The organism is Serratia sp. H1w, from assembly GCF_000633355.1.
Taxonomy (GTDB): Bacteria; Pseudomonadota; Gammaproteobacteria; order Enterobacterales; family Enterobacteriaceae; genus Chania.
Genome location: NZ_AYMQ01000055.1, coordinates 114,660 through 160,664 on the forward strand (window position 1 = coordinate 114,660; position 46,005 = coordinate 160,664).

Below are 46,005 nucleotides of genomic sequence, written 5' to 3' on the forward strand. Positions count from 1 at the left end.
AGTTTGCGTGGCGTCGGGTGCTTCTTGATCTTCTGGTACATCACCGGCTGGGTTGCACTTGGCTCATCGGCCTCGTTATGCCCATGGCGACGGTAGCAGACCAGATCGATCATCACGTCACGTTTAAAGGTGTTACGGAAATCCAACGCCAGGCGGGTAACAAAGGCTACCGCTTCCGGATCATCAGCGTTCACGTGGAAGATTGGGGACTGCACCATCTTGGCAATATCGGTACAGTATTGGGTGGAACGTGCATCCAACGGGTTGGAGGTAGTAAAACCAACCTGGTTGTTGATGACGATACGCACCGTGCCGCCGACTTCATAACCGCGAGCCTGCGACATGTTCAGGGTTTCCTGAACCACGCCCTGCCCGGTGATTGCCGCGTCACCGTGAATGGTGATTGGCAGTACCATGTTGCTGCGCGCTTCGTCCAGACGATCGCGACGGGCACGAACCGACCCCATGACCACCGGGCTGACGATCTCCAGATGCGACGGGTTAAACGCCAGCGCCAGGTGAACCATGCCGCCTTCGGTTTCTACGTCGGAGGAGAAGCCCTGGTGATATTTCACGTCACCGGTGCCCAGATGTTCTTTATGCTTGCCGGCAAACTCATCGAACAGGTCGGCTGGTTTTTTACCCAGCACGTTGATCAACACGTTCAGACGACCACGGTGGGCCATGCCCAGCACCACTTCACGCGTGCCGTTTTTGCCTGCGTGACGCACCATCTCTTTCAACATCGGTACCAACGCATCACCGCCTTCCAGCGAGAAGCGTTTGGCCCCAGGGAATTTGGCACCCAGGTAACGTTCCAGCCCTTCGGCCGCCGTCAGTTCGCTCAGGAAACGGCGTTTCTCGTCGCTGGTGAAGCTGGCACGCCCCGCTACCGATTCAATGCGCTGTTGGATCCAGCGTTTCTCTTCGGTGTTGGTGATGTGCATGTACTCGGCACCGATCGAACCGCAATAGGTCTGTTTCAGCGCGGCATACAGGTCGCTCAGCTTCATGGTTTCCTTGCCAATGGCAAAAGAACCCACGTTGAAGGTTTCCTGGAAGTCGGCTTCGGTCAGGTTGTGATACGCCGGATCGAGATCGGGCACACGCTCCTGTTTCCACAGATCCAACGGGTCGAGGTTGGCGTGCTGATGCCCACGAAAGCGGAAGGCGTTGATCAGCTGCAATACCTTGACCTGCTTGGCATCGGTTTCTGGATCGTTGATGGTGGTGTTATAACGAGCAGAATCTTTCGCCAGGCGGCGGAAGTAATCTCGCGTTTGGGAGTGGAGCTGATCGGGTTTGACACCCGCAGTTGGTAGTTGCTGGAAAATTGAACGCCAACTATCTTCAACGGAACTCGGATCGGTTAAAAAGTCTTCATAGAGCTGCTCTATGTAGGACTGGTTCGCGCCCGCCAGATAGGAGGAATCCAGCCAGGCCTTCATTGCGCCGTTCTGCATTTTGATCCCTTAAGCTTTAAAGCTTCAGTTTTCGCCGTGGTTAACATAATTACCGTAATGGTACGTTTAACGGTTCACTCGACGTGCTTATCACGCTAATGCACGTTCTGTTTTGGACCTTGCGGCCTCTTACAAGGAACCTCTAAAAACCGGCGGGACAAACCTGATTGCCTGTAACCACAATCACGGGTCAGTTTTTAGAGATGCCCTCTGGTGATGTGCGCCGGAACCAGCACCGGCGCAGCATCTCGTTCTGTTTATGCGCCGCGTTGCAGCAGCATAGACTTGATATGACCAATTGCACGGGTCGGATTCAAGCCCTTAGGACATACACTGACACAATTCATAATGCTATGGCAGCGGAAAACACTGAAAGCGTCGTTCAGATCATCCAATCGTGCTTCAGTTTCCGTATCACGGCTGTCGATCAGGAAGCGGTACGCCGCCAACAATCCGGCCGGGCCAACAAACTTGTCAGGGTTCCACCAGAACGATGGACAAGAGGTGGAGCAACAGGCACAGAGAATACATTCGTACAATCCATCCAGTTTTTCCCGCTGATCCGGCGTTTGCAAGTGCTCACGCGCCGGAGGATTCTTGCCATCATTGATTAAGAACGGCTTAATCTTTTCGTACTGGGTGTAAAACTGCCCCATATCCACGACCAGATCACGCACCACCGGTAACCCCGGTAATGGGCGGATCACGATCTTGTTGTTGCCTTTACGCAACGACGAGACTGGAGTGATACAAGCCAAACCGTTCTTACCGTTCATATTGATGCCGTCTGAACCGCACACGCCTTCACGGCAAGAACGGCGGAACGACAAGGTCGGGTCTTTTTCTTTCAGCTGGATCAACGCATCCAGCAGCATCATGTCACGGCCTTCTTCCGCTTCCAGGCTGTAGTCCTGCATATGCGGGGCGCTATCGACATCCGGATTGTAGCGATAGATAGAGAATTCAAGTTTCATCAATCGAGCTCCGCAATTAGTAAGAACGCACTTTCGGCGGGAATGCCGCGCGCAGCTTCGGTTGCATGTTCACTTCACGACGCGTCATGCTTTCCGATTGCGGCAGATACAGCGAATGGCACAGCCAGTTGGCATCATCACGTTCCGGGTAGTCGAAGCGGCTATGCGCGCCACGGCTCTCGGTACGGTAGTTGGCCGACACGGCGGTGGAATACGCGGTCTCCATCAGGTTATCCAACTCCAGGCATTCGATACGCTGGGTGTTGAATTCGCTGGAGGTATCGTCCAGGCGTGCGTTCTTCAGACGTTCACGGATCACTTTCAACTCTTCCAACCCTTTCGCCATCGCATCACCTTCACGGAATACCGAGAAGTTGTGCTGCATACAGGATTGCAGTGCCTTGCGGATCTCCACCGGATCTTCACCAGAACGGGTGTTGTTCCAACGGTTCAGACGATCCAGCGAGGCTTCGACGTCCGATTCGCTGGCGTCACGGCTTTCGCCCTGCTCTGCCAACGACTCTTGCAGGTGCATACCGGCAGAACGACCAAACACCACCAGGTCCAGCAGTGAGTTGCCACCCAGACGGTTGGCGCCGTGTACCGATACGCAGGCAATTTCGCCAACCGCGAACAGCCCAGGGATCACCACGTCTTCGCCTTTCTCGTTCACGGTCAGCGCCTGGCCGGTCACTTTGGTCGGAATACCGCCCATCATATAGTGGCAGGTAGGAATGACCGGGATCGGCTCTTTGACCGGGTCGACGTGAGCGAAGGTACGGGACAGTTCCAGAATGCCCGGCAGACGGGATTCCAGCACTTCTTTGCCCAGGTGATCCAGCTTCAGCTTGGCGTGTGGGCCCCAAGGACCGTCACAGCCGCGGCCTTCGCGGATCTCAATCATGATGGAACGAGCTACCACGTCGCGGCCCGCCAGATCTTTGGCGTTTGGCGCATAACGTTCCATGAAGCGTTCGCCATGCTTGTTCAGCAGGTAACCACCTTCACCACGGCAGCCTTCGGTCACCAGCACGCCCGCACCGGCAATACCGGTTGGGTGGAACTGCCACATTTCCATATCCTGCACCGGCACGCCGGCGCGCAGCGCCATACCGACACCGTCACCGGTATTGATGTGGGCGTTGGTGGTGGATTGGTAAATACGGCCTGCCCCGCCGGTCGCCAGGATGGTTGCCTTGGCTTTGAAGTACACGACTTCACCGGTTTCGATACAGATAGCGGTAGTGCCCACCACCGCGCCATCCTGGTTTTTCACCAGATCCAGCGCATACCACTCGGAGAAGATGGTGGTGTGGTTTTTCAGGTTCTGCTGATAAAGGGTGTGCAACAGCGCGTGACCGGTACGGTCAGCCGCCGCAGCGGTACGGGCCGCCTGCTCGCCACCAAAGTTCAGTGACTGGCCGCCAAACGGACGTTGATAGATACGGCCATCTTCCAGACGGGAGAACGGCAGGCCCATATGTTCCAGTTCCAGAATCGCTTCCGGGCCGGTTTTACACATATATTCAATGGCGTCCTGGTCACCGATATAGTCGGAACCTTTCACCGTGTCATACATATGCCATTCCCAGTTATCTTCGTGGTTGTTGCCCAGGGCTACGGTAATGCCGCCCTGTGCAGACACGGTATGGGAACGGGTCGGGAATACTTTGGAAAGCAGGGCACAGGTTGAGCCTGCCTGGGAAATTTGCAGTGCCGCGCGCATACCTGCGCCACCTGCACCGATAACCACTGCATCAAACTCTCTGACTGGCAGTTTCATTTAAGCACCCCACACTACGATTGTTCCGTACAGTAAATAGACCAGCAACGTGACGACAATCGCCAGTTGCAGCACCAGGCGTAATGCCAGTGGCTTGATGTAGTCCGTCAGCACCTGCCACATACCCACCCAAGCGTGAACCAGGATCGACAGCAATGTCAGCAAGGTGAATACTTTCGTAATGGAGGTGGCGAAGAAGCCGCGCCAGATTTCATAGGTGATGTCCGGAGCCGTAACGACGAAGCCCAGGATATAGATAACATACAGGGTGATGACGATGGCGGAAGCACGCAGTAACAACCAGTCGTGTACTCCGTTACGCCCTAATGCAGAAACGTTGCTTACCATACGAGGACTCCAGCCAGAATTGACAGCACGACGGTCAGACCGAACGCCACCTGGGCAGAACGGGTACCTGCGGCTAAACTCTCTTCGATATAGCCAAAATCCATTAACAAGTGGCGAATGCCACCGCAAATGTGATAGGCCAGCGCAGTGAGGATCCCCCAGAAAATGAATTTCACGAAGAAGCTATTCATGATGGAGGCAGCGTACAGGAAGCCCTCTTGAGAAGAGAGAGAGATGCCCAGCAGCCAGAGGAGAATGCCCACGGCAACGAAAGTAATTACGCCAGAGACTCGGTGTAAGATGGACGCTATCGCAGTTACAGGAAACCGGATCGTTTGCAGATCCAGATTGATATGTCTTTGTTTTTTCACGGTTTTTCCCACACAGCTCTTATTATTTTCCTTCCTCCGGGCCTGGGTGGGGATCAGACAGCGTCAAGAGTTTTCACTCTTACACCTCACGCGCTCAAACATGGACATCCTAGTGCTTAAACGGCGCGTAGTTATAACGCTGGGTGCTCCTACTTCAGGGTAATCCGGAGACCTGGCGGCAGTATAGGAGGTTCACATTCTTATTACAATTCCCATACAATCCCTTTGGTCACATTTCCCCTAAACAGTGATTTAGATCACGATTATTACATTTAACACTAAATTAATTATCTGATTTGACAAGAGATCAACATTTCCATTACAAATAGGGTAGCGATCAGCCCTATGATGCACTAGCGGTCACCGGATACACTTCCCCCTACGCGTAAGTTATGCAACAGTGTATGTGGTTAAAATTCCAAACATATCGTAGGTTAATGATTAAAAGAAAATAACGAATCCCGATGAATCGTTAACGGCTGCTAACCCGTCTTGTTCGCCTGGTACGCACTCTGTCCCCTACCAGCGTAAATGCGCTGTCGCTCACAGAGTTAGCGTTCGCTCGACTTTAATGCGGGCAACCTGCGGAGATTTAAGGTATTTCAGTTGTTAGAGGTTTTTAAAATAAGGCGTTAAGGAGATTGTAAATGACTGATAAGAAAGCGACGCTAAGCATCAACAACGGCGAAGCTCCGATCGAACTGGGCGTACTTACCCCTTCACTGGGCCCTGATGTTATTGACGTACGCGCCCTGGGCTCCAAAGGTTATTTCACATTTGATCCCGGCTTTACCTCTACCGCTTCCTGTGAATCCAAAATCACGTTTATCGACGGCGACAAAGGTATCCTGCTGCACCGCGGCTTCCCGATTGAGCAGTTGGCGAAAGACTCTTCCTACCTGGAAGTGTGTTACATCCTGCTGTACGGCGAAACCCCGAGCGCGGAAGAGTTCGAAACCTTCAAAACCACGGTAACCCGTCACACCATGATCCACGACCAGATCACCCATCTGTTCCGTGGTTTCCGCCGTGACTCACACCCAATGGCGGTACTGTGCGGCGTGACCGGTGCCTTGGCGGCGTTCTATCACGATGCGCTGGACGTTAACAACGAACGCCACCGTGAGATCACCGCATTCCGCCTGCTGTCCAAAATGCCTACCGTGGCAGCAATGTGTTACAAGTATTCTCTCGGCCAGCCGTTTGTCTACCCACGTAACGATCTGTCCTACGCCGGTAACTTCCTGCGCATGATGTTTGCCACCCCTTGCGAAGAGTACGTGGTGAACCCGGTGTTGGAACGTGCCATGGACCGTATCCTGATCCTGCATGCCGATCATGAGCAGAACGCCTCAACGTCTACCGTGCGTACCGCCGGTTCATCTGGCGCCAACCCGTTTGCCTGTATCGCGGCCGGTATCGCTTCCCTGTGGGGACCAGCGCACGGCGGTGCCAACGAAGCGGCACTGAAGATGCTGGAAGAGATCAAAACCGTTGAGCACATTCCTGAGTTCATCAAGCGCGCCAAGGACAAGAACGACTCATTCCGCCTGATGGGCTTTGGCCACCGCGTGTACAAAAACTACGACCCGCGCGCCACCGTGATGCGTGAAACCTGTCACGAAGTGCTGAAAGAGCTGAACAAGAAAGACGACAACCTGCTGCAGGTTGCGATGGAGCTGGAACACATCGCGCTGAACGACCCGTACTTCATCGAGAAGAAACTGTACCCTAACGTCGATTTCTATTCAGGTATCATCCTGAAAGCGATGGGTATTCCTTCTTCCATGTTTACGGTGATCTTCGCCATTGCCCGCACCATCGGCTGGATCGCTCACTGGAACGAAATGCACGACGAAGGCATCAAGATTGCCCGCCCACGTCAGCTGTATACCGGTTATCCAGAGCGTGAGTTCAAGTCTCAGGTTAAAAAGTAAGCCTTGGCAGGGGCGTTATATTCGCCCCAATACTGCTAATGACCAACGCTGCCTCAACGGCAGCGTTTTTTATGGGTTATCGCTGGCAAATCGGACACCAATAAAATGGTCGTGAAGATAGCGCCATCTTCTCTATCATCGCCCCACAGCGTGGGCAAGGCTCACCGCTGCGATGGAACACCTTGAAGCTGAACAGCGTGCCGTGATGGCGATTTTCATCGACCTGACCACGGGTGTGATAAGAAATTCGCGGAATTTCCAGCAACGCCTGCGCTAACTTATCCAGCTCTTCAGGGGTCAGATCCTGCGGTTTATGCTTGGGTGCCAGCTCCGCCTGCCATAAAATCTCGGCTCGTAGATAGTTACCCAACCCCGCCAAAAATGACTGATCCAGCAACATCCCACCCAGTTGACGCTTAGCAAACGTCGGTGACAGCAACCGCTGCTTTACCTGATCCACTGTCAACGCCATATCCAGCACGTCAGGACCAATACGTTGCAAAAACGGATGCTGTTCAATCTCGCCGCGCGGTGCAATGGTGATATCCGAAGCGCTGTACAGCAAGATCGCCCACTCTGCCGTCTCCAACCGGACACGCAAATCACGCTTGGTATCCGGCGTTTCACCCGCTGGCACCACCTTCCATACACCATACAACTGGTTATGGCTGTACATGGTCAAGCCATTGGAGAAATCGGTTAACAAGGCTTTACCACGCGGTTCGATGGCGGTGATACGTTCGCCAATCAGTTCGTTCTGATAGTGTTTCAGTTGGGGGAAAGCAAACCAGACTTCGGTCAGCGGTTGATCGATCATCACCACCGCCAGCTTATCTGCCGCCCGGCGGATCTCCGGCCCTTCCGGCATAAACCACTCCTTAATTGAAAATCCTGTAGGGGCGCCGCATGCTGCGCCCGTTTATCCGCATGCTGCGCCCGTCTTGATAATCATTGGGTTGGTCAGGGTCGAACATGTTCGACCCCTACAAATTCAGCAACATTGTCACCTTCAGTGCGTGGCGCCACCCACCACTTTCAAGTCATGCTCTACCTGCAAGGCAATCGAAATCGCCATTTCCAAGGCAAACAGTACCGTCTGGGCTGCCATACTCGGCGCACCAGGATGCTGTGCCGCCTGCTCAGGCAGATAAGGGATATGAATAAAACCGCCCTTCACCGCCTGCTGCCCGCTTAAGCGGTGCAACAGACCGTACATCACATGATTACAGACATAGGTTCCGGCAGTTTGTGATACCGAAGCCGGAATACCGGCCTCACGCATCGCATTTACCACCGCCTTGATCGGCAAGGTGCTGAAATAGGCCGCCGGGCCGTCTGCCACAATGGCCTGGTCGATCGGCTGCTGCCCCTGATTATCGGGAATACGCGCATCATCGACGTTAATCGCAACTCGTTCCAGCGTAATGTCGGTGCGTCCACCGGCCTGGCCGATCGCCAGCACCATCACCGGTTGGACTTCGTCAATGGCCGCATTCAACACAGTCAACGCCTCACCGAAGACACAAGGAAGCTGGCGCGCAATAATGTGCGCCCCACCAAGTTCCAGATCGTTAAGCTGTTTCACCACTTCCCAGGAAGGGTTGACACGCTCGCCGCCAAACGGCTCAAAGCCGGTAATCAATACTTTCTGCATGCGTTCTCCTAGAGGAACATCAGGAAATAGAGCAGGAATACGTTAACCAGCAGCAACGTGACCCCGGTCGGTATCTGCGCCTTGATGACCGCATTCTTGTCCGGCAACTCCAGTAACGCCGCCGGTACAATATTAAAGTTAGCAGCCATCGGCGTCATCAGCGTGCCGCAATAGCCGGAGAACATGCCAATCGCCGCCATTACCGCCGGATTACCGCCGTGTTGCAGCACCAGAATGGGAATACCAATCCCCGCAGTCACAATCGGGAAGGCAGCAAATGCGTTGCCCATCACCATAGTCAGCACCGCCATACCGATGGCATACACCGCCACGGCAACAAAGCGGTTATCTACTGCCAGGTATTCCTGCGTCAGATGAGAGACTGCAGTACCGACACCCGCCGTGGTAAACAGCAGGCCGAGGGTTGCCAGGATCTGCGGCAGGATGAAGGCCCAGCCGATGGAGTCGAGCAGGCGACGAGCTTCCTGCACGGGCTGTGAAGCGGTCTCATGAGTCATCTTCACCGCGATAGCCAAACCGAGCAGACAGCCGACGGTCATGGAGAACAGTGTGATCAAGGTGGAGTGGTTACCGCTGCCAAACACCGCCTGTTGCAAGGCAGGGATATTATTGAACATCAGCACGCCGATCACCGTGACTACCGGGATCGCCAACGCAGGAACAAACAGACGGTTGCCCAGGCGTTTAGCACTGGTTTCACGCTCTTGCTGACTGCGCTGATGATAGCTGCCGAGGCGAACGCCGCCGAAACCGGCAATCAGGGCCATCACGACGACCAGCACCCCGACGACGATATGCAATTGACGTTTGGCTTCCGCCCCGCTGCCAAACAGGCCGTAGGTCCAGTCGCCCACCAGGAAGATCAACCCGTACAAGGCCCAGAACAGGCCGGTAGTCACACGGCGCGGGTTGGCCTTATCACGAAATGACATCGCAGCGACGAACAGTAATACCGCTCCCGCCAGCCAGTAGAGATACTGTTGTTGGAAAATCATTGGCCTTCTCCCTTCGCCTGCATCGCCGCCTGGTTAAGCTTGCTCAATTCGGCAGTCAGTTGTTTATCCATGCGGTACAAACGGAAAGAGTGGATCAGGAAAGCAAAGATCGCCGTCGGGATCCCCAACAGCGCAATATGCAGCGGCTCGGTCTGGATGCCGCCGGATTCCAGCATAAAGTTATGCATAAAGATGATCGCGCCAAAGGCGACAAAGATATCTTCGCCAAAGAACAACCCGACGTTATCGGTTGCAGCGGACATGGCACGCAGACGGTGACGTACATGGTCCGGCAAATCGCCATAGCGGTTTTCCGTGGCACCTTCCGCCATCGGTGCCAGCAACGGACGCACCATCTGCGGTTGGCCACCCAGGCTGGTCAGCCCCATTGCCGCAGTCACTTCACGGACAAACAGGTAGACAATCAGCAAACGTCCGGCGGTAGCACTTTTTATTTTGGCGATCCACGCCTGCGCCCGCTCTTTCAGGCCATGGCGCTCCAACAGCCCGATAATCGGCAGCGGAAGCAGCAGGATCAGTGGCAGGTTGCGGGTATTGAGAAAACCCTCACCGAGTTTTTCCAAAATCACGTCTAACGGCATCAACGCCGCCAGCCCGGTGATAATACCGGCGGCAATCACCACCAGCACCGGGTTAAAACGCAAGACAAATCCAACCACGATGGCGGCGATGCCGATCAGTGGCCAGAGGTTTACTGCTTGTTCCATATCCAATTCCCTCTTGTCGCCCTCGGTGTGACGGGCAATGTTGTGTTTGCTGTAATAATTATTTTTTTATACGGCACTGACGCCAATCTGCTGCTGAGCAAAGCTCTCTCTCAGCTTCCTGGCATAAGCCAGCGCATGTTCGCCGTCGCCATGCAGGCAGACGGTTTCAGCCTTGACGGAGGCCCAGCCCCCCTCAACGGTACGGACTCGCTGGTGGCAAACCATTTCCAGCGTCTGTGCTAATGCCAGTTCATCGCTGGCGATCATGGCTCCTGGTTGGCCACGAGGCACTAATGTTCCATCGGCCTGATAGCCGCGATCGGCAAACACTTCCTGGCGCGTCGTCAGCCCCAGCTTTTCACCGGCGCGGATCAGCTCACTGCCAGCCAGCCCCACCAGACGCAACGCAGGATCTACCGCATGTACCGCGCGGGCGATGGCTTCGGCCAATGCAGGCTCCACCGCCGCCTGGTTGTAGAGCATGCCGTGTGGTTTCACATGCACCATCACGCCGCCTTCAGCACGGGTAATGGCGGCCAGCGCCCCCAGTTGGTACACCACTTGGGCATAGACCGTTTCAACCGGTAGCTGCATCCGGGTGCGGCCAAAATTTTCCCGATCCGGGAAGCTGGGATGGGCACCGATCGCCACGCCATATTGCAGCGCCCAACGTACCGATTGGCGCATGGTCTGCGCATCCCCGGCATGAAAACCACAGGCAATATTGGCCGAACTCACCAACTGCAACAGCGCTTCATCATTGGCGCAGCCTTCACCGAGATCGGCATTCAAATCGACGATCATTGAACCCCCCAGGCAATCTGTTGAATAAAGTGATCCTGCTCGGCCTTGGCACGTTGCGCCTCTGCCAGGGTGCAGGGAATAAAGTGAATTGCATCCCCCAGGCGGATCTGCGCCAAGTGGAAAAGATCGGCCTCGATCACGCAGGCAATACGCGGGTAACCCCCGGTAGCCTGTGCATCGGCCATCAAGACGATTGGTTGACCATTATGAGGAACCTGGATGACGCCAGGTATCAGGCCATGCGAAAGCATTTCCCGTTCGGTGGTACGCGTCAGGGCGCTCCCGCCGTGCAGGCGATATCCCATGCGGTTACTCTGCGGGCTGAGCTGCCAGGCGGTACGCCAGAAGTCGTCCTGCGCCTGTTGGTTAAACTCGTCATACTCCGGCCCGGTCAAGACTCTGATCCGGTTGCTGAACAGCGGCTGCTTAACGCCAATGACCGTACTCGGCAACGTTTGCGGCTTACCCGCTGGCAGCACGTCGCCCTCTTTCAGCTGTCGGCCGTCCAATCCGCCGAAGCCGGCTTTCAGATCGGTACTGCGTGAGCCCAGCATTTCCGGCACGTTGATACCGCCAGAAACCGCCAGGTAGCTGCGCATCCCACGTTTAGGCATCTTCAGCGTCAACTGCTGGCCTTTTTTGACTGGATAGCGCCAGCCCGTCCACAAAGATTTGCCGTCCAACTGAGCATCGCAGCCTGCACCGGTCAGCGCGATCCAGCCATTCTGGGTAAACTCGGTGCTGAATTGCCCCAGTGTGATCTCCAGCCCGGCCGCCTCGGGCGCGTTGCCCACCAGCAGGTTGGCTATTTTCAGCGCGGGGATATCCAGTGCTCCGCCCTGGCTGATACCCAAACGTCGGAAACCGTTACGCCCCAGGTCCTGGACGGTGGTGTAAATACCGGCTCGCAAGATCTTCAGCATACGCCCTCCTTCTGTGGCACAAAGCGCACGTTATCGCCCGGGCGCAGCAGCGTCGGTGGCATCTCGTTAGGGTTAAACAGCGCTAACGGCGTGCGGCCAATCAGTTGCCAGCCACCCGGCGTAACCAGCGGATAAATCCCCGTCTGACCACCACCAATCCCCACCGAACCCGCAGCAACCGACAGACGCGGTTCCGCACGGCGAGGAGTCGCCAGGCGTTCAGGCATCCCTCCCAAATAGGTAAAACCAGGTTGGAAGCCCAGGAAATACACCACATAAGCCGTGGATGAATGGCATTCGACCACTTGCTGCGGTGTCATGCCGGTATGGCGTGCCACTTCTTCCAGGTCGGGGCCATATTCCCCGCCATAGATCACCGGAATATCCACATCACGGGATTCCGGCACCAGACTTTCGTTGCCTTCCCATCCTTGACGCAGCAGTTCCAGCATCGCTTCGGCATCGGCCTGCGGCGTATACAGCAACAGCGTCAGGTTATTCATCCCAGGCACCACTTCACGCACATCAGTGTGGTGATTTAACTTTTCTGCCAATGCCCAGATGCGCTGCTGGCTTTGCAGCGTCACCGGGGGTGCCAATTCAAGCACTACAGCGCGTTCCCCTAGCAGGTAATATTGTGCTCGTTGCACCCCGTTCTCCTTATCCTCGTCTTGTTGCAAGCCGCAGCACGACTGACCGCACACGAACGAATGCACTGGTCGCCTGAAGGCAACTTGCAGTTCACAAGGTATTTTATTATTTGAAAAGCGTATCAGTTATGCGGGACGCAGCGCCGGCTGTCAAGAGAGCAACCTTAGGGAAAATAAGGGATTAGCACGGCTAAAGGGTTCGTTTTACCGAACCCTTCGGCAAATCAGGCAGGATTAGGGATATCGATAAAGGTGACATCAAAGCCGTGATGTTGCGCTAACCACTCGCCCAACGCCTTGATCCCACCGCGTTCCGTGGCGTGATGACCGGCGGCAAAAAAATGCACGCCCATCTCCCGCGCGGTATGAATAGTTTGCTCAGAAACTTCCCCGCTGATAAAGGCATCGACGCCAAATCGCGCAGCGCTGTCGATAAATCCCTGGCCGCCACCGGTACACCAGGCCACCCGACGGATAGCCTGCGGCGCATTATCGCCACAGTGCAGCACCGCACGGCCGAGGCGACTTTCTATACGCTGTTGCAGCTCACCGGCACTGAGCGGTTGCTCAAATTCACCATGTGGCACCAGAGGCTCGATTTCACCGATCACGCGGATCCCCAATGCCTGCGCCAGCTGCGCGTTGTTACCCAGCTGTGGATGGGCATCCAGCGGCAGGTGATAGCCATACAGGTTGATATCGTTGCTCAGCAGGGTTTTCAGCCGGTTACGCTTCATGCCGCGCACCGCTGGCGCTTCGTTTTTCCAGAAGTAACCATGGTGCACCACAATGGCATCCGCCTGATGTTCTACCGCCGCATCCAGCAGTGCCTGGCAGGCCGTCACTCCCGTCACGATACGCTGCACATGCGCCCGCCCCTCCACCTGTAGGCCGTTCGGCGCATAGTCCTGGAAGGACGCACAGTTGAGTTCGGTGTTGATCAGATGTTCCAGATCGAGGTTAAGCATAGTCATCTCACTGTTATTCAAAATTGTTGCCGATCGCCCTGTTCCATCAGGATAAATTTAACGCCCAGATCGTTACCCTGGTCCAGCTGTTGTTTGATGGTAGCACGCACATCCTCCCCCTGTTTCAGGCTGGGTTTGATGTGGCTGATGACCACCGGCAGATCTTTTAACGAACCCTCTCCGCCGCTGTACTGCTGGAGGTTTTTCAGCTCCTTCAGTAGCCAGGCCGGGGTCAGATGGCCATACAGGTGCTTGTCGTCCACCTCGTTCGGGAAGGAGGTTTCGATAATCATGCCTTTCAGCTTCTTCTGCTCAATCAGCGGCCCCAGCTCGCGCCAGGCGGTATCCAGATTGCGCGACTGTTCCAGCGCGTCTGGCCCGGTATCGCCGAAGTAGGCGAAGGAGCCGTCACGGTCGGCCACCAGCAGCATCGAAGAAGGATAGCGATCGTGGCTTAATGAGTACATCACGCCGCTCAAACCGGTCAGGCCCAGGGTAACGCGCTGCTGCGGGCGCACCGTTTGCAAACGGTAAGTACCCAGCCGTGAGCCATTCCCAGCGTCGGTAAAGTTTGGCCAAGCCTTCCAGTTAAAGTAATGGTTGCGCAACGTCAATACGGTATCGGCCTGCGCATAAATGGTTTTCTTACTGTCTTCCGGGGAACCCAGGATCAGCCCGGCAACGTGATCCAGATGACCGTGGCTGATGAAGTAACCGCCAATCAGCTGACGAAAAATATAGCCCTGAGGCGTGTAGGGAGCGGCCAGCTCGGGCGTAACCTGCGGAAAACTGCCCTTTTCCAGCCCTTTGGCAATGCCCGGCAGCAGCGTACCGGCATCCAGTGCCAGGTACTGCGTCTGGCTATCGCTGCGGATCAGATAAGAAGTCAGATTGCCATCGCTGACGCCGCCGTCGACGCCCAGCGCCACTACGTCAAAACCGGCCACGGCCAATGCGGAGTAGCCGCCCAGGCACAGGGCCAGTAGTTTCTTCATCATCAGGAAGCTCCTTGCTGTTGCTTTAAATGCCCCCTCGCTTGGCCGCCTCAAAAGCCGCCAACGTGTCCAGCCGAGCCTGCTGGTGTTGGACTATCGGCTGCGGATAGTTCAGTACCTGCTGCTGCTTTTCCGCCCAGCGATGGGGTTGATGGAGCTCATTGTCCGGTACTTCCGCCAGTTCAGGCAACCATTTACGGATAAAAGTGCCTTTTGGATCAAAACGTTCGCCCTGCGTGGTCGGGTTAAAGATGCGGAAATACGGTGCGGCATCGGTACCGGTGGAGGCCGCCCACTGCCAGCCACCGTTGTTGGCGGCCAGATCGCCATCCAGCAGTTGCGACATGAAATAGCTTTCACCGGCACGCCAGTCGATCAGCAGATCTTTCACCAGGAAGCTGGCGGCGATCATCCGCAGGCGATTATGCATCCAGCCGGTGTGATTGAGCTGACGCATGGCAGCATCGACTATCGGATAACCGGTATTACCCTGCTGCCAGGCCAGTAACGCCGCGTCGTTGCTTTGCCAGCATACCTTATCCGTCCAGGCGATAAAGGGACGGTGCTTGCATAATGCGGGATACGCAACCATCAGATGACGATAAAACTCACGCCAGATCAGCTCATTAAGCCAACAGAAAGCGCCGCTTTCCGGGTTTTCCAGCACCTCGGGGCACTCCACCCGCAGACGGTTGATACACTGGCGCGGAGAAATGACGCCGATGGCCAGATAGGGAGACAAATTACTGGTGCCGTCAATCGCCGGAATATCGCGCTGTTTGGCGTAGTCTTGCACCTGCTCGCGGCAAAACGCCCGCAGCCTTTGCAACGCCGCCTCTTCGCCTGCGGGATAGTTTTCCCCCACCTCTACCAAGGGATAATCGAATGCAGCCAGTGCGCTAAATTCAAGGGCTTCTCCACGTGGACGTGGAGCAGGCAAAGAATTCACATCGGATTCGGTCAAGCGTTGAAGAAAGGCTTTACGGAAAGGCGTATAGACCTTGTACATCTCACCGTTGCCGGTTTGCACGCTGCCTGGGGGTAACAGCAGGCTATCGTCAAAACTGTGGCATATCACTCGCCCGGCCAGAGCCTGCTCAAGGCGGGCATCGCGTTGGCGTTCGTTGATTTCATACTGCCGGTTGTAGAACAGGGCCGAAACCTGTCGCTGCTGGCAAAAATCCACCAGCCAGTTCACCGCGCCGGAAAAATCGTCGCCCTGATGACAGATCAACTCAATGCCCCTAGCCGCCAACGCCGCTTGTACTTGCAGCAGATTGGCGTGGATAAATGCCGCCTGGCGGGGAGCCATCTGATGCTGTCGCCACTGGTCAGGAGTGGCGATAAACACCGCCAACACCTTGGCTTGCGGATCGCTACAGGCGGCAGACAGGGCTTTATTGTCGGTAATGCGTAAATCATTACGCAACCAGACTAAATGAGTGGTCATGACACTCCTTGCAGGTTAATGGCCGTATCGCAGGCGCAATGCCTCCGGATAGGGCTCAAAATAGCGCTGTTGCGCCAGATAGCTATCAGGGTATTCGGCCATATAATGTTTTAATAACGTAATCGGTGCCAGCAGCGGCTGCATCCCCTGACGGTAATGGTCGATCAGCCGGGCCAGTTCCTGGCGCTGGGCACTGCTGAGCTGACGACGGAAATAGCCCTGAACGTGCATTAATACGTTGGTGTGATTACGCCGGGTCGCCTTGTGTTGCAACAGCCTCATCAGGCGTTGACGATATTCCACCGCAAAGGCGTCGAGCGATTGCCAACTCTCAATATCCGCGACGAAACGCCCCAGTTCGCGGTACTCCGGCTGTGAATGTGCCAACAGTGAAAGTTTATAACGGCTATGAAAAGCGATCAGCCCACCACGGGTTAGCCCCTGTCGCCACAACATATTCAATTCATACAGGGCAAACACTCGCTCGACAAAGTTTTCCCGCAATACGGGATCGACCAGTCGGCCCTCTTCTTCCACCGGCAGCCACGGCATCTGACGTAGCAGCTCGGCGGTAAACAACCCGACACCACTTTTACTCGCCCCCAGGCCGCTTTCCTCCCAGAGTTTGACCCGTTCCATACCGCAAGTGGGGGATTTTGCACAGACGATATAACCGCATAGGTGTTGCAGTTGGCTCACCCGCAGCTCGGAGAACTGCTGCATCTGCTCGGTGAGATCGACATTGAGATCGTTGCTGTGGCACAACCTTGTCTGCTGCTGGCCTTTAACCAGACGCAGCGCAGGCCGTGGCGTTGGCAGGCCAATCGCCATCTCGGGGCAAACGGGCTCAAATTGCACATAGGGAGCCAATTGCTCCACGGCGAATTCGCAGCGCTTATGGCCACCATCAAAGCGCACCGCGCTGCCCAGCAGGCAGGCGCTGATCCCGACGGGGATCTTGTCATTCATGTCATATCTCCTACTCACCGTATTTGGTTAAAAGTGTAGAGGAATTCGAGCGTTGCTGCCGCCTAAAACGCAAAAACCCCCGCCACCAGGGCGAGGGTTCAGAGTATTACGACAGACCTGGATCAGTAAAAATCGCAGGACGCCGTTTCTGCCTGTTGCAGCCAGACCGGCTTATTGCTGGTTTTGGACCACACGCGGTGTAAATAGCTGTAAAAACGTGCGCGATCGTCACGGAACAGCATCACCGGCAGGGCAAGAACACCAACCAGGATCACTGCGCTACGGCGCAGGAGGACCCGATGCAACGGATAGGCGTGATAGTTAGACATGCGAACCTCCTTAAAACATCCGCGTCAGGTTGTCAGGACCCGACGCAATGCCAAACAAAAATGATGACGAAATGGAAACTGAGCAAAATATTACCGCATAGGTTGTAATTTTACAACTCATCCGACCACTAAAATGGACAAAAATAACGCAAAAAAGGCACCATAACGTAATTTTGTTACATTTAGGTTAATAACATACTTAACATTGGTTGCGTTGTGGTTATATCCCCTCACCCTACCCCTCTCCCACAGGGAGAGGGAACCGATCGAGTGTGTCTGAAATGATAGTGACCTACCTTGGATTTGGGGCGTTCGAGTTTGCTGAGATAACCTCTTTACTTCCCAATGAGCAGGGGCTAACAGCTCCCTCTCCCTATGGGAGAGGGTTGGGGTGAGGGACTAGCCTGCCGTTTTCTGCCGAAATTTCAGTCATTTTTATACTTTTTTTACACCCGGCCCTGCTATTTTTTCATCTTCTTTTTACTGCCCTCCCTACACTCAGGCTATCAAAAACAACACCTCTGGAGGTGTCCCGTGAGTTTCAGCGTTATTGGTGGTGCGCTGTTGGTCCTGCTGCTATTGGGCTATCTGGTCTATGCCCTGTTTAATGCGGAGGACTTCTGATGGCAGCTTCAGCCTTCTTGTTGATCGCCAGCTTTATGCTGGTGCTTCTGGTGCTGTCCCGTCCGCTGGGCAGCTTTATGGCTCGCCTGATCGAAGGAGAGCCGCTACCGGTACTGCGCCATGTAGAGGCTACCGTCTGGCGTTGCTGCGGCAATGACACCGCCGAAATGACCTGGTGGCAGTATGCGCTGGCGATCCTGTGGTTCAATATCCTGGGCCTCGTGCTGCTGTTTGTATTGCTGATGGCCCAAGGGTCGCTGCCGCTCAACCCGCAAGGGTTCCCCGGTTTATCCTGGGATTTGGCGTTTAATACCGCCGTCAGCTTCGTCACCAATACCAACTGGCAAGCTTACAGCGGGGAAAACACCCTCAGCTATCTCAGCCAGATGGCCGGGCTGACGGTGCAGAACTTCCTTTCCGCCGCTACCGGCATCGCCGTTGCCTTTGCCCTGATTCGGGCCTTTGCACGCCGTTCCAGCGCCACCATCGGTAACGCCTGGATCGATATTCTGCGCATTACTCTGTATGTGCTGTTGCCGCTGTCGCTGTTGATTGCGCTGTTCTTCGTCAGCCAGGGGACATTGCAGAACTTCCTGCCTTACCTGCATGTGACCACCTTGGAGGGCGCGCAGCAGACGTTGCCGATGGGGCCAGTGGCCTCGCAGGAAGCAATCAAGATGCTCGGCACCAACGGTGGGGGCTTCTTCGGTGCCAACTCGGCACATCCGTTTGAAAACCCAACCGTGCTGACCAACTTTGTGCAGATGCTGGCGATTTTCCTGATCCCTTGTGCCCTGTGCTTCTCCTTTGGTCAGGTAGCCGGAGAAAACCGCCAGGGCCACGCCCTGATTTGGGCCATGGCGCTGATTTTCATCATTGCGGTGATCGTAGTGATGAACGCCGAACTGGCTGGCAACCCGCACCTGAGCGCGCTGGGCAGTAGCAGCAACATCAATATGGAAGGGAAAGAATCACGCTTCGGCATTCTTGCCAGCAGCATGTTCTCGGTGGTCACCACTGCGGCTTCCTGCGGTGCCGTCAACGCCATGCATGACTCCTTTACCGCGCTGGGTGGCATGGTGCCGATGTGGCTGATGCAGATTGGTGAAGTGGTGTTCGGCGGCGTCGGCTCTGGCCTGTACGGCATGCTGCTGTTCGTGCTGCTGACGGTGTTTATCGCCGGGCTGATGATTGGCCGTACGCCGGAGTACCTCGGTAAGAAGATCGATGTTTATGACATGAAGATGACCGCGCTGGCGATCCTGGTGACACCGACATTGGTGCTGCTGGGAACCGCGCTGGCGATTACTACCGATGCGGGCCGTGCAGGCATCCTCAACCCTGGGGCGCATGGTTTCAGTGAAGTGCTGTATGCCGTTTCTTCGGCAGCCAACAACAACGGTAGCGCCTTTGCTGGCCTGAGCGTCAACACACCGTTCTACAACCTGCTGCTGGCCTTTGCCATGTTTGTTGGCCGCTTCGGGGTGATCCTGCCGGTGCTGGCCATTGCGGGTTCGCTGTGTGTCAAAAAACGCCAGCCGGCGGGCAACGGCACGCTGCCAACCTACGGGCCACTGTTTATCGGCCTGCTGGTCGGCACCATCCTGCTAGTAGGTGCCTTGACCTTCGTGCCTGCGTTGGCGTTAGGCCCGGTAGCCGAACATTTACAACTGTGGTTGGCAAATTAACAGTCATAACAGAGAGAACAACAAGATGACTCGCAAACAACGCGCACTGTTTGAACCGGCACTGATGCGTACCGCGCTGCTCGATGCGGTGAAAAAGCTGGACCCACGCGTACAGTGGCGTAACCCGGTGATGTTCGTGGTGTACCTTGGCAGTATCCTGACCTCGGTCATTTGGTTGGCGGTCCTGTCAGGTAACGCCGAAGGCAGCGCAGCCTTTACCGGCAGCATCGCCATGTGGCTGTGGTTTACCGTGCTGTTCGCCAACTTCGCCGAAGCACTGGCGGAAGGACGCAGCAAGGCTCAGGCGGAAAGCCTGAGGGGCACCAAGAAAACCAGTTGGGCGAAAAAACTCGCTACGCCGAAGCATGACGGGGCCACCGAGAAAGTCTCGGCCGAGAGCCTGCGCAAAGGCGATATCTTGCTGGTGGAAGCTGGCGATACCATTCCTTGCGATGGCGAAGTGCTGGAAGGCGGCGCCTCGGTTGACGAAAGCGCCATCACCGGTGAATCCGCGCCGGTGATCCGTGAATCAGGTGGTGACTTCTCTTCCGTCACCGGCGGGACGCGTATCCTGTCCGACTGGTTGGTGGTGCAGTGCAGCGTCAACCCTGGGGAAACTTTCCTCGATCGCATGATTGCTATGGTAGAAGGTGCCAAACGCCGTAAAACCCCGAACGAAGTAGCGCTGACCATTTTGCTGGTGGCATTGACTATCGTGTTCGTGCTGGCGACCGCAACCCTGTTCCCTTACTCGCAATACAGCGTGGAAGCCGCAGGTAGCGGCAGCATAGTGTCGATCACCGTGTTGGTTGCTTTGCTGGTCTGCCTGATCCCGACCACCATTGGTGGGCTGCTGTCCGCCATCGGCGTCGCCGGGATGAGCCGCATGCTGGGAGCCAACGTGATCGCCACCAGCGGGCGCGCCGTTGAGGCCGCCGGTGACGTTGACGTGTTGCTGCTGGACAAAACTGGCACTATCACCCTCGGTAACCGTCAGGCGTCCGAGTTCCTGCCAGCCCCTGGGGTCAAAGAGCAAGAACTGGCCGATGCTGCCCAACTCTCTTCATTGGCCGATGAAACGCCGGAAGGACGCAGTATCGTAGTACTGGCCAAACAACGCTTCAATCTGCGCGAACGTGACTTGCAGGCGTTGAACGCCACCTTCGTCCCCTTCTCTGCACAAACCCGCATGAGCGGCGTCAACGTGCAGGACCGGATGATCCGTAAAGGCGCGGTGGACGCTATTCGCCGTCATGTGGAATCCAATCAAGGTCACTTTCCACGTGCGGTAGATGACCTGGTGGAAAGCGTTGCTCGTACCGGCGGGACACCGTTAGTGGTCGCCGAAGGACCACGAGTGCTGGGGGTGGTGGCACTGAAAGATATCGTTAAAGGCGGGATTAAAGAACGCTTTGCCGAACTGCGCAAAATGGGCATCAAAACGGTGATGATCACCGGGGATAACCGCCTGACCGCCGCCGCCATCGCCGCCGAAGCCGGTGTGGACGATTTTCTGTCGGAAGCCACACCAGAGGCCAAACTGGCGCTGATCCGCCAGTACCAGGCAGAAGGACGCCTGGTCGCGATGACCGGCGACGGCACCAACGACGCCCCCGCGCTGGCGCAGGCAGACGTAGCAGTTGCCATGAACTCGGGGACGCAGGCAGCCAAGGAAGCGGGCAACATGGTCGATCTGGACTCCAACCCGACCAAACTGATCGAAGTAGTGCATATCGGCAAACAAATGCTGATGACGCGCGGCTCACTGACCACCTTCAGCATCGCCAACGATGTGGCGAAATACTTTGCCATTATTCCAGCGGCCTTTGCGGCAACCTATCCGCAGTTGAATGCGCTGAACGTGATGCACTTGCACTCCCCCGCCTCGGCGATTATGTCGGCGGTGATCTTCAATGCCCTGGTGATCGTATTCCTGATCCCACTGGCACTGAAAGGGGTGAGCTATAAGGCGATGAGCGCCGCCGCACTGCTGCGCCGCAACCTGTGGTTGTATGGTGTGGGTGGCCTGCTGGTACCGTTCGTCGGGATCAAACTGATCGACCTGTTGTTAACCGCGCTGAATATGGCTGGCTGAGAATACGAGGAATTTATGATGTCTTATTTACGCCCTTCTTTGGTTATGCTGATCCTGCTGACGGTGATCACCGGTATCGCTTACCCTTTGCTCACCACCGGGCTCTCGCAGCTGCTGTTCAGCGGTGCGGCCAATGGATCGTTACTCTATCAAGGGGATAAAGCGGTCGGCTCGGCGTTGATTGGCCAGAACTTTAGCCAACCGGGTTATTTCTGGGGCCGCCCTTCTGCCACCAGCGATTCGGCCTATAATGCGCTGGCATCCGGCGGCAGTAATCTGGCAGCCACCAACCCGGCGCTGGATAAGGCTATCGCTGAACGGGTCAAGCAGCTGCACCAGGCTAATCCGGCCATGAGCGGCTCAATCCCGGTCGATCTGCTGACCGCTTCCGGCAGTGGATTGGATCCGCAGATTTCGGTTGCTGCCGCCCAGTACCAGTTGGCGCGTGTCGCCAATGCTCGTCAGTTGCCGCAGGAACAGATTGCCAAACTGATTGATGAAAATACCGATCGTGCCACGCCCAATTTTATGGGGGAATCGGTGGTCAATGTGCTGAAGCTGAATATGGCACTGGACGGATTAAAATAATGCTAGACGGGCGCAACATGCGGCACCCCTACAATTGCATAACTAGGAACTTTGATGGTGGATGACGAACTGCAACGCCCCGACCCGGACAGCCTGCTGGCGCTTGCCAATGAAAAGCCACGCGGCAAGCTGAAGGTGTTTTTCGGCGCCTGTGCCGGGGTGGGTAAAACCTACGCCATGTTGCAGGAAGCGCAGCGACAACGCGCACAGGGACTAGACGTGCTGATTGGCGTGGTGGAAACCCATGGCCGCGCCGAAACGGCGGCGTTGTTGCAAGGCTTGTCGATCCTGCCACAAAAGCGTATCCACCATCGCGGTCGCCAGGTGCAGGAATTCGATCTGGATGCCGCTTTGGCACGCCATCCGGCCCTGATCCTGATGGATGAACTGGCGCACAGTAACGCCCAAGGCTCGCGTCATCCCAAACGCTGGCAGGACGTGGACGAACTGCTGGATGCCGGTATCGATGTACTGACTACGGTCAACGTGCAACATTTGGAGAGTCTGAACGACGTCGTCGGTGGCGTCACCGGAGTGCGGGTAAGAGAAACGGTGCCCGACCACGTGTTTGATGAAGCCGCCGAAGTGGTGTTGGTTGACCTGCCCCCTGACGATCTGCGCCAGCGACTGAACGAGGGCAAGGTCTATATTCCTGGTCAGGCCGAACGCGCCATCGAGCATTTCTTCCGTAAAGGTAATCTGATCGCCCTGCGCGAATTGGCATTGCGCCGTACCGCCGACCGCGTAGACGATCAGATGCGGGCCTTCCGCGACAGCCAGGGGCGCGAAAAGGTCTGGCATACCCGTGACAGTATCCTGCTGTGTGTCGGCCATAACAGCGGGAGCGAAAAGCTGGTGCGCATTGCAGCCCGGCTCGCGGCACGTCTTGGTTGCCACTGGCATGCCGTGTATGTCGAAACGCCTAAGCTACACCGCCTGCCGGAAAACCAACGGCGGGCTATTCTGCGGGCGCTGCGGCTGGCACAAGAATTAGGGGCGGAAACCGCTACCCTTTCCGATCCCTCGGAAGAACGCGCGGTGTTGCGCTATGCCCGGGAACACAACCTGGGCAAAATCATTATTGGCCGCCGCAGTGAGCAACGCTGGAGGCTGCGCGGCAGCTTTGCCGAACGCCTTGGCCAGCTTGGCCCGGATCTCGATCTGGTGATTGTGGCACTGGAAAACGACACCCCGCAGCCGCAGACAAAAGAGCATGATAACCGCACCTTTAACGAGAAATGGCGTTTCCAACTGCGGGGCTGTGCCGTTGCCGTTGCCTTGTGCGCCCTTATCACGCTGATGTCGCAATGGCTCCTACCGGGCTTTGATTCGGCCAACCTGGTGATGGTTTATCTGCTGGGCGTGGCTATTGTTGCACTGTTTTTCGGGCGCTGGCCTTCGGTGCTGGCCGCGGTGATCAACGTCGCCAGTTTCGATCTGTTCTTCGTGCAACCCGAATGGTCGTTCGCCGTCAGTGACATGCAATACCTGCTGACCTTTGCCGTGATGCTGATCGTCGGTATCACCATTGGTAATCTGACCGCCGGCGTACGTTATCAGGCTCGGGTGGCCCGTTATCGCGAGCAACGGGCGCGGCATCTGTACGAGATGTCTCGCGGGCTGAGTCAGGCACTAACCAAAGAAGACATCGCTAAAACCAGCCGTCATTTTATCTCCAGCAGCTTCCAGGCCAAAACTGTGCTGTTGCTGCCGCAGGAGGATGGCTCCTTAAAACAGATGGTAGGCGAAGAAGGCGGCATGCTGTCGGTGGATGAGGCCATCGCTCGCTGGAGCTATGGTAAAGGCATGCCCGCCGGGGCCGGTACTGACACCCTGCCCGGTGTTCCGTACCAGTTGTTGCCACTCAGCACTTCCAAACAGACCTTTGGTTTGCTAGCGATAGAGCCGAACAACCTGCGCCAGCTGATGGTGCCGGAGCAACAGCGGCTGTTACAGACCTTTGCGGTGCTGATCGCCAGCGCCCTGGAACGCCTGCATCTGGCACGCAGCGCCGAAGAAGCCAAGCTGGATGCCGAGCGCGAACAGCTGCGCAACTCGCTGTTGGCCGCCCTCTCTCACGATCTGCGCACTCCGCTCACCGTGCTGTTTGGGCAGGCGGAAATTCTGACGCTGGATCTGGCGACCGAAGGCTCCAGCCACGCCCCACAAGCCAGCCAAATCCGCCAACAGGTGTTGAGCACCACCCGGTTGGTAAACAATCTGCTGGATATGGCGCGCATTCAGTCCGGCGGGTTTAATCTGCGCAAAGAGTGGCAGTCGTTAGAGGAGATCGTCGGTGCCTCGCTGCATATGCTGGAACCGCTACTGGTATTACACGAGATCAAGGTCGAGCTGCCAGCAGAAATGGTGCTGATCAACTGTGACGGCAGCCTGCTGGAACGGGTGTTTACCAACCTGGTGGAAAATGCCAATAAATATGCCGGTGCCGATGCTATCATCGGGATCCGCGCCCACGCCCTGCCGGAGTGGTTGGAAGTTGAGGTTTGGGATAACGGGCCTGGTATCCCGGTGGAGCAGACGCAGCTGATTTTTGACAAATTCTCCCGTGGCAATAAAGAATCGGCGATCCCCGGCGTAGGTTTGGGTTTAGCGATTTGCCGTGCCATTATTGAAGTGCACGGTGGCCGTATCTGGGCCGAGAACCGTGCCGAAGGCGGGGCCAGCTTCCGCTTTATGCTGCCGTTGGAAAAGCCACCCGAACTGGATGGAGCCGATTTTGATTTGTAACCGAAGAGCAGAGATCCCGTGACCACATCGCCGACTAACATTCTGATTGTAGAAGACGAGAAAGAGATCCGTCGCTTTGTGCGCACTGCACTGGAAAGCGAGGGGCTACGGGTGTTTGAAAGTGAAACGTTGCAGCGTGGGCTGATCGAGGCTGGCACGCGCAAGCCGGATCTGATCATTCTCGATTTGGGATTGCCCGATGGTGACGGGCTGGACTACATTCGCGATCTGCGCCAATGGAGCGCCGTGCCGGTAATTGTCCTTTCCGCCCGCCATGCCGAAGAGGACAAGATTGCCGCGCTGGATGCGGGTGCCGATGACTATCTCAGCAAACCGTTCGGCATCGGTGAACTGCTGGCTCGGGTGCGGGTTGCGCTGCGCCGCCACGCCAATAGCCAGCAGGAAAGTCCGTTGGTCAGCTTCTCTGATATCACCGTCGATCTGATCAACCGCAGCGTCATGCGTAACGGTGAAGATCTGCATCTGACGCCCATTGAATTTCGTTTGTTGTCCGAGCTGCTAGCCAACTCTGGCAAGGTGATCACCCAGCGGCAGTTACTCAGCCATGTCTGGGGGCCAAACTACGTCGAACACAGTCATTATCTGCGCATCTATATGGGGCATCTGCGGCAAAAGCTGGAAGCCGATCCGGCGCGGCCCAGGCATCTGCTCACTGAGACCGGCGTCGGTTATCGGTTTATGCCATAACCCCGCTGAAAACGTGTTACGCAGTTGGCCCCTTCTTCAAGCCGATCATAAACTCCTTAAACGAGTCACGTAGCGGCGCGAACAGCGGGTCTTTGCGGTGCTCCATCATCACTTCGGAGAACAGCTTCAGCCCGACGGCAAAGGCCGCGCTGTTCTGTTCGCCAAAGTTCAGATCCTCACGTCCCCGAATGCGCTCAACAATCGCCAGAATATCGTCGTGATTTTCTACCTCAAACACTAATTCTGGCTTGTCGACGGGCTCGCCTTTACGGTCTGTCAGGGCTTCGACGGTAATGCGGAAACGATGGCCTGGCATCAGTTATCCTCCTGCGGCTGTTGGGGTTGCACCATTTCGGCTTCGATAGCCTCCACGGCGGTCAGCAGTGCCTGGTTAATGCGGCCAACCTGCTCCTGGGTCAAATCCGCGCGCATCATGTTGCCACGCAGCAAGTAGCGCAGGCGGTGCATAACTTCGGAGATCCCTTCGGCCAGATTCCCTTCATGGCGATGATCGCGCCCGGCACCAGCCAAGCGGGCGAAAATCACTTCGATGGCCGCCTGATGCTTTTGCAGTTCCTGCTTGCCAAGATCGGTAATTTGATAGCTCTTACGACCATTGCCAGCTACCGCCGGTTCCAGGAAATCCTGCTCTTCCAGCAGCGTGAGGGTTGGATAAATCACGCCTGGGCTTGGCACATACAGGCCTGAAGAAGCCTCTTCAATCGCTTTGATCAGTTCGTAACCGTGGCTAGGTTTACGCTCTACCAGCGCCAATAGCACCAGACGCAGATCGCCATGTTCAAACAGGCGCTGACGCCCACGCCCGCCCCGGCCATGTTCTTCACCACCGCGACCGTGTTCTCCACGGCCAGCAAAATGGTGACGGCCGCCACGGCGGTGGTGGCAATGCCCCTCTTCCCGCTGTTGGTGATGGTCATGGGAGTGATGACGTGCAAATCGGTTAAACATCATGGGTGTTACCTCTTGAGTGGATAATTTGAATATCGATGAATTTAGATATATCTAAACCCTGCGATGTCATTAATCTAGATCGATATATCTAAATGCGCAAGAGGTAAACCCAATTTAGATATATCTAAATTGCAGGCATAAAAAAAGCGCTGTAATAACAGCGCCTTATTCGTTACTGAAGCGAGACTTATTTTGCAGAAGCTAACACTTCGCTCACGATCTCCACCGCTTCACGTTCGATCTTCGCCCGATGCTCGGCACCCAGGAAGCTTTCACAGTAGATTTTGTAAGCCTCTTCCGTGCCCGAAGGACGAGCGGCAAACCAGCCATTGTCGGTCATCACTTTCAGGCCGCCGATGGAAGCGCCGTTACCCGGTGCCGCCGTCAGACGTGCGGTGATAGGATCGCCCGCCAAGGTACTGGCCTTCACCATGTCAGGTGACAGTTTGGACAATGCCGCTTTCTGTGCGGAAGTGGCCGGAGCCTGAATACGGTTGTAGCTTGGCGCACCGAAACGCATGGCCAGCTCGTCGTAGTGATGCTGTGGATTTTCACCGGTAACTGCGGTGATCTCTGCCGCCAGCAGGCACATGATGATGCCGTCTTTGTCGGTAGACCAAGGCGTGCCGTCGAAGCGCAGGAAGGAAGCCCCGGCGCTCTCTTCGCCGCCGAAGCCGAAGCTGCCATCGAACAGACCATCAACAAACCATTTGAAACCGACCGGTACTTCCACCAGCTTGCGACCCAGATCGGCCACGACGCGGTCAATCATCGCGCTGGAAACCAGCGTTTTACCTACGGCAACGTTGGCGCCCCATTGCGGGCGATGCTGGAACAGGTAATTGATGGCAACGGCCAGATAGTGGTTCGGATTCATCAGGCCCGCAGGCGTGACGATACCGTGGCGGTCATAGTCAGGATCGTTGGCAAACGCCAGATCGAACTTGTCACGCAGCGCCAGCAGGCCAGCCATCGCCGACTCGGACGAGCAGTCCATGCGGATGATGCCGTCATGATCGAGGTGCATAAAGCGGAAGGTTTGATCGATGGAGTCATTGACCAGCGTCAGGTCCAGCTTGTAGTGCTCGGCAATACGCTGCCAATAGGCAATGCCAGAGCCGCCGAGCGGATCGACGCCCAGCTTCAGGCCCGCGCGCTGAATGGCTGGCATATCGACGATGTCCACCAGCCCTTCCACATAGGGCTGCACCAGATCCTGCGCATGCAGATGGCCGCCGTTCCAGGCCTGTTCCAGCGATTGGCGTTGCACGCCCTGCAGCTTGAGGCTCAGCAGTTCGTTGGCACGCTTTTCAATTACCGACGTCAGGTTGGTATCGGCTGGGCCACCGTTTGGCGGATTATATTTGATGCCGCCGTCTTCAGGAGGGTTATGCGAAGGAGTAATAACGATGCCGTCTGCCTGTGCGCCCCCTTTACGGTTGAAGCACAAGATAGCGTGTGACACGGCAGGGGTTGGCGTAAAGCCGTTGTTTTCCTGCACCACCACGTCTACGCCGTTGGCCGTCAGCACTTCCAGTACGGAAATGAAAGCAGGTTCGGACAGCGCATGGGTGTCTTTGCCAACGTAGCAAGGGCCCGTGGTGCCCTGTTGACGACGCACTTCGGCAATGGCCTGAGCGATCGCCAGGATATGTGCCTCGTTAAAACTTTGACGCAGCGCACTGCCACGATGCCCTGAAGTACCGAATTTTACCGCATGAGCGGCATTACCGGCTTCGGGTTGCAGTACATAATACTGCGACGTCAGCTGGGCTACGTTGATCAAATCACTTTGCTGAGCGGGTTGCCCGGCACGTGGGTCATTCGCCATCGACTCTCTCCCTAAAATGCCAGTACTGTGGCCGGGCAATGAGTCGCTTACGGCCACCGTGACGGGCTGTTCGCTAAATTAGACGGTGCCGCAAACTTTCTCGATCAGTTCCGCTGGGAACTGCATGGCCTGCATGATGTGTTCGATCATGCTGCGTTTGCGGCCGGTATTGGTATTGGTGATCACCCAGTAAGGGGTACCTGGCACGTGCTTGGGCTTGGTATGCGTACCGTTGGCCAGCAGCGTTTGCTGATCGCCGGCGAAATAGGTACGGGTACGGCCATGCAACGAATCCGTTGCTGCGGCAAAACCGGCAGCATCCAGGGTGTACAAGGTGGAAAGTACCAGCATAAAACGATTTACAGCCTTGTTCTGTTCGGCATATTCATCCGACAGCAGCAGCTCGCGCACCGCACGTACGCGATCGCGTGGCCGCTGGGCGGCAACGGCAGCCGCAGACGGCTCTGCCTGCCCACCGGCAACCACAGGCGCCGTGCGTACGGGCTGGCCTGCGGTAAACTTCAACATACGCCGTAAAATATCAGACGCGCTTTCACCGATATGTTGCGTATGGCTGGCAATATAGCGGTAAAGTTCTTCGTCGACTTCAATAGTTTTCATCTTTATCCAGTACGTTGTTTCTACTTATGAACCTGAAGCCACTTGGTGCATTCAAGCCATGGGATTATAAGGTTAAAAGCGCGGGAGCGGACACCACATTGTTCCCTCAAACGGCAAAAGCAGACAATTGCCTACTGCCGCGGTTGCCAATCTCTCACCATACCATGAAATATCCGCCACATTCTGCAAGCAAACCAATATCTCTGCAATCATGATACCCTAACTCATTACCTCCAAGTCTTGAACTTTGCCATGAAATTACATTACCAATTACTGGCCTCAGAGGCCGCCACACCCGCGACTTTGCCCATCGTCCTGATCCACGGTCTGTTCGGCAATCTGGATAACCTGGGCGTGCTGGCCCGCGATCTTAACCAGCAGCATACGGTCATCAAGGTCGACCTGCGTAATCACGGGCTGTCACCCCGCTCGGCAGAGATGACCTACCCGGCGATGGCGCAAGATTTATTGACGCTGTTGGACGACCTGCACATCGAGCAAGCCATCGTGATCGGCCACTCAATGGGCGGCAAGGCGGGGATGGCATTGACCGCGCTGGCCCCTGAGCGGATTGAGCGACTGGTCGCGATCGATATTGCCCCGGTGGATTATGACACCCGCCGCCATGACCAGATCTTTACCGCCCTGCAAGCCGTTACCGATGCGGGTATCACCCAGCGCCAGCAGGCTGCGCAGTTAATGCGGGAAACGCTGGATGAAGAAGGCGTGATCCAGTTTCTGTTGAAATCTTTTCATGCTGGCAGTTGGCGCTTCAACCTGCCGGTGTTGATCGATCAATACGCCAATATTATCGGCTGGCAGGAAGTTCCACCTTGGCCACACCCGACGCTGTTTATCCGCGGTGGCCTCTCGCCTTACGTACAAGACAGCTATCGCGATGATATCGCCCGCCAGTTCCCACAGGCTCGCGCCTATGTGGTTGCCGGCTCTGGCCACTGGGTCCACGCGGAGAAACCGGACGCCGTGTTACGGGCAATTCACCGTTTTATTGACCAGCCCTGAGCCTGATTGGCGAAAAAACGCGCTAGAGAGAACGGCTTAGCGCGTTTGTGGCTAAGTTAGGCATTGTCGTTGCTCCACCTGCTGGGGTAATATGGCGCGCTATAATTTTGCCACCCTGTCCAGGTGTGAAGTTGCGCTTGGCTGGGGGTGAATTTGGGTTAGGGTTTTGTGGCCCGAATTGTGTAAATCGAACCGTCTGGAAGCGTAAATCGCTTTTTGATGCAAACTCCCTTGCAGTAGCGCAACAATGGCAAAAGAACAAACGGATCGCACGACGCTGGATCTGTTCGCAGATGAACGCCGTCCAGGGCGCCCGAAAACCAACCCGCTTTCCCGTGATGAACAGCTTAGAATCAATAAGCGTAATCAGCTACGACGGGACAAAGTGCGTGGATTACGGCGTGTGGAGCTGAAAATCAACGCAGACGCGGTAGATGCTCTGAACAAACTGGCCGACCAGCGCAATATCAGCCGCAGCGAATTGATCGAACAAATGCTGTTGGCCCAACTGGCGGAAGAACAGCCAGAACACTGATCTCTGCTGCCACATGCGCGGCACGGCGTTAAGGATGACGCCAGATCGGTACCACTTTTATCAATCCCCATAGGTATCGCATAAACGCGATAAAACCTCAGGGCAAATTTCTGGCATGATACGCATTTACGGCTGAGCAAATCTGCCCCTGGCAGCACCTCAGGCCGCGTTTACGCAACACATTAATTTGAATTAAAAGGTTATCTTTACTATGGCTCATGTAGGCATTTTCTTTGGCAGCGACACTGGCAATACCGAAAACATTGCCAAGATGATCCAAAAGGCACTCAACCAAAAATTCGGCAACGACGTGGCAGAAATCCACGACATCGCCAAAAGCAGCAAAGAAGATCTGGCAGCCTTTGATATCCTGCTGCTCGGCATCCCGACCTGGTACTACGGCGAAGCACAGTGTGACTGGGATGATTTCTTCCCGACGCTGGAAGACATCGACTTTAACGGCAAGCTGGTAGCGCTGTTCGGCTGTGGCGACCAGGAAGACTACGCGGAATATTTCTGCGATGCGATGGGCACCATCCGCGATATCATTGAACCACGCGGTGCGGCCATCGTTGGCCATTGGCCAACCAAAGGCTACCATTTTGAAGCCTCCAAAGGTCTGGCAGATGACGATCACTTTGTCGGTCTGGCCATTGACGAAGATCGTCAACCTGAGCTGACCAACGAACGTGTAGACGCCTGGGTCAAGCAGATCAGTGAAGAGCTGAGCCTGGCCGAGATCGTCGGCTAACGCCCTGCTCCGGCGACATTACGGGGGTGCCGCAGACTGCGCCCCTGTTTTGAACACCATTTTGACCGCAGGACTGTTATCGGCTTCACGGATTAGAGCAATAGAAGCTACAAGTTTGTAACTTCCTACCTCGCCAAGGTAGACTGAGACATCGGTTTATCCCACCCATCAAGACGTTGCATGTGCCTTATGCAATAGTGCAAAGATATCTTTGTTAACAACCGGCAGTTTCTATTTACGGCAACCGGTTCTATAATGAGACGCAATTAACTCTTTGTGCCGACCGATGCCATAGGCGAAAACGCCTCAACTTGATTAGCATAGTAACAGGACTGAATCCGCATGACTGATAACAACACCGCACTGAAGAAGGCTGGCTTGAAAGTCACTCTTCCGCGACTCAAAATCCTGGAAGTCTTGCAGGATCCGGAATGCCATCACGTCAGTGCGGAAGATCTGTACAAAAAACTGATAGATATGGGCGAAGAAATTGGTCTGGCCACGGTGTACCGCGTGCTGAACCAGTTTGACGACGCAGGCATTGTGACCCGACACAATTTTGAAGGTGGCAAGTCGGTATTCGAACTGACTCAGCAACTTCACCACGATCACCTGATTTGCCTGGACTGCGGCAAAGTGATCGAGTTCAGCGACGAATCCATCGAAGTGCGTCAGCGCGATATCGCCAAGCAACACGGTATCAAGCTCACCAACCACAGCCTGTACCTTTACGGCCACTGTGAAACCGGTGATTGCCGCGAGAACGAAACGCTGCACAACAAAAACTGATCCTGGTTCACCAGAACGCAAAAACCGCCTAACTGGCGGTTTTTTTATGGCCGTGAAACGCCCTCACCCTAACCCTCTCCCACAGGGAGAGGGGACCGATTGTGCCACAATTTGAATCCCGCATCTGGCCTAAACACGGGCGCAGCATGCAGCGCCCCTACGCAGTGCCACATAACCTGCCGACGATGCTGAACCAGCTCCCTCGCCCTTTGGGAGAGGGTTGGGGTTGGGGTGAGGGGAAGATGAACAAACTACAGACAAAAAAATCCCCGGCAGCCCGGGGAAAAGTATCCACTCAATTAACACAATTGCAGTTTTCTCTCGCAGCGCACTACCTCAGCCCACCTACCGACACGTAGGTGGGCCAATCTTGCTTATGCCCTCACCGGCTCGGCGCGGCTGAAGCGTTTGCCATCCGGGCTAATCGCACGGATTTGCACATCGCCAGCCACCGCAGGGCGCGCTTTATCGTCATAACGCTGCCACTGTTTGCCACCATCGGTAGAGTATTCAATGCCCAGGCCCGGCAGCGAAATATTCGCCTCCAGCTTGCCACCCACGATGCGCGCCCCTGGCACCGGCAGGCGATAGCTCACGCCCGCTTTATCCATCTTGGCCAGCTCGCGTTGCCCAATCAGGTTGGCAAAGCGCAGCCAGTCCTGATCCAGGGTTTTGGTATCAACCTGATGGGTTTCGCCACCTTTGTACTCACGACCAGCTTTATAGTCCTGCTCCCAGCTCGCACGGTGCCATGCACGCTCTGCTACCGATATAGCGCGTGGATAAATCATGTATTCCATCTGCTGATCGGTACGCACGACTTCACTCCACAGTTGGGCGGAAAGACCATAAGCGCCCGGCCATGGTTTATCGCTCTTGGCGGTGAAGTGGTTACCGTCGCGATCCACCGAGGTTTCGGCGTTCTGCGGCAGGTTGTTCGGTGCGAAGCTGAAGATCTTCTGCTCATCGCTGAAGCGGGTGCCCCAGTAATAGCCGTGCTCATCCGGGCTGACTTCATAAGGGAAGTCCATATAGACGTAATCCGGGTTGGAGATCACTACGTCATAGCCTTTGTTAGCCCAGTCGTTAGCCGAGTCAAAGCCGCCCCAGTACAGGGTATCCCAGAAGTTCACGGCCACATGCTTGGTCGCGAAGGCCTGTGAGTCTTTGGCATCTTTCAGGCCATTCTGCCACGCCTGCATTCTGTCAATGCCGTGCGCTTTCACCAGTTGGCTGACTTCCAGACCGAAGTAGCTTGGCAAGTGTTCCATATCGGCCACTTTGCCGTCTTTGATGAAGGCCTGACAAACCTGCGACTTGGCCCAGGGCTTGTCTTCTTTGCTCAGATCGAGGATGCCCTTGCCGGCTTCCGGGTTTTTCACGTCGGTATAGCCAGCGCCCAGACGGATGTTTTTCGCCTCGTCGCCACCAAAGTGCCAGGTTTGCAGCGGCTGACCGGCTTCTTTGTGCATCTGAGCCACTTCGCCAATCACTTTATCCACAAAGTTCTTGGATGAGTCCAGGCATGGGTTCAGGTAGCTCTGACGGTTGAAATACTGTACCGAGGTGGTATTGGAGGTATCGGTCGGATCCACCAGGCGGAATTGATTGGCTTCTTTCTCTTTTCCTTCGGCAAGCAGCTTCTTGTAACGCGCTTCCATGGAAACGATCGCCGCGCGGGCGTGCGCAGGCATGTCGATCTCAGGGATCACTTCAATCTGGCGAGCCTGAGCATATTTGACGATATCGATATAGTCCTGACGGGAGAAGAAGCCGCCGTGCGGTGCCGGGCCAGAGCCGTATTGCGGCATCAGGCAGGTGGTTTCACTCAGGTCATGGCAACGCTGGCCACCCACTTCGGTCAACTCTGGCAAGCCAGGGATCTCGATGCGCCAGCCTTCGTCATCGGTCAGGTGGAAGTGGAATTTGTTCAGCTTGTACGCTGCCATCTGATCCAGCAGGCGCAATACGGCGTCTTTATGGTGGAAGTTACGTGCCACGTCGAGGAAAATGCCGCGATACTGGAAGCGCGGTGCATCTTTAGCATCCAGCGTGGCGATCTTCATGCTGCCATCCGATGGGATCAGCGACAGGATAGATTGCAGACCATAGAACACCCCGGTCTGATCGAAACCAACGATCTCGGCCCCTTTCTCACCAATCTTCAGCTGATAGGCTCCCGGAACGGCCAGATCGCCTTTAAATGCAGCAGGTTTGATATCCGTCTTGATCGGATAACCACCAGCCTGGTTTTTAATCCCCAACAGAGCAAAACGCTCGGCTGCCGCATCGGCCGCAGGTTTGGTCAAGGCGCTCAGTTCCAGTGCCACGCCCTTGCTCAGATCAACGTCCTGAGAGTGGACTTTAACCTCCATCGGCGTTGGGATAATCTGGCCACGCAGCGTCGCCGCTGGCAACACTTTCAGATCCTGATTCTTGGTGAAGCGGCTTTCCGGCACCATCAGGATGTTGTTGTCATCCTTGGTACGCTTCCACTGGTCACCGGTAAACGGGGCCACAAACTGGTTAACATCTTCGGTATCGGTATTCGACAGGATCTTCGGCTGGGCATCGCCGGATGTGGCATACCAGCGCGGTAGGAAGTCGGTGCGGAACAGCTGCCAGTATTCCGCGATAATCGGAATTTCCACCGCCTGATTGGCTGGGAAGCTGGTGAATTTGTCCGTCGGTTCCAGCTTATACAGATCGCCGGTCAGGTGGGTGATCTTGAACTGGTCGTTATCGACCTTCAGCGTTTGGCGCGGGCTGTGGAAATAGATCGCCCAGTCTTTGTCTTTGATTTCCTGGCTGCCGTTGGTCAGGGTGATCAACACCTTGTGGCAGGATGCCCAGTCGGCACCCAGCTTGGCACAGTCCACGCCGTGCTCGGCGGCGCGGTTGTCCAGCATCTTCAGATTGACCTGCAACTGGCTGAGTTGATCAACCACCTGCTGGTTGGCCATGGCAGAACCTACGCTGCCCAATAGCCCAACGGTAGCCGTCAGGGCGGCGAGAGCACTCATCTTAAACTTGTTCATCTGCAATCCTTTTGCCTACTCAGTTGTTGTTAGCGCGAATTTCTTGCCACAGCTTGCCGCACTTGGCGTCATACGCCTGGCCATTGCCAGTGTGGGCGGCCTGAATGCAGCTTTGATAATCCAGCACCCGCACGGTTTCCTGTTCAGCGAACTGTTGGTGCTGTTTCTCTTGCTTCAACACGTTCAACACTGCCTGACAGGCCTGCAATTTTTCTGGTGACCCTTCGGCGGTATTGATACACGCAGTGTAGGCCTGGCGCAGCTTGGCATCTTCCGGCGGCGCAACGGATTGCGAGCAGGCGCTAAGCCCGGCAACGGCAGCCAAAATCAACATCAGTTTTTTCATGGTTATAGTCCTGTGACATTTCCCCGGCAGCCTGGGCCACCGGGGAGAGCATTAGAAGATGGTGAATGGTGCGATAACGATGAATTTGACGTCTTTCTCGTCCTGGAAGATGTTGCCGTAACCGCCGCCCCAGCTTGGGATATCGGAGTGGTTGTCATACTGGGTGAAGTGCAGTTTGAACAGGGTGCCTTTGGCGCGCCCTTCCTGCATGGTGTACATCGCATCCAGGCTGTAAGCGCTCTCTTTCAGGCGCTGGCTCTGGTCGTAAATCGGGTTGGTGCTTGGCTTGGCATCCCAGGCGTAAACGTAGGAAGCACCGACGGCCATGCCAGGCAGGTTCCAGTTGCTCAAGTCATACATCACGCCACCGAACAGTGCTTTTTCGCCGTTGGCGTTAAAGTCGGAGCGGTTATCCCACCAGATATCCAGGCGGCCGTTGGAAGAAGCGTAGGTTGGGGTCATACGCTGCAGGAAGAAACCTTGGTTACCTTCCGCCTTGACCATGGTGCCTTCCAGACGCCAGTTGAACTGACCGGTGGTGTAGCCGAAGGTCAGCGCCTGCAACCATGCCAGACCATCGTAAATGCTGTTTGGATTGTTATTGTCACCGATGCGGTCTTCGGCACCGTAGAACTGGTAGCTGGTGGTTAACGGATTGCCCGCCAGATCAAATTTGTAAGATGCTTTGGTGAAATACTGATTCACGTAACCCTGTGCCTGGCCGAATGCGGCTTCCAGCACCAGATTGTTTTTGAAATCGTATTTGGCGCCCAGCGAGTGCAGGTAGGAAACATCGGTCTTGCGATCGTTCTGACGGAAGTCATCCAGCTCGAGGTGCCAAGGCGCTTTGTACTTGTTGGTCCACATGTAGGAGAAACTCAGCGCACCTGAATCGCCATAGTCAAAGTTGGCACCGGCTTCAGCCCCCTGATAGGTACCCGGCATAAAGCTCCAGTGTGGGGCCAGCAACGTTTGCCCGCTAGGCTGGATATAACCGGCACGCGCCCAGACCGGGCCATACTTGAACTTACCGGCTGCTTTATACAGGCTGATGCCGCTTTTATCGCCTGAGTAATCTTCATCATAGGTACGGTTACGGCTGGAGAAAGCGATTTCGTTCGGGTGGCCACTCTCGCTGGATTCAGCCATTTCGATGGCGGTGAACGCCGCTACATCGATACCAAACATATCCGCCGCATAGCCGGAGGTGAAATCAAGGTTGGCGTTCCAGGTGGAGTGAGAGAGGTTGGTTTTAAACTCACCGGTTTCCACGTCTTTGCGATCGCGCTGACGTTGCCAGTAATACACCCCACCGGTCAGGGTTGAGTCGTCGATAAACCCTTCGGCTTGTGCTTCCGGGGCCATGACAAATCCGCTTCCTAGTATTGCACCCGCGACAGCGAGCGCCAGCGTGTTACGCTGAGCACCGTGCGTACCCATAAGATCATTCCTCTTTTTGACTTGACTTTAAAGTGCGCCCGCCTGCGTTCACCACTGCCCTGCACGGTCGCTAATAAAAAACCCGAATCGGGTAAAATTGTGCCGGATGAGATAATTCTCCTCGGCCTTGATGCTGTAGCTAGACTATTTTTCGCGACGCGAATTATCAAATGAAAAATGCAATGGAATTGTCAAAGTATGACAAGGTGCACACATTGATGATATTTCGTTACAATAACGATCTAGGTCACCTTTTTAATAAAAAACATAACAAAATCAATAATAAAATACCCTATAAACGCCAATCCCATGCTGAGTGAAAGGTTTCAGCACAATAAGTCAACTGTTCGATGCAAAAATGATAGCGCTCTCTAAATGATATTAATTCGCATCGCGAATATATAAGTCAACATCACCAGATCGGCTGCCCGATAAGAGCGGGTTAATTCTTAATGATAAAAAAGCGGTGCGTAGCAGGGAAAACAACCAAGGCGGAGGGTTGGTTTTGCAGATAAAAAAAGCGCAGCCGAAGCTGCGCTATAACAAACGATGGCAAATTAACGCTTAGGCACCAATCTTAGCCCAGGTATCGCGTAAGCCTACGGTACGGTTAAACACCAGGCGTTCGGCCGTAGAATAGCGGCTGTCGGCGCAGAAATAGCCTTCACGCTCGAACTGGTAGGCTTTTTCCGGCTGGGCACCCGCCAGGCTTGGTTCGACAAAGCCTTGCTTGATTACCAGCGACTCCGGGTTGATGGTAGCGAGGAAGTCCTCTGCCGCCGCCGGGTTAGCCACGCTGAACAGGCGATCGTACAGGCGAATTTCTGCCGGCAAGGCATGCGCCGCAGACACCCAGTGGATCACGCCTTTTACCTTGCGGCCATCGGCGGGATCTTTGCTCAGCGTGTCAGGATCGTAGGTGCAGAAAATGGTGGTGATTTCGCCCTCAGCATCCTTCTCTACGCGTTCCGCCTTGATCACATACGCATTGCGCAGGCGAACTTCTTTGCCCAGCACCAGACGCTTGTACTGCTTGTTGGCTTCTTCACGGAAGTCCGCACGATCGATATACACTTCGCGGCTGAACGGCACTGCACGGCTGCCCATTTCCGGCTTGTTCGGATGGTTAGGCATGGTCACCATTTCCACGTCTTGCGACATGTTCTCGATGATCACCTTCACTGGATCCAGCACGGCCATGGCGCGCGGTGCGTGCTCATTCAGATCGTCACGAATACAGGATTCCAGCGCCATCATCTCGACGTTGTTTTCCTGTTTGGTGACGCCGATACGCAGGCAGAACTCGCGGATGGAGGCGGCCGTATAGCCACGACGACGCAGGCCGGAAACGGTCGGCATACGTGGGTCATCCCAACCTTCGACGATCTTCTCGGTCACCAGTTGGCTCAGCTTACGCTTGGACATGATGGCGTATTCGAGATTCAGGCGTGAGAACTCATACTGACGCGGATGGCATGGGATGGTGATGTTATCCAGCACCCAGTCGTACAGACGGCGGTTATCCTGGAACTCCAGGGTACACAGCGAATGGGTGATCCCTTCCAGCGCATCGGAAATGCAATGGGTGAAATCGTACATCGGGTAGATGCACCATTTGTTACCGGTCTGGTGGTGTTCGGCAAACTTGATACGGTAGATCACCGGATCGCGCATCACGATAAACGGTGATGCCATATCGATCTTGGCGCGCAGGCAGGCGGTGCCCTCGGCAAACTCGCCGTTACGCATCTTCTCGAACAGCGCCAGGTTCTCTTCAACCGTGCGGGTACGGTACGGGCTGTCTTTGCCCGGCGCCGTCAACGAACCACGATATTCACGGATCTGCTCGGGAGACAGTTCATCAACATAGGCCAGGCCCTTGTTGATCAGCTCAACCGCATACTGGTGCAGTTGATCGAAATAGTCCGAGGAATAACGAACGTCACCGCTCCAGGTAAAGCCTAACCACTCCACATCATGCTTGATGGAGTCGACAAACTCGATGTCTTCTTTTACCGGGTTGGTGTCATCGAAGCGCAGGTTACATTGGCCCTGATAATCCTTGGCGATACCAAAGTTCAGGCAAATGGACTTGGCATGGCCGATATGCAGATAGCCATTGGGCTCCGGTGGGAAGCGCGTATGAACCGACGTATGCTTCCCTGAGGCCAGATCTTCATCAATGATCTGACGGATAAAATTGGTTGGGCGGGCTTCTGCCTCACTCATGTCACTATTCCTCGAATGCATTACGCTACACATAACCCCCTATGTTCCAATAAGCAGGCCGCAGAAACAACCGTTATTCGTCAAGTTCCCTTAGTACAAAAACAAAAAAGCGGGAAAAGATTGCTCCTTTCCCGCTCAGACTGCTCACCGCTCGTTTAATGCCCGGGCGGCTTCAGGGTTAAACCCACTTATTTCTGGATTTCGAACAGCTTGGTCTGGCCTGCAACCACGTTGCCGGTTGCCAGCGCCGTCAGACCTGCATAGTCATCAGCATTGCTGACGACGACAGGGCTGATCATCGAGCGTGCATTAGCGTTCAGGTAGGCCAGATCCATTTCCAGGATCGGTTGGCCTGCTTTCACTTCAGCCCCCTCTTCCACCAGGCGTTTGAAGCCCTGACCGTTCAGTGCCACGGTGTCGATACCCATGTGCACGACGATCTCCGCGCCTTTGTCTGTTTCCAGGCAGAAAGCGTGGTTGGTGTTGAAGATTTTCACCACGGTACCATCGGCAGGGGCTACGACGGTTTTATCGGTTGGGCGGATCGCCACACCGTCACCGACCGCTTTGCTGGCGAAGGCTTCGTCAGGCACCTGATCCAGGGCAACCACTTCACCGGTTACCGGAGCCACTAACGCTTCCAGCACGGTGGTTTTAGTCACGTTAGGCACGGCCTGCGGTTTGACTTCTGCCGCTGCGGCTGCGGCGGCTGGAGCAGCGGCTGCCGCTACCGGACCTGCTGCAACGACTTTGGTCATCGCACTGGCAATCAGTTCGGCACGAGTACCGACAATCACCTGCACGCTTTGCTTGTTCAGACGGATCACGCCAGAAGCACCCAGGCGTTTCGCCAGAGCATCGTTCACCAGGGCAGAATCTTTCACGTTAAGACGCAGACGGGTGATACAGGCATCAATCCCGGTCAGGTTGTCGGTACCGCCAATGGCGCTCACATAACGACGAGCCAGGGTAGTGGTTTCATCTTCGTTGTTACCGGCAGCGGTATCCACGTCATAACCGTCGGTTTCGTCACCGGCCACGGCCAGTTCACGGCCTGGGGTCATCAAGTTGAATTTTTTGATGGTGAAGCGGAAGACCACGTAGTAGATAGCGAAGAACACCAGGCCTTGCGGGATCAGCATGAACCAGTGAGTTGCCAGCGGGTTACGCGATGACAACGCCATATCCACCAGACCGGCACTGAAGCCGAAACCGGCAATCCACTGCATGCTGGCTGCGATGTACACGGAAATACCGGTCAGCACGGCGTGGATCACATACAGCACTGGAGCTACGAACATGAAGGAGAATTCCAGCGGCTCGGTGATCCCGGTGAAGAAGGCAGCGAACGCCCCCGCCATCATGATACCCAGTACTTTCGCTTTGTTCTCAGGACGTGCGCAATGGTAGATGGCCAGAGCTGCACCTGGCAGACCGAACATCATGATTGGGAAGAAGCCTGCCTGGTAACGGCCAGTGATACCCACCACGGCTTTACCCGCTTCGATAGACTGTGAGCCACCCAGGAAGTTAGGGATATCGTTAATACCGGCAACGTCAAACCAGAATACCGAGTTCAGCGCATGGTGCAGACCGACCGGAATCAACAGACGGTTGAAGAAGGCGTAGATACCGGCACCGGCTGAGCCGAGCTTTTGGATGTGCTCACCGAAGCTGACCAGACCGTTAAACACCACCGGCCAGATGTACATCAGGATGAAGGCAACCAGGATCATCAGGAAGGAGATCAGGATAGGTACCAGACGGCGGCCGCTGAAGAACGACAGCGCCTTCGGCAGTTCAACACCGCTGAAACGGTTATAGACTTCGGCAGAGATGATACCCACCAGAATACCCACAAACTGGTTCTCAATTTTGCCAAAGGCAGCAGGAACCTGATCGAGAGGGATCTTCTGAATCATGGATACGGCGGCTGGAGAACACAGCGTGGTCACCACCAGGAAACCGACAAAACCGGTCAGTGCAGCGGCACCGTCTTTGTCTTTGGACATACCGTAAGCCACACCAATGGCGAACAGGACCGACATATGATCGATAATGGCCGAACCGGATTTGATGAACAAGGCTGCCAGAGCATTGTCCCCACCCCAGCTAACCGGGTCAATCCAGTAACCCACGCCCATCAGGATGGCCGCGGCAGGCAGTGTGGCTACCGGAACCATCAAGGCCCGACCCACCTTTTGTAAATAACTAAGAATGTTCACCTTTTCCCCCTATTCGTCCGATGCCGGACCCTATTGGTAGTTTATTGAGATAACTCACTACCTTTTTAGAAATAACGCTTGGCACGTATCACTCATGCGGAGTGTAAAAAAATTATTTCGTATCGCAAATTAAAACCTCCTTTTTTGTGACAAATGTCACCAAAAAGCAGTGTTAAACTGCCACATTGCTAGCCATCGCACAAAACTTATTTTATCATTCAAAAAATCAAACGGGCGCTAATGTCTAACACCAGCTTCACAAAGCTGAGTTACGCTTTAAGCTACGGTTGTTGCCCGTACCAGTATAGACACAGTTTATTCTACCTAGAGGTGTACGATGAGACTTATCCCACTACAAGACACTACTCAAGTCGGCAAATGGGCCGCACGCCATATCGTTCAGCGTATCAATGCCTTCAAACCGACTGCAGATCGCCCATTCGTACTTGGCCTGCCAACCGGTGGCACCCCGCTGGAAGCTTACAAACACCTGATCGCGATGCACAAAGCCGGCGAAGTCAGCTTCAAGCACGTTGTCACCTTCAACATGGATGAGTATGTTGGCCTGCCGCAGGAACACCCGGAAAGCTACCACACCTTCATGTACCGCAACTTCTTCGACCACGTTGATATCCCACGCGAGAACATCAACCTGCTGAACGGCAACGCACCAGACGTTGATGAAGAGTGCCGTCAGTACGAAGCCAAAATGAAGTCCTATGGCAAAGTGAATCTGTTCATGGGCGGCGTGGGCTTCGATGGCCACATTGCGTTCAACGAACCAGCTTCTTCCCTGGCTTCACGCACCCGTATCAAAACGCTGACCGAAGAAACCCGCATCGCCAACTCGCGCTTCTTCGACGGTGACGTCAGCCAGGTGCCAAAATATGCCCTGACCGTCGGCGTGGGTACCCTGCTGGATGCGGAAGAAGTGATGATCCTGGTCACCGGCCGTGGCAAAGCGCAAGCACTGGAAGCCGCAGTGGAAGGCAGCATCAACCACCTGTGGACCATTAGCTGCCTGCAGTTGCACGCTAAAGCCGTAGTGGTTTGTGACGAACCATCCACCATGGAACTGAAAGTGAAAACCGTTAAGTATTTCCGCGAATTAGAAGCGGAAAGCGTTAATAGTCTTTAATTTATTTGCAGGGGGCTACATGTTCGCTTTAACCCAATGCCGGATTTTTACCGGCCACGACGTGCTTGATGACCATGCGGTAGTGATTGCTGATGGCCTGATTGAACGAGTCTGCCCACTGGCCGAACTGCCAGCAGGCATCGAAACGCGCGATCTGGGTGGCGCCATCCTAGCCCCCGGTTTTATCGACGTGCAGCTTAACGGCTGTGGCGGCGTGCAATTTAACGACTCACTGGAAGCCATCTCGGAGAAAACGCTGGAAATCATGCAGCGCGCCAACGAGAAATCCGGCTGTACCAGCTATCTGCCTACGCTGATCACCTGCAGCGACGATTATATGAAGCACGGCATCAACGTGATGCGCGCTTATCTGAAGAACCATCCAAACCAGGCGCTTGGCCTGCATCTGGAAGGGCCGTACCTGAGCCTGGAGAAGAAAGGCACCCACAACCCGGCGTTTATCCGCAAACCGACCAGCGAGATGATCGATCACCTGTGCGCCAATGCCGACGTGATCAGCAAAGTGACCCTGGCACCAGAAATGGTAGAGCCGCACTTTATCAAACAGCTGAGCGATGCCGGGATCGTGGTTTCCGCAGGCCACTCCAACGCCACTTACGATCAGGCACGCGTTGGTTTCGCCGCGGGCATTACCTTCGCCACCCACCTGTATAACGCTATGCCGACTATCAGCGGCCGCGAACCAGGCCTGATGGGCGCGATTTTCGACACGCCAGAAGTGTATACCGGCGTCATTGCCGATGGTCACCACGTGGCCTGGGCGAGTATCCGTAACGCCAAACGGGCAAAAGGTGATAAATTGGTGCTGGTTACCGATGCCACCGCCCCGGCGGGCGCGGATATCGACCAGTTTATCTTCGCGGGTAAAACCATATATTATCGTGACGGCCTGTGCGTTGACGAAAACGGCACCCTGAGCGGCTCTGCACTGACCATGATTGAAGCGGTACAGAACAGCGTTGAACATGTCGGTATCGCTCTGGACGAAGCCCTGCGTATGGCAACGCTCTACCCAGCACGCGCTATCGGTGTCGACCAGCGTTTAGGCACCATCGAAGCTGGCAAGGTCGCCAACCTGACCGCATTTACCCGTGATTATCAGATCACCAAGACCCTCGTTAACGGCAACGAGGTTTAATCCATGAACAGCGAGTAACATTATTGATGAGCACTGGCGGACAAGCACAAATAGGGAATGTTGATTTAGTTAAGCAACTTAACGGCGCGGCAGTTTATCGCCTGATCGACCTGCAAGGCCCGATCTCGCGCATTCAGATTGCCGAACTCAGCCAGCTTGCCCCCGCCAGCGTCACTAAAATTACTCGCCAACTGTTGGAGCGCGGGCTGATCAAAGAAGTCGATCAGCAAGCCTCCACCGGTGGTCGCCGTGCCATTTCCATTGTCAGTGAAACCCGCAATTTCCACACCGTTGCCGTTCGCCTGGGCCGCCATGATGCCACCATCACCCTGTACGATATGGGCGGCAAGTCGCTCGGAGAGGAGCACTACCCTCTGCCGGAGCGCACCCAGGAGACACTGGAAAACGCACTGCTTAACGCCATTGCCCAGTTTATCGACAGCAACCAGCGCAAACTGCGCGAACTGATCGCCATTGCCGTGATCCTGCCTGGGCTGGTCGATCCCGCTTTAGGCGTGGTGCGCTATATGCCGCATATCAGCGTCAATAACTGGGCCTTGGTCGATCATCTGCAGCAACGCTTCAACGTCACCAGCTTTGTTGGCCACGATATCCGCAGCCTGGCCCTGGCGGAACACTACTTCGGCGCCAGCCGGGACTGTGAAGACTCCATTCTGGTGCGCTTGCACCGGGGTACCGGCGCCGGCATCATCGTCAACGGCCACATCTTCCTCGGCAATAACGGTAACGTGGGGGAGATAGGCCATATTCAAATCGATCCCCTCGGCGAACGCTGCCACTGCGGTAACTTCGGCTGCCTGGAAACCGTGGCGGCCAACGCCGCTATCGAACAACGCGTACGTAATCTGCTGACTCAGGGCTACCCTAGCAAAATGACGCTGGATGACTGTAGCATTGGCGCGATCTGCAAGGCCGCCAATCGGGGAGATTTGCTGGCCAGCGAAGTGATCGAACACGTTGGCCGTTACCTAGGCAAAGCAGTAGCCATCGCCATCAACCTGTTCAATCCGCAAAAAGTGGTGATAGCCGGTGAAATCACCGAAGCGGACAAGGTGTTGTTACCCGCGATCCAGAGTTGCATCAACACCCAGGTGCTGAAGGAATTCCGCAGCAACCTGCCGGTGGTCACTTCCGAACTCAATCATCGCTCAGCAATCGGTGCTTTTGCCCTGGCCAAACGGGCCATGCTCAACGGTGTACTTCTCCAACGGCTGCTAGAAAGTTAAACTGCCTGTTTGGCAGGGTGGCCCTTCTGGCTTTTTGCTCTGCCGTTCATCATGAGACCAGCAACAATGACTATCAAAAACGTGATATGTGACATCGACGGCGTGCTGCTGCATGACAATACCCCCATCCCTGGTGCCGATCTGTTCCTGGCTCGTATTCAGGAGCAGGGAATGCCGCTGGTGGTGCTAACCAACTACCCTTCGCAAACCGCGCAGGATCTGGCCAACCGCTTTGCCGCCGCTGGCCTGGACGTGCCGGAAAGTGCGTTTTATACCTCCGCCATGGCAACGGCCGATTTCCTGCGCCGTCAGGAAGGTAAAAAAGCCTATGTGGTGGGTGAAGGTGCGCTGATCCACGAACTCTACAAGGCCGGGTTTACCATCACCGACATCAACCCGGATTTCGTGATCGTGGGCGAAACCCGCTCCTACAACTGGGATATGATGCATAAAGCGGCTTTCTTCGTGAACAACGGGGCGCGGTTTATCGCTACCAACCCGGATACCCACGGCCACGGTTTCACTCCGGCCTGTGGAGCACTCTGTGCGCCGATCGAGAAGATCACCGGTCGTAAGCCGTTTTACGTCGGCAAGCCTAGCCCGTGGATTATCCGCGCCGCGCTGAACAAGATGCAGGCCCATTCGGAAGAGACGGTGATTGTCGGGGACAACCTGCGCACCGATATCCTGGCAGGCTTCCAGGCCGGGCTGGAAACCGTGCTGGTGTTGTCTGGCGTCTCAACGCTGAATGATGTCGAAAACATGCCGTTCCGTCCGAGCTATATCTTCCCTTCTGTTGCCGATATCAATATTTTTTAAGCGGATAGGCCCCTCACCCTAACCCTCTC

General features: G+C 55.4%; 41 protein-coding genes (1 of these 41 cut by a window edge). 15 read left to right on the top strand and 26 right to left on the bottom strand.

Annotation, left to right across the window (positions count from 1 at the left end; all coding sequences use genetic code 11):
• From sucA to sdhC, 5 genes are all read right to left on the bottom strand, one after another.
• On the bottom strand, positions 1–1,463 hold the 5' portion of the coding sequence (gene sucA / locus U869_RS0113195; RefSeq protein ID WP_025120250.1) for a 2-oxoglutarate dehydrogenase E1 component. It extends 1,345 nt beyond the left edge of the window; the window shows 1,463 of its 2,808 coding nt (coding positions 1–1,463); the start codon lies at positions 1,461–1,463; the stop codon falls past the left edge of the window.
• Between the two features lie 257 nt (positions 1,464–1,720).
• The gene (locus tag U869_RS0113200; protein ID WP_021805271.1) at positions 1,721–2,437 is read right to left on the bottom strand and encodes a succinate dehydrogenase iron-sulfur subunit; all 717 of its coding nucleotides are present in this window, start codon (positions 2,435–2,437) and stop codon (positions 1,721–1,723) included.
• A 16-nt stretch (positions 2,438–2,453) separates the two neighbouring features.
• Complete coding sequence (sdhA, locus tag U869_RS0113205; RefSeq protein ID WP_025120251.1) at positions 2,454–4,220, bottom strand: succinate dehydrogenase flavoprotein subunit; 1,767 nt, start codon at positions 4,218–4,220, stop codon at positions 2,454–2,456.
• Entirely contained in the window at positions 4,221–4,568 is a 348-nt protein-coding gene (gene sdhD / locus U869_RS0113210; protein WP_025120252.1) for a succinate dehydrogenase membrane anchor subunit, read from the bottom strand. It lies immediately after the preceding gene.
• The gene (sdhC, locus tag U869_RS0113215; protein ID WP_025120253.1) at positions 4,562–4,951 is read right to left on the bottom strand and encodes a succinate dehydrogenase cytochrome b556 subunit; all 390 of its coding nucleotides are present in this window, start codon (positions 4,949–4,951) and stop codon (positions 4,562–4,564) included. Before sdhC ends, sdhD begins: the two co-directional genes overlap by 7 nt.
• Before the next feature lie 635 nt (positions 4,952–5,586).
• On the opposite strand from sdhC, the gene U869_RS0113220 reads away from it, so the two are divergent.
• Complete coding sequence (locus U869_RS0113220; protein ID WP_025120254.1) at positions 5,587–6,876, top strand: citrate synthase; 1,290 nt, start codon at positions 5,587–5,589, stop codon at positions 6,874–6,876.
• Positions 6,877–6,952: 76 nt separating this feature from the next.
• Here the strand turns inward: U869_RS0113220 and nei are convergent, their stop codons facing one another.
• From nei to U869_RS0113280, 12 genes are all read right to left on the bottom strand, one after another.
• The gene (gene nei, locus U869_RS0113225; protein ID WP_025120255.1) at positions 6,953–7,744 is read right to left on the bottom strand and encodes an endonuclease VIII; all 792 of its coding nucleotides are present in this window, start codon (positions 7,742–7,744) and stop codon (positions 6,953–6,955) included.
• Between the two features lie 141 nt (positions 7,745–7,885).
• Positions 7,886–8,530 carry a pyroglutamyl-peptidase I gene (pcp, locus tag U869_RS0113230; protein ID WP_025120256.1) on the bottom strand — a complete coding sequence of 215 codons (645 nt, stop codon included), beginning with the start codon at positions 8,528–8,530 and terminating at the stop codon, positions 7,886–7,888.
• 8 nt (positions 8,531–8,538) lie between these two features.
• Positions 8,539–9,546, bottom strand: a complete 1,008-nt coding sequence (locus U869_RS0113235; protein ID WP_025120257.1) for a DUF979 domain-containing protein — start codon at positions 9,544–9,546, stop codon at positions 8,539–8,541.
• Positions 9,543–10,274: a DUF969 domain-containing protein gene (locus U869_RS0113240; RefSeq protein ID WP_025120258.1), complete on the bottom strand. Its 732-nt coding sequence runs from the start codon at positions 10,272–10,274 to the stop codon at positions 9,543–9,545. Before U869_RS0113240 ends, U869_RS0113235 begins: the two co-directional genes overlap by 4 nt.
• A 66-nt stretch (positions 10,275–10,340) precedes the next feature.
• Complete coding sequence (gene pxpA / locus U869_RS0113245) at positions 10,341–11,078, bottom strand: 5-oxoprolinase subunit PxpA (RefSeq protein ID WP_025120259.1); 738 nt, start codon at positions 11,076–11,078, stop codon at positions 10,341–10,343.
• Positions 11,075–12,001 carry a 5-oxoprolinase subunit PxpC gene (pxpC, locus tag U869_RS0113250; protein WP_025120260.1) on the bottom strand — a complete coding sequence of 309 codons (927 nt, stop codon included), beginning with the start codon at positions 11,999–12,001 and terminating at the stop codon, positions 11,075–11,077. Before pxpC ends, pxpA begins: the two co-directional genes overlap by 4 nt.
• Positions 11,995–12,651, bottom strand: a complete 657-nt coding sequence (gene pxpB / locus U869_RS0113255) for a 5-oxoprolinase subunit PxpB (protein WP_025120261.1) — start codon at positions 12,649–12,651, stop codon at positions 11,995–11,997. The genes pxpC and pxpB overlap by 7 nt, the downstream gene beginning before the upstream one ends.
• A 224-nt stretch (positions 12,652–12,875) precedes the next feature.
• Positions 12,876–13,619: a type 2 GTP cyclohydrolase I gene (locus tag U869_RS0113260; protein ID WP_025120262.1), complete on the bottom strand. Its 744-nt coding sequence runs from the start codon at positions 13,617–13,619 to the stop codon at positions 12,876–12,878.
• Between the two features lie 17 nt (positions 13,620–13,636).
• Positions 13,637–14,617, bottom strand: a complete 981-nt coding sequence (locus tag U869_RS0113265; protein WP_025120263.1) for an MBL fold metallo-hydrolase — start codon at positions 14,615–14,617, stop codon at positions 13,637–13,639.
• Between the two features lie 22 nt (positions 14,618–14,639).
• On the bottom strand, positions 14,640–16,064 hold the full coding sequence (phrB, locus tag U869_RS0113270; RefSeq protein ID WP_025120264.1) for a deoxyribodipyrimidine photo-lyase: 1,425 nt from the start codon (positions 16,062–16,064) through the stop codon (positions 14,640–14,642).
• A 15-nt stretch (positions 16,065–16,079) separates the two neighbouring features.
• On the bottom strand, positions 16,080–17,033 hold the full coding sequence (locus U869_RS0113275) for a 2-thiouracil desulfurase family protein (RefSeq protein ID WP_025120265.1): 954 nt from the start codon (positions 17,031–17,033) through the stop codon (positions 16,080–16,082).
• A 122-nt stretch (positions 17,034–17,155) separates the two neighbouring features.
• Positions 17,156–17,362 (bottom strand): YbfA family protein, encoded by a 207-nt coding sequence (locus U869_RS0113280; RefSeq protein ID WP_025120266.1) that lies wholly within the window; start codon positions 17,360–17,362, stop codon positions 17,156–17,158.
• A gap of 534 nt (positions 17,363–17,896) precedes the next feature.
• Between U869_RS0113280 and U869_RS29410 the strand changes: the two genes are divergently transcribed.
• From U869_RS29410 to kdpE, 6 genes are read left to right on the top strand one after another with little or no spacing between them, the layout of a single operon-like run.
• Positions 17,897–17,986, top strand: a complete 90-nt coding sequence (locus U869_RS29410) for a K(+)-transporting ATPase subunit F (RefSeq protein WP_037375124.1) — start codon at positions 17,897–17,899, stop codon at positions 17,984–17,986.
• A complete protein-coding gene (gene kdpA, locus U869_RS0113290) occupies positions 17,986–19,674 on the top strand; it encodes a potassium-transporting ATPase subunit KdpA (protein WP_025120267.1) in 1,689 nt (562 codons plus the stop codon). Before U869_RS29410 ends, kdpA begins: the two co-directional genes overlap by 1 nt.
• Positions 19,675–19,699: 25 nt before the next feature.
• Positions 19,700–21,769 (top strand): potassium-transporting ATPase subunit KdpB, encoded by a 2,070-nt coding sequence (gene kdpB, locus U869_RS0113295; protein WP_025120268.1) that lies wholly within the window; start codon positions 19,700–19,702, stop codon positions 21,767–21,769.
• Positions 21,770–21,787: 18 nt separating this feature from the next.
• Positions 21,788–22,357: a potassium-transporting ATPase subunit KdpC gene (gene kdpC / locus U869_RS0113300; protein WP_025120269.1), complete on the top strand. Its 570-nt coding sequence runs from the start codon at positions 21,788–21,790 to the stop codon at positions 22,355–22,357.
• A 54-nt stretch (positions 22,358–22,411) separates the two neighbouring features.
• Positions 22,412–25,105, top strand: coding sequence for a two-component system sensor histidine kinase KdpD (gene kdpD, locus U869_RS0113305; RefSeq protein ID WP_025120270.1), 2,694 nt, complete (start codon positions 22,412–22,414; stop codon positions 25,103–25,105).
• Between the two features lie 18 nt (positions 25,106–25,123).
• A complete protein-coding gene (gene kdpE / locus U869_RS0113310; RefSeq protein WP_025120271.1) occupies positions 25,124–25,813 on the top strand; it encodes a two-component system response regulator KdpE in 690 nt (229 codons plus the stop codon).
• Between the two features lie 16 nt (positions 25,814–25,829).
• Here kdpE and U869_RS0113315 read toward each other — a convergent pair whose 3' ends face one another.
• From U869_RS0113315 to seqA, 4 genes are all read right to left on the bottom strand, one after another.
• Complete coding sequence (locus U869_RS0113315; protein WP_025120272.1) at positions 25,830–26,129, bottom strand: DUF3861 domain-containing protein; 300 nt, start codon at positions 26,127–26,129, stop codon at positions 25,830–25,832.
• Positions 26,129–26,782, bottom strand: a complete 654-nt coding sequence (locus tag U869_RS0113320; protein ID WP_025120273.1) for a PadR family transcriptional regulator — start codon at positions 26,780–26,782, stop codon at positions 26,129–26,131. The genes U869_RS0113315 and U869_RS0113320 overlap by 1 nt, the downstream gene beginning before the upstream one ends.
• A gap of 190 nt (positions 26,783–26,972) precedes the next feature.
• The gene (pgm, locus tag U869_RS0113325; protein ID WP_025120274.1) at positions 26,973–28,616 is read right to left on the bottom strand and encodes a phosphoglucomutase (alpha-D-glucose-1,6-bisphosphate-dependent); all 1,644 of its coding nucleotides are present in this window, start codon (positions 28,614–28,616) and stop codon (positions 26,973–26,975) included.
• Between the two features lie 78 nt (positions 28,617–28,694).
• A complete protein-coding gene (gene seqA / locus U869_RS0113330) occupies positions 28,695–29,237 on the bottom strand; it encodes a replication initiation negative regulator SeqA (protein ID WP_025120275.1) in 543 nt (180 codons plus the stop codon).
• A gap of 240 nt (positions 29,238–29,477) precedes the next feature.
• Between seqA and ybfF the strand changes: the two genes are divergently transcribed.
• From ybfF to fur, 4 genes are all read left to right on the top strand, one after another.
• Complete coding sequence (ybfF, locus tag U869_RS0113335; RefSeq protein ID WP_025120276.1) at positions 29,478–30,260, top strand: esterase; 783 nt, start codon at positions 29,478–29,480, stop codon at positions 30,258–30,260.
• 247 nt (positions 30,261–30,507) lie between these two features.
• Entirely contained in the window at positions 30,508–30,795 is a 288-nt protein-coding gene (ybfE, locus tag U869_RS0113340; protein ID WP_021805298.1) for a LexA regulated protein, read from the top strand.
• A 211-nt stretch (positions 30,796–31,006) separates the two neighbouring features.
• Positions 31,007–31,546, top strand: coding sequence for a flavodoxin FldA (gene fldA / locus U869_RS0113345; protein WP_025120277.1), 540 nt, complete (start codon positions 31,007–31,009; stop codon positions 31,544–31,546).
• 342 nt (positions 31,547–31,888) lie between these two features.
• On the top strand, positions 31,889–32,335 hold the full coding sequence (gene fur / locus U869_RS0113350) for a ferric iron uptake transcriptional regulator (protein WP_025120278.1): 447 nt from the start codon (positions 31,889–31,891) through the stop codon (positions 32,333–32,335).
• A gap of 374 nt (positions 32,336–32,709) precedes the next feature.
• Here fur and U869_RS0113355 read toward each other — a convergent pair whose 3' ends face one another.
• The 5 genes from U869_RS0113355 to nagE form a co-directional block, all read right to left on the bottom strand.
• A complete protein-coding gene (locus U869_RS0113355; RefSeq protein ID WP_025120279.1) occupies positions 32,710–35,373 on the bottom strand; it encodes a beta-N-acetylhexosaminidase in 2,664 nt (887 codons plus the stop codon).
• 19 nt (positions 35,374–35,392) lie between these two features.
• On the bottom strand, positions 35,393–35,719 hold the full coding sequence (gene chiQ / locus U869_RS0113360; protein ID WP_025120280.1) for a ChiQ/YbfN family lipoprotein: 327 nt from the start codon (positions 35,717–35,719) through the stop codon (positions 35,393–35,395).
• Between the two features lie 51 nt (positions 35,720–35,770).
• On the bottom strand, positions 35,771–37,159 hold the full coding sequence (locus U869_RS0113365; RefSeq protein ID WP_025120281.1) for an OprD family outer membrane porin: 1,389 nt from the start codon (positions 37,157–37,159) through the stop codon (positions 35,771–35,773).
• Positions 37,160–37,723: 564 nt separating this feature from the next.
• Positions 37,724–39,388 (bottom strand): glutamine--tRNA ligase, encoded by a 1,665-nt coding sequence (gene glnS / locus U869_RS0113370; RefSeq protein WP_025120282.1) that lies wholly within the window; start codon positions 39,386–39,388, stop codon positions 37,724–37,726.
• Between the two features lie 188 nt (positions 39,389–39,576).
• Positions 39,577–41,613, bottom strand: a complete 2,037-nt coding sequence (nagE, locus tag U869_RS0113375; protein WP_025120283.1) for an N-acetylglucosamine-specific PTS transporter subunit IIBC — start codon at positions 41,611–41,613, stop codon at positions 39,577–39,579.
• A gap of 337 nt (positions 41,614–41,950) precedes the next feature.
• Between nagE and nagB the strand changes: the two genes are divergently transcribed.
• The 4 genes from nagB (at position 41,951) to U869_RS0113395 (ending at position 45,976) form a co-directional block, all read left to right on the top strand.
• On the top strand, positions 41,951–42,751 hold the full coding sequence (gene nagB, locus U869_RS0113380) for a glucosamine-6-phosphate deaminase (RefSeq protein WP_021805317.1): 801 nt from the start codon (positions 41,951–41,953) through the stop codon (positions 42,749–42,751).
• Positions 42,752–42,770: 19 nt separating this feature from the next.
• Complete coding sequence (nagA, locus tag U869_RS0113385) at positions 42,771–43,910, top strand: N-acetylglucosamine-6-phosphate deacetylase (protein WP_025120284.1); 1,140 nt, start codon at positions 42,771–42,773, stop codon at positions 43,908–43,910.
• A gap of 26 nt (positions 43,911–43,936) precedes the next feature.
• Positions 43,937–45,157 carry an N-acetylglucosamine repressor gene (locus U869_RS0113390; protein ID WP_025120285.1) on the top strand — a complete coding sequence of 407 codons (1,221 nt, stop codon included), beginning with the start codon at positions 43,937–43,939 and terminating at the stop codon, positions 45,155–45,157.
• 66 nt (positions 45,158–45,223) lie between these two features.
• Positions 45,224–45,976 carry an HAD-IIA family hydrolase gene (locus U869_RS0113395; RefSeq protein ID WP_025120286.1) on the top strand — a complete coding sequence of 251 codons (753 nt, stop codon included), beginning with the start codon at positions 45,224–45,226 and terminating at the stop codon, positions 45,974–45,976.
• The last annotated feature ends 29 nt before the right edge of the window (positions 45,977–46,005 follow it).

Bases quoted from the DNA above. Each gene is read 5' to 3' on its own strand.
- U869_RS0113200 (WP_021805271.1), bottom strand. From the start codon at position 2,437: ATGAAACTTGAATTCTCTATCTATCGCTACAATCCGGATGTCGATAGC.
- sdhA (WP_025120251.1), bottom strand. From the start codon at position 4,220: ATGAAACTGCCAGTCAGAGAGTTTGATGCAGTGGTTATCGGTGCAGGT.
- sdhD (WP_025120252.1), bottom strand. From the start codon at position 4,568: ATGGTAAGCAACGTTTCTGCATTAGGGCGTAACGGAGTACACGACTGG.
- U869_RS0113220 (WP_025120254.1), top strand. From the start codon at position 5,587: ATGACTGATAAGAAAGCGACGCTAAGCATCAACAACGGCGAAGCTCCG.
- nei (WP_025120255.1), bottom strand. From the start codon at position 7,744: ATGCCGGAAGGGCCGGAGATCCGCCGGGCGGCAGATAAGCTGGCGGTG.
- pcp (WP_025120256.1), bottom strand. From the start codon at position 8,530: ATGCAGAAAGTATTGATTACCGGCTTTGAGCCGTTTGGCGGCGAGCGT.
- U869_RS0113235 (WP_025120257.1), bottom strand. From the start codon at position 9,546: ATGATTTTCCAACAACAGTATCTCTACTGGCTGGCGGGAGCGGTATTA.
- U869_RS0113240 (WP_025120258.1), bottom strand. From the start codon at position 10,274: ATGGAACAAGCAGTAAACCTCTGGCCACTGATCGGCATCGCCGCCATC.
- pxpA (WP_025120259.1), bottom strand. From the start codon at position 11,078: ATGATCGTCGATTTGAATGCCGATCTCGGTGAAGGCTGCGCCAATGAT.
- pxpC (WP_025120260.1), bottom strand. From the start codon at position 12,001: ATGCTGAAGATCTTGCGAGCCGGTATTTACACCACCGTCCAGGACCTG.
- U869_RS0113260 (WP_025120262.1), bottom strand. From the start codon at position 13,619: ATGCTTAACCTCGATCTGGAACATCTGATCAACACCGAACTCAACTGT.
- U869_RS0113265 (WP_025120263.1), bottom strand. From the start codon at position 14,617: ATGATGAAGAAACTACTGGCCCTGTGCCTGGGCGGCTACTCCGCATTG.
- phrB (WP_025120264.1), bottom strand. From the start codon at position 16,064: ATGACCACTCATTTAGTCTGGTTGCGTAATGATTTACGCATTACCGAC.
- U869_RS0113275 (WP_025120265.1), bottom strand. From the start codon at position 17,033: ATGAATGACAAGATCCCCGTCGGGATCAGCGCCTGCCTGCTGGGCAGC.
- U869_RS0113280 (WP_025120266.1), bottom strand. From the start codon at position 17,362: ATGTCTAACTATCACGCCTATCCGTTGCATCGGGTCCTCCTGCGCCGT.
- kdpA (WP_025120267.1), top strand. From the start codon at position 17,986: ATGGCAGCTTCAGCCTTCTTGTTGATCGCCAGCTTTATGCTGGTGCTT.
- kdpB (WP_025120268.1), top strand. From the start codon at position 19,700: ATGACTCGCAAACAACGCGCACTGTTTGAACCGGCACTGATGCGTACC.
- kdpC (WP_025120269.1), top strand. From the start codon at position 21,788: ATGTCTTATTTACGCCCTTCTTTGGTTATGCTGATCCTGCTGACGGTG.
- kdpD (WP_025120270.1), top strand. From the start codon at position 22,412: ATGGTGGATGACGAACTGCAACGCCCCGACCCGGACAGCCTGCTGGCG.
- U869_RS0113315 (WP_025120272.1), bottom strand. From the start codon at position 26,129: ATGCCAGGCCATCGTTTCCGCATTACCGTCGAAGCCCTGACAGACCGT.
- U869_RS0113320 (WP_025120273.1), bottom strand. From the start codon at position 26,782: ATGTTTAACCGATTTGCACGTCATCACTCCCATGACCATCACCAACAG.
- pgm (WP_025120274.1), bottom strand. From the start codon at position 28,616: ATGGCGAATGACCCACGTGCCGGGCAACCCGCTCAGCAAAGTGATTTG.
- seqA (WP_025120275.1), bottom strand. From the start codon at position 29,237: ATGAAAACTATTGAAGTCGACGAAGAACTTTACCGCTATATTGCCAGC.
- ybfE (WP_021805298.1), top strand. From the start codon at position 30,508: ATGGCAAAAGAACAAACGGATCGCACGACGCTGGATCTGTTCGCAGAT.
- fldA (WP_025120277.1), top strand. From the start codon at position 31,007: ATGGCTCATGTAGGCATTTTCTTTGGCAGCGACACTGGCAATACCGAA.
- fur (WP_025120278.1), top strand. From the start codon at position 31,889: ATGACTGATAACAACACCGCACTGAAGAAGGCTGGCTTGAAAGTCACT.
- U869_RS0113355 (WP_025120279.1), bottom strand. From the start codon at position 35,373: ATGAACAAGTTTAAGATGAGTGCTCTCGCCGCCCTGACGGCTACCGTT.
- chiQ (WP_025120280.1), bottom strand. From the start codon at position 35,719: ATGAAAAAACTGATGTTGATTTTGGCTGCCGTTGCCGGGCTTAGCGCC.
- U869_RS0113365 (WP_025120281.1), bottom strand. From the start codon at position 37,159: ATGGGTACGCACGGTGCTCAGCGTAACACGCTGGCGCTCGCTGTCGCG.
- glnS (WP_025120282.1), bottom strand. From the start codon at position 39,388: ATGAGTGAGGCAGAAGCCCGCCCAACCAATTTTATCCGTCAGATCATT.
- nagB (WP_021805317.1), top strand. From the start codon at position 41,951: ATGAGACTTATCCCACTACAAGACACTACTCAAGTCGGCAAATGGGCC.
- nagA (WP_025120284.1), top strand. From the start codon at position 42,771: ATGTTCGCTTTAACCCAATGCCGGATTTTTACCGGCCACGACGTGCTT.
- U869_RS0113390 (WP_025120285.1), top strand. From the start codon at position 43,937: ATGAGCACTGGCGGACAAGCACAAATAGGGAATGTTGATTTAGTTAAG.
- U869_RS0113395 (WP_025120286.1), top strand. From the start codon at position 45,224: ATGACTATCAAAAACGTGATATGTGACATCGACGGCGTGCTGCTGCAT.